At 63.9% G+C, this 55,332-nt stretch carries 55 protein-coding genes, 1 pseudogene and 1 riboswitch (2 of these 57 only partly in view); of the genes and pseudogenes, 18 read left to right on the forward strand and 38 right to left on the reverse strand.

Features of this window, described 5'->3' with window-relative positions; all coding sequences use genetic code 11:
- Positions 1–1,754, forward strand: partial view of a TonB-dependent receptor plug domain-containing protein gene (locus V3330_RS05285; RefSeq protein WP_354694348.1) — the 3' portion only. 127 nt of this gene lie to the left of the window's left edge; the window shows 1,754 of its 1,881 coding nt (coding positions 128–1,881); the start codon falls outside the window, past its left edge; it ends in the stop codon at positions 1,752–1,754.
- A 130-nt stretch (positions 1,755–1,884) separates the two neighbouring features.
- Here V3330_RS05285 and V3330_RS05290 read toward each other — a convergent pair whose 3' ends face one another.
- Complete coding sequence (locus V3330_RS05290) at positions 1,885–2,784, reverse strand: hypothetical protein (protein ID WP_354694349.1); 900 nt, start codon at positions 2,782–2,784, stop codon at positions 1,885–1,887.
- Positions 2,785–2,903: 119 nt separating this feature from the next.
- Positions 2,904–3,899, reverse strand: a complete 996-nt coding sequence (locus V3330_RS05295; RefSeq protein WP_354694350.1) for a metallophosphoesterase family protein — start codon at positions 3,897–3,899, stop codon at positions 2,904–2,906.
- A gap of 218 nt (positions 3,900–4,117) precedes the next feature.
- Here V3330_RS05295 and V3330_RS05300 point away from each other — a divergent pair.
- Positions 4,118–4,234 (forward strand): annotated as a pseudogene (locus V3330_RS05300) (hypothetical protein); the annotation flags it as partial.
- Between the two features lie 108 nt (positions 4,235–4,342).
- Positions 4,343–5,011, forward strand: coding sequence for an ATP--guanido phosphotransferase (locus V3330_RS05305; protein WP_354694627.1), 669 nt, complete (start codon positions 4,343–4,345; stop codon positions 5,009–5,011).
- Between the two features lie 23 nt (positions 5,012–5,034).
- Here V3330_RS05305 and V3330_RS05310 read toward each other — a convergent pair whose 3' ends face one another.
- From V3330_RS05310 to V3330_RS05345, 8 genes are all read right to left on the reverse strand, one after another.
- The gene (locus V3330_RS05310; RefSeq protein ID WP_354694351.1) at positions 5,035–6,198 is read right to left on the reverse strand and encodes an acyl-CoA dehydrogenase family protein; all 1,164 of its coding nucleotides are present in this window, start codon (positions 6,196–6,198) and stop codon (positions 5,035–5,037) included.
- A 22-nt stretch (positions 6,199–6,220) separates the two neighbouring features.
- Entirely contained in the window at positions 6,221–8,392 is a 2,172-nt protein-coding gene (locus V3330_RS05315) for a 3-hydroxyacyl-CoA dehydrogenase NAD-binding domain-containing protein (protein ID WP_354694352.1), read from the reverse strand.
- Positions 8,393–8,423: 31 nt separating this feature from the next.
- Positions 8,424–9,632 carry an acetyl-CoA C-acetyltransferase gene (locus V3330_RS05320; protein WP_354694353.1) on the reverse strand — a complete coding sequence of 403 codons (1,209 nt, stop codon included), beginning with the start codon at positions 9,630–9,632 and terminating at the stop codon, positions 8,424–8,426.
- Between the two features lie 43 nt (positions 9,633–9,675).
- A complete protein-coding gene (locus V3330_RS05325) occupies positions 9,676–10,314 on the reverse strand; it encodes a TetR/AcrR family transcriptional regulator (RefSeq protein ID WP_354694354.1) in 639 nt (212 codons plus the stop codon).
- 173 nt (positions 10,315–10,487) lie between these two features.
- Entirely contained in the window at positions 10,488–11,075 is a 588-nt protein-coding gene (locus V3330_RS05330; RefSeq protein WP_354694355.1) for a DUF3501 family protein, read from the reverse strand.
- A gap of 36 nt (positions 11,076–11,111) precedes the next feature.
- The gene (locus V3330_RS05335; protein WP_354694356.1) at positions 11,112–12,440 is read right to left on the reverse strand and encodes a heterodisulfide reductase-related iron-sulfur binding cluster; all 1,329 of its coding nucleotides are present in this window, start codon (positions 12,438–12,440) and stop codon (positions 11,112–11,114) included.
- A 147-nt stretch (positions 12,441–12,587) separates the two neighbouring features.
- Positions 12,588–13,004, reverse strand: a complete 417-nt coding sequence (locus tag V3330_RS05340) for a rubrerythrin family protein (RefSeq protein ID WP_354694357.1) — start codon at positions 13,002–13,004, stop codon at positions 12,588–12,590.
- Positions 13,005–13,056: 52 nt separating this feature from the next.
- The gene (locus V3330_RS05345; protein ID WP_354694358.1) at positions 13,057–13,272 is read right to left on the reverse strand and encodes a hypothetical protein; all 216 of its coding nucleotides are present in this window, start codon (positions 13,270–13,272) and stop codon (positions 13,057–13,059) included.
- Between the two features lie 6 nt (positions 13,273–13,278).
- Between V3330_RS05345 and V3330_RS05350 the strand changes: the two genes are divergently transcribed.
- The 3 genes from V3330_RS05350 to V3330_RS05360 all read left to right on the forward strand — a co-directional run bounded on the left by V3330_RS05350 (position 13,279) and on the right by V3330_RS05360 (position 15,842).
- Positions 13,279–13,935, forward strand: a complete 657-nt coding sequence (locus tag V3330_RS05350; protein ID WP_354694359.1) for an HAD hydrolase-like protein — start codon at positions 13,279–13,281, stop codon at positions 13,933–13,935.
- Complete coding sequence (locus V3330_RS05355) at positions 13,932–15,224, forward strand: aminotransferase class III-fold pyridoxal phosphate-dependent enzyme (RefSeq protein WP_354694360.1); 1,293 nt, start codon at positions 13,932–13,934, stop codon at positions 15,222–15,224. The genes V3330_RS05350 and V3330_RS05355 overlap by 4 nt, the downstream gene beginning before the upstream one ends.
- Before the next feature lie 129 nt (positions 15,225–15,353).
- Positions 15,354–15,842 (forward strand): TspO/MBR family protein, encoded by a 489-nt coding sequence (locus V3330_RS05360; protein WP_354694361.1) that lies wholly within the window; start codon positions 15,354–15,356, stop codon positions 15,840–15,842.
- A gap of 85 nt (positions 15,843–15,927) precedes the next feature.
- On the opposite strand, the gene V3330_RS05365 is transcribed toward V3330_RS05360, so the two are convergent.
- The 10 genes from V3330_RS05365 to V3330_RS05410 form a co-directional block, all read right to left on the reverse strand.
- On the reverse strand, positions 15,928–16,314 hold the full coding sequence (locus tag V3330_RS05365; RefSeq protein WP_354694362.1) for a VOC family protein: 387 nt from the start codon (positions 16,312–16,314) through the stop codon (positions 15,928–15,930).
- A 78-nt stretch (positions 16,315–16,392) separates the two neighbouring features.
- On the reverse strand, positions 16,393–16,965 hold the full coding sequence (locus V3330_RS05370) for an NnrU family protein (RefSeq protein WP_354694363.1): 573 nt from the start codon (positions 16,963–16,965) through the stop codon (positions 16,393–16,395).
- A 62-nt stretch (positions 16,966–17,027) separates the two neighbouring features.
- On the reverse strand, positions 17,028–18,311 hold the full coding sequence (locus V3330_RS05375; RefSeq protein WP_354694364.1) for a metal-dependent hydrolase family protein: 1,284 nt from the start codon (positions 18,309–18,311) through the stop codon (positions 17,028–17,030).
- 59 nt (positions 18,312–18,370) lie between these two features.
- Positions 18,371–19,345, reverse strand: a complete 975-nt coding sequence (locus V3330_RS05380) for an ion transporter (RefSeq protein WP_354694365.1) — start codon at positions 19,343–19,345, stop codon at positions 18,371–18,373.
- An 8-nt stretch (positions 19,346–19,353) separates the two neighbouring features.
- Positions 19,354–20,574, reverse strand: coding sequence for a DUF819 family protein (locus tag V3330_RS05385; protein ID WP_354694366.1), 1,221 nt, complete (start codon positions 20,572–20,574; stop codon positions 19,354–19,356).
- A 44-nt stretch (positions 20,575–20,618) separates the two neighbouring features.
- Positions 20,619–21,533: a cobalamin-binding protein gene (locus V3330_RS05390; protein WP_354694367.1), complete on the reverse strand. Its 915-nt coding sequence runs from the start codon at positions 21,531–21,533 to the stop codon at positions 20,619–20,621.
- An 8-nt stretch (positions 21,534–21,541) separates the two neighbouring features.
- Positions 21,542–22,423: a cobalamin biosynthesis protein gene (locus V3330_RS05395; protein WP_354694368.1), complete on the reverse strand. Its 882-nt coding sequence runs from the start codon at positions 22,421–22,423 to the stop codon at positions 21,542–21,544.
- Positions 22,424–22,498: 75 nt separating this feature from the next.
- On the reverse strand, positions 22,499–23,488 hold the full coding sequence (gene nudC, locus V3330_RS05400; protein ID WP_354694369.1) for an NAD(+) diphosphatase: 990 nt from the start codon (positions 23,486–23,488) through the stop codon (positions 22,499–22,501).
- Positions 23,489–23,497: 9 nt separating this feature from the next.
- Positions 23,498–23,827 (reverse strand): iron-sulfur cluster insertion protein ErpA, encoded by a 330-nt coding sequence (erpA, locus tag V3330_RS05405; RefSeq protein ID WP_435791520.1) that lies wholly within the window; start codon positions 23,825–23,827, stop codon positions 23,498–23,500.
- Positions 23,828–23,939: 112 nt separating this feature from the next.
- Positions 23,940–24,704, reverse strand: a complete 765-nt coding sequence (locus V3330_RS05410; protein ID WP_354694371.1) for a DUF6776 family protein — start codon at positions 24,702–24,704, stop codon at positions 23,940–23,942.
- 226 nt (positions 24,705–24,930) lie between these two features.
- Between V3330_RS05410 and V3330_RS05415 the strand changes: the two genes are divergently transcribed.
- Positions 24,931–25,347, forward strand: coding sequence for a CopD family protein (locus V3330_RS05415; protein ID WP_354694372.1), 417 nt, complete (start codon positions 24,931–24,933; stop codon positions 25,345–25,347).
- Between the two features lie 70 nt (positions 25,348–25,417).
- On the opposite strand, the gene cysQ is transcribed toward V3330_RS05415, so the two are convergent.
- Genes cysQ through gspN form a run of 4 tightly spaced genes read right to left on the reverse strand, consistent with a single transcriptional unit; the run spans position 25,418 to position 28,342 of the window.
- The gene (gene cysQ / locus V3330_RS05420) at positions 25,418–26,236 is read right to left on the reverse strand and encodes a 3'(2'),5'-bisphosphate nucleotidase CysQ (protein WP_354694373.1); all 819 of its coding nucleotides are present in this window, start codon (positions 26,234–26,236) and stop codon (positions 25,418–25,420) included.
- Positions 26,233–26,802: an ADP compounds hydrolase NudE gene (gene nudE, locus V3330_RS05425; RefSeq protein ID WP_354694374.1), complete on the reverse strand. Its 570-nt coding sequence runs from the start codon at positions 26,800–26,802 to the stop codon at positions 26,233–26,235. Before nudE ends, cysQ begins: the two co-directional genes overlap by 4 nt.
- A complete protein-coding gene (locus V3330_RS05430; RefSeq protein ID WP_354694375.1) occupies positions 26,799–27,572 on the reverse strand; it encodes an inositol monophosphatase family protein in 774 nt (257 codons plus the stop codon). Before V3330_RS05430 ends, nudE begins: the two co-directional genes overlap by 4 nt.
- Positions 27,569–28,342: a type II secretion system protein N gene (gene gspN, locus V3330_RS05435; RefSeq protein ID WP_354694376.1), complete on the reverse strand. Its 774-nt coding sequence runs from the start codon at positions 28,340–28,342 to the stop codon at positions 27,569–27,571. Before gspN ends, V3330_RS05430 begins: the two co-directional genes overlap by 4 nt.
- 129 nt (positions 28,343–28,471) lie before the next feature.
- Between gspN and V3330_RS05440 the strand changes: the two genes are divergently transcribed.
- Positions 28,472–29,260 carry a 16S rRNA (uracil(1498)-N(3))-methyltransferase gene (locus tag V3330_RS05440; RefSeq protein WP_354694377.1) on the forward strand — a complete coding sequence of 263 codons (789 nt, stop codon included), beginning with the start codon at positions 28,472–28,474 and terminating at the stop codon, positions 29,258–29,260.
- Between the two features lie 15 nt (positions 29,261–29,275).
- Here V3330_RS05440 and V3330_RS05445 read toward each other — a convergent pair whose 3' ends face one another.
- The 5 genes from V3330_RS05445 to V3330_RS05465 form a co-directional block, all read right to left on the reverse strand.
- On the reverse strand, positions 29,276–29,974 hold the full coding sequence (locus tag V3330_RS05445) for a chemotaxis protein CheW (RefSeq protein WP_354694378.1): 699 nt from the start codon (positions 29,972–29,974) through the stop codon (positions 29,276–29,278).
- A 3-nt stretch (positions 29,975–29,977) separates the two neighbouring features.
- Positions 29,978–35,533: an Hpt domain-containing protein gene (locus tag V3330_RS05450; protein WP_354694379.1), complete on the reverse strand. Its 5,556-nt coding sequence runs from the start codon at positions 35,531–35,533 to the stop codon at positions 29,978–29,980.
- A gap of 21 nt (positions 35,534–35,554) precedes the next feature.
- Complete coding sequence (locus tag V3330_RS05455) at positions 35,555–37,693, reverse strand: methyl-accepting chemotaxis protein (protein ID WP_354694380.1); 2,139 nt, start codon at positions 37,691–37,693, stop codon at positions 35,555–35,557.
- Positions 37,677–38,225 (reverse strand): chemotaxis protein CheW, encoded by a 549-nt coding sequence (locus V3330_RS05460; RefSeq protein WP_354694381.1) that lies wholly within the window; start codon positions 38,223–38,225, stop codon positions 37,677–37,679. The genes V3330_RS05455 and V3330_RS05460 overlap by 17 nt, the downstream gene beginning before the upstream one ends.
- A gap of 72 nt (positions 38,226–38,297) precedes the next feature.
- Positions 38,298–38,756: a response regulator gene (locus V3330_RS05465; RefSeq protein WP_354694382.1), complete on the reverse strand. Its 459-nt coding sequence runs from the start codon at positions 38,754–38,756 to the stop codon at positions 38,298–38,300.
- A 259-nt stretch (positions 38,757–39,015) separates the two neighbouring features.
- Here V3330_RS05465 and gshB point away from each other — a divergent pair, with 259 nt between their 5' ends.
- Positions 39,016–39,993: a glutathione synthase gene (gshB, locus tag V3330_RS05470; protein ID WP_354694383.1), complete on the forward strand. Its 978-nt coding sequence runs from the start codon at positions 39,016–39,018 to the stop codon at positions 39,991–39,993.
- Positions 39,990–40,874 (forward strand): energy transducer TonB, encoded by an 885-nt coding sequence (locus tag V3330_RS05475; protein WP_354694384.1) that lies wholly within the window; start codon positions 39,990–39,992, stop codon positions 40,872–40,874. Before gshB ends, V3330_RS05475 begins: the two co-directional genes overlap by 4 nt.
- Before the next feature lie 16 nt (positions 40,875–40,890).
- Here V3330_RS05475 and V3330_RS05480 read toward each other — a convergent pair whose 3' ends face one another.
- From V3330_RS05480 to V3330_RS05500, 5 genes are read right to left on the reverse strand one after another with little or no spacing between them, the layout of a single operon-like run.
- Entirely contained in the window at positions 40,891–41,472 is a 582-nt protein-coding gene (locus V3330_RS05480; protein ID WP_354694385.1) for an LOG family protein, read from the reverse strand.
- A 16-nt stretch (positions 41,473–41,488) separates the two neighbouring features.
- Positions 41,489–41,959, reverse strand: a complete 471-nt coding sequence (locus V3330_RS05485) for a DNA-deoxyinosine glycosylase (protein ID WP_354694386.1) — start codon at positions 41,957–41,959, stop codon at positions 41,489–41,491.
- A 43-nt stretch (positions 41,960–42,002) separates the two neighbouring features.
- Positions 42,003–42,965 carry an aspartate carbamoyltransferase catalytic subunit gene (locus V3330_RS05490; RefSeq protein WP_354694387.1) on the reverse strand — a complete coding sequence of 321 codons (963 nt, stop codon included), beginning with the start codon at positions 42,963–42,965 and terminating at the stop codon, positions 42,003–42,005.
- Positions 42,966–42,989: 24 nt separating this feature from the next.
- The gene (gene ruvX, locus V3330_RS05495) at positions 42,990–43,463 is read right to left on the reverse strand and encodes a Holliday junction resolvase RuvX (protein WP_354694388.1); all 474 of its coding nucleotides are present in this window, start codon (positions 43,461–43,463) and stop codon (positions 42,990–42,992) included.
- Complete coding sequence (locus tag V3330_RS05500) at positions 43,456–44,037, reverse strand: YqgE/AlgH family protein (protein ID WP_354694389.1); 582 nt, start codon at positions 44,035–44,037, stop codon at positions 43,456–43,458. The genes ruvX and V3330_RS05500 overlap by 8 nt, the downstream gene beginning before the upstream one ends.
- A 167-nt stretch (positions 44,038–44,204) precedes the next feature.
- Between V3330_RS05500 and trmB the strand changes: the two genes are divergently transcribed.
- Positions 44,205–44,909, forward strand: coding sequence for a tRNA (guanosine(46)-N7)-methyltransferase TrmB (gene trmB / locus V3330_RS05505; protein WP_354694390.1), 705 nt, complete (start codon positions 44,205–44,207; stop codon positions 44,907–44,909).
- Positions 44,910–45,038: 129 nt separating this feature from the next.
- Positions 45,039–46,880, forward strand: a complete 1,842-nt coding sequence (locus V3330_RS05510; protein ID WP_354694391.1) for an SLC13 family permease — start codon at positions 45,039–45,041, stop codon at positions 46,878–46,880.
- A 1-nt stretch (position 46,881) separates the two neighbouring features.
- Here the strand turns inward: V3330_RS05510 and V3330_RS05515 are convergent, their stop codons facing one another.
- On the reverse strand, positions 46,882–47,238 hold the full coding sequence (locus tag V3330_RS05515; protein ID WP_354694392.1) for a Rieske (2Fe-2S) protein: 357 nt from the start codon (positions 47,236–47,238) through the stop codon (positions 46,882–46,884).
- 52 nt (positions 47,239–47,290) lie between these two features.
- On the opposite strand from V3330_RS05515, the gene V3330_RS05520 reads away from it, so the two are divergent.
- Positions 47,291–47,566, forward strand: a complete 276-nt coding sequence (locus V3330_RS05520; protein ID WP_354694393.1) for a hypothetical protein — start codon at positions 47,291–47,293, stop codon at positions 47,564–47,566.
- Positions 47,567–47,638: 72 nt separating this feature from the next.
- Positions 47,639–48,073, forward strand: a complete 435-nt coding sequence (locus V3330_RS05525; protein ID WP_354694394.1) for a CBS domain-containing protein — start codon at positions 47,639–47,641, stop codon at positions 48,071–48,073.
- On the opposite strand, the gene V3330_RS05530 is transcribed toward V3330_RS05525, so the two are convergent.
- Positions 48,067–48,522: a hypothetical protein gene (locus V3330_RS05530; protein WP_354694395.1), complete on the reverse strand. Its 456-nt coding sequence runs from the start codon at positions 48,520–48,522 to the stop codon at positions 48,067–48,069. The two genes, V3330_RS05525 and V3330_RS05530, sit on opposite strands and share 7 nt — an antisense overlap.
- A gap of 105 nt (positions 48,523–48,627) precedes the next feature.
- Here V3330_RS05530 and V3330_RS05535 point away from each other — a divergent pair, with 105 nt between their 5' ends.
- Positions 48,628–48,903, forward strand: coding sequence for a hypothetical protein (locus tag V3330_RS05535; protein ID WP_354694396.1), 276 nt, complete (start codon positions 48,628–48,630; stop codon positions 48,901–48,903).
- Between the two features lie 40 nt (positions 48,904–48,943).
- Here V3330_RS05535 and nhaB (V3330_RS05540) read toward each other — a convergent pair whose 3' ends face one another.
- Together nhaB (V3330_RS05540) and nhaB (V3330_RS05545) are read right to left on the reverse strand one after the other, a co-directional pair.
- Positions 48,944–50,452, reverse strand: a complete 1,509-nt coding sequence (gene nhaB, locus V3330_RS05540) for a sodium/proton antiporter NhaB (RefSeq protein WP_354694397.1) — start codon at positions 50,450–50,452, stop codon at positions 48,944–48,946.
- A gap of 18 nt (positions 50,453–50,470) precedes the next feature.
- Complete coding sequence (nhaB, locus tag V3330_RS05545) at positions 50,471–51,973, reverse strand: sodium/proton antiporter NhaB (RefSeq protein ID WP_354694398.1); 1,503 nt, start codon at positions 51,971–51,973, stop codon at positions 50,471–50,473.
- A gap of 168 nt (positions 51,974–52,141) precedes the next feature.
- Here nhaB (V3330_RS05545) and metK point away from each other — a divergent pair, with 168 nt between their 5' ends.
- The 3 genes from metK to metF all read left to right on the forward strand — a co-directional run.
- The gene (gene metK, locus V3330_RS05550) at positions 52,142–53,305 is read left to right on the forward strand and encodes a methionine adenosyltransferase (protein ID WP_354694399.1); all 1,164 of its coding nucleotides are present in this window, start codon (positions 52,142–52,144) and stop codon (positions 53,303–53,305) included.
- A 22-nt stretch (positions 53,306–53,327) separates the two neighbouring features.
- A riboswitch (S-adenosyl-L-homocysteine riboswitch) is annotated at positions 53,328–53,409 on the forward strand.
- A gap of 18 nt (positions 53,410–53,427) precedes the next feature.
- Positions 53,428–54,858: an adenosylhomocysteinase gene (gene ahcY / locus V3330_RS05555; protein WP_354694400.1), complete on the forward strand. Its 1,431-nt coding sequence runs from the start codon at positions 53,428–53,430 to the stop codon at positions 54,856–54,858.
- A 35-nt stretch (positions 54,859–54,893) separates the two neighbouring features.
- Positions 54,894–55,332: the 5' portion of a methylenetetrahydrofolate reductase [NAD(P)H] gene (gene metF, locus V3330_RS05560; protein WP_354694401.1), read on the forward strand. The gene runs 425 nt beyond the window's last position; only the first 439 of its 864 coding nucleotides appear in the window; it begins with the start codon at positions 54,894–54,896; the stop codon falls past the right edge of the window.

Here is a 55,332-nt window from a genome sequence, read left to right on the forward strand (position 1 = left end):
CCGACGCGGAAACGCGGATCTCGTTGGATCGTGACGAACTCGAAGCCATCATGCCGTCCGAACCGGAACAGTTGCTGCAGCGGCTGCCCGGGGTGTCGGTCTTCCGGCCCGGCGGTGCCGGTGGGGTTTCGGAGATTTTCCTGCGCGGTGCGGAATCGAATTTCACGGCCGTCTACGTCGATGGCATGCGCCTGAACGACTCGGCCAATACCCGCGGCGGTTCCTTCGATTTCTCCACCCTGGCGGCCAATGACATCGGCCGGGTCGACATTGGCATGGGCGCGATGTCGGCCATTTACGGATCCGATGCCATGGCCGGTGTGATTCGGATCGACACGGCCTATCCCGAAGCAGGCTCGGGTACGGTTTACGCGGAGGCCGGCACTGAGGATGATTGGCGTGCCGGCGCGGCGGGCTCGCTGGCGCTGGGTGACCGCGCCGCCCTGGGCCTGCGCATCTCGGAAGTCGATGGCGGTGACGCGGTCGACGGCTCTTCGCTGGACCTCACCAGCATTTCGGCGCGTCTGTCGGGCCGCCGTCCGGGCGGGGACGCGTGGCGCATCGATGTGCGCCACACCGATCGCAGCCGGACCAGTTATCCGGAAATCAGCGGCGGACCGGAGTTGGCCCTGCTGCCGGATCTCGAGACTGCCGAGGGCACGCAAACCGGAGTTTCCGCGCAAAGCGACTGGACCGTGTCGGACAACTGGCAAATGGAATTCCTCGGCAACTGGGTGGATATCGAAAATCACGGCAGCACGCCGGCCGTGCCGCCCGGCCTGCTCGACGGCCAGCCCGCCTTCACGTCCGACAGCGAGTACCGCCGCGGCCAGTTGCTGTGGATCAACCGCGTGCGGTTGGGTACGCGCGCCCGGCTGGCATTCGGGCTGGACCTGATCGAAGAACGGGGCCGTGACGACGGCATGGTGGACTTCGGGTTCGCCCTGCTGCCGAACGGCTTCAGTCTCGATCGCACCACGGCAACCGGTTTTGTTGAATTGGCCAACGAGTGGGCTGCGGGCCTGGAATCGACCATCGCGGTGCGCATCGATCACACCGATGTCGATACCCGTTTGTCCGGCAAGCTGGGGCTCGCGAAGGCCATCGGCGCCAACGGCGGCCGGCTGTGGGCACGCGCCGCCAACGGGTTCAAGCTGCCCAGCTTTTTCGCGTTGGGCAATCCGCTGTTTGGTAACCCCGACCTGAAGCCCGAGGAAGTCACCAGCTTCGAGTTGGGTTACGACCTGCCTCTCGGGGACCGCGCCATGGCGGGGATTTCGCTATTCACCAGCGAGTACCGGGATCTGGTGGACTTCGACTTCGAGACCTTCACCAACGTCAACCGTGGCGTCATCGATATCGACGGCGTGCACCTGTACGGCCGCGTTCAGGTGTCGGATGCGGTGTGGTTGCGTGCGGATGCCACCCTGACGGACATCTCCAGCGCCGCTGGTGAGCTGCGCCGCCGACCGGAAACCACCGGCGGCCTGCACTTGACCTGGGAGCCGTTACCCGCATGGTCCGTCGACGCCGCGGCACGCTACATCGGCGAGCGCCTGATCACGTCGATTCCAACCGGCGATATCCGCGACGATGCCTACCTGATGGCCAATGTCACCGTGCGCTACCGGGCGACACCGTTCCTGGCCCTGTGGCTGGCCGTCGACAACCTGTTCGACAGCAATTACCAGGATGCCCCCGGCTTTCCCGCGCCGGGCAGCCGAGCCCGGCTGGGCGCCGAGCTGCGCTTCTAGCGAACCGGGCCGGTTCGCCGCGGTGGTTTTCGCAAAGCCCGAACATCGGGCCGCATGACTTTCAGGTAGGAACACCCAACCCGTGCCGATTTGGGCGCCCCGCCGTGGCGAGGCTCCCGCTTTCCGCCCGTTACCGCGGACAGGGCTGGTTGGCCAGCACCCGGGCCAGCGCGTGGGGCTTGAGATGACCGGCCTTGTTTTCCGCCCGGCGGGTGAACGCAACGATGGCGGCGCGGATTTCTTCCAGCGCCGCGTGGCTGCCGGCGGGAATGCGGCCGAGGTAGTCTTCGCCACCGGGGTTGGCGCCCCAGTCATTGAAGGGGAAGGCGGCCCCGCCCGTGAACAGGCCCGGCACGTTGTTCACCACCGGCGTGTACTCGACGCCGAACTGGTCGGCGGCCTCCACGTAGCCGTCGATGAACTGCTGGTCGGGAACGAAAGACTGCAGGGTCAGGTAGGCGCCGGCGAACTGGGTGTAGCCGCTGCTGTCCGAGCTGAACAATTCGTCGTCAATCGTGCCCACGAGTTCGAACAATGCCGCGGATTCCTCCAGCGACGGCACCCGGCCGAATTCGAGTACCGCGTAATTGGCCGGAAAGTCGAAGCTGGCCGGATCATCCGCGTCGAGCAGAAACGCACTGCCTTGCGAGAACACGAAGCCGAGGGCGTTGGTGAACACCTCGATGTCGTCCATGGTCGCCGCATTGGGGCCGCTGTCGATCACGGTGTAGGCATAGGCGGGATTGGTCGAGCCCGCAAATCCGCCCGCGACCACGGAGAAACTGGTGTTCAGGGCATTGACCGTATTGATGCCGCCGGTTTCCTCGAGCGCTTCCAGCACGTCGTCTACCGCGCCGCAACTGAACAGACGTTGCGCGAAAGCCTCGCGAATCTCAAGAGACTGGGAACGAAGGTCGGTGGTGTCGACAACCGACGGATTGGCCATGGGCTCAACCGAGCCGTAGGTGTTGGCGCTTGTTTCGACGGACCAGGCCGTGAGCAGTGCGAGTACGAATAGCAGTCGATACATGGGGGGTTGCCTCCGGTATCTCTTTTCGGGGTTCGAATGATCAGACGCGATTGCGCGGCGGATGATTGCAAGTATAGGCAAATTCCGGAGCTGCTGAGGATCGGTGCGGGCGCGCGTACTCAATCAGATTCGCAACGGGCGCTCTCGAAACAGACGTCGTCGCCGTTGAGCGGGATGTGGCCGGTTTTGTCCAGGATGCCGGAGAGCAGCAGGTTGGCGATGTCCACGCCGTTGTCGCTGACGGTGACCAGGGTGATGTGATCCATGGAGCGGCCCTTGGCCGGCAACTGCACGCCGCCGGTGGTGGCGAGGCGGATGTAGTCGCGGCCGCGGCGCTGCTGGTGGCGGTAGGCGTGCTCATGGCCGTGGAATACGGTGTAAGGCCGGTCGGCGAGGGCGTCTTCGATGTCTGAAAACGGGGTGCCGCCGTGCCGTTCCCAGGCCGCCTTGTGCAGAAACAGGAAGGTCCAGCGCACATCGGGGTTGGCGGCGATGACCTCGCGGAAATACGTCGCCTGGCCGGCGCTGATGTTCCCGGCGGAGTACTCCGGCGCTCGGCCGTAGTCGGAATCGCGCAGTGCGCCCCAGCCTTCCTCTGGCACCCGGGCCAGCGCCTCGGTGCGCATGCGTTCGAGTTCCCGGGTGCGCTCCGGCGTGTGGTCTTCGGTGTCCAGCACCAGGAACAGCACCTTGCGATGAATGAAGTGGTAATAACGCGGTCCGTTGCGTTCGTCCCATACGGCCTGCATGACTTCGCCGGCCAGATCGTGGTTGCCGCCGACGTAGTAGACCGGCGCCCGGGCGTGTGCCGCGCGCTGGTCGAAGTCGTCCCACTGGCGGTTGAGCTCGTCGCGGTCATCGGTTTCGCCCTCGACGAGATCGCCCACATTCAGAATCAGCTCGGGTCGCAGCAGGTTGAGCTGGGCGATTGCGATTTCAAACACACGGGGGCGTTCGCCGCCGGTCAGGTCGGAAAAGACCGCGAAACGAAACGGTGTGTCTTCCTCAACATCGGTCTCGGCCGGTGACGATTCAGTCAGAGACGGGCCGGGCGGCAGTGCCGCGGTACCGAGGTTCAGCAGGGCGCCGAGAAGGATGGGGGCGACAGCGTACATGCGATGCATTGTACCGCCGCGAGGCCCGCTGCGAGTCATGAATCAGCCGGGCCCGGGTCGGGAAAAGGGGATTCGCCGGTCCGGATACGATTGCCTGGTGGGCCGGTTTCGGTTTAGATGGTTGGAGTTTTCGGAATACGACGGGGTCTCGGGAATTGTCGGTCCGCACATTCATTTCCGGTCGGCGCACATTGACCGAAGGGTCCACCCGCACTGCCGTGGGCAGCCGCGTCAGCTGGGACTGGATCAGCAAATCGGGTAGGGAGCATGCGGACAGCCGAATTGGCCTTTATGCCGGCGAGCCGGAATCGTACGAACGGTTCGAGGCACGGTTCCGGCCCGTTATCCTGCGTTGTCATGGCTTGACCGGGTTGCCGCTGGAGGCGCATTCCGGGGGGCGTTTCCTGGCGGCACCAAAACGGCCCCGGGCGGATCCGCCGGCCGTGTCCAGCCGCATTCGCCTCGCGCGCAACATCGAGGGATTCCACTTTCCGAGCGCCATGGAACGGACGGAGCGGTGCGAAGTTCTGCGGGTGGTTGCCGATGTCCTGCGCGACGTACCGGGGCGGCTCTACCCCCTCAACCGACTCGCGCCGGAACATGAACGTGCCCTGCGGCGCACGAAAATGCTGTTCGACAATCGCGATCGGTTCATGGCCAGTGCCGGTATCCTGGATGACTGGCCGGAGGGGCGCGCGGTATTCGTGGCGGCCGATGGCCGGGCCGGTGTGTGGATCAACGAAGAAGATCATCTGCGCGTTTTCGCGATCACGTGCGGCTACGACATGGCCTCTGCGGCGGATGCGGTCAGCGGGCTGCTCGAGGTGATCGAGCAGCGCCTGACTTTCGCTTTTTCCAGGCGTCTGGGCTTCCTGACGAGTTGCCCCGGAAATCTGGGTACCGGTATGCGCGCGAGCGTGCTGGTGCCGTGTAGTCCGGTGCAGGTGCGTCGGCTGCGCCAGTGGAATCTGGAGCTGCGTGGCGCCCGGGGCGAAGGCAGCCAGGTTGTCGACGGGATCCATGCCGTGGCGAACCGGCGGTGTCTCGGCCTCAGTGAAGCGGATATTCTGGAACGCCTGGACGCGGCCATCGCTCACGCGTTTGCCGCTTGAAAATCAGGGTGTGAACGTGCCGGTTACCGTTTCAACAACTCGCGCTCGTCCAGCCCCATGCCGCGGGCGATGATTTCCTTCATGATTTCCGAGCTGCCGGCGTAAATGCGAGAGATGCGGGCGTCGGTGAACATGTGCGAGATGCGGTACTCGCTCATGTAGCCGGCGCCGCCGTGCAGCTGCACGCAGTCGTCCATCACGCGAGACTCGGTTTCGGTGGCCTGCAGCTTGGCTTCGGCCGCCAGTTCGGCGGAGAGTGCTCCTGCGTTATGCAGCAGCACCAACTGGTCGACGAAGGTCTGGGTGATGTCCAGCTGGGTACGCATCTCCGCCATCTTGAAACGGCTGTTCTGGAACGCCGCGATGGGCCGGCCGAAGGCCTTGCGCTCGAGGATGTACGCTTTGGTCAGGTCGAAGGCGGTCTGGGCGTGGGCGATGCCCTGGACGGCGTTGATCAGCCGTTCTTCGGCCAGGAAGTGCATCAGGTTGTAAAAGCCGCGGGTGGGGTCGCCGAGCACGTTCTCGGCGGGTACCCGGACGTCCTCGAAAAACAGTTCGGCGGTGTCCTGGGCCTTGAGGCCCATCTTGTCGAGGTTGCGTCCACGCTTGAAGCCCTCCATGTCGGCTTCCACCACGAACAGGCCCAGACCGTGGGGCTTGTCGGGCACGGTGCGGGCGGCGACGACGAAGTGGGTGCCGTTGATGCCGTTGGAAATGTAGGTCTTCGAGCCGTTGATGATCCAGTCGTCACCATCCTGGATCGCTCGCGTCTTGATGCCGGCAACGTCGCTGCCGGCACCCGGTTCGGTCATGGCGACGCCGAGGATGGCCTCGCCCGAAATGCACTGCGGGATCAGGCGTTGTTTCAGCGCCTCGCTGCCGAGTTCGCCGATGTAAGGGCCGACCAGCCGGCTGTGCAGGGTCAGGAACAGGCTGATATCGCCGTGCCGGATGCCTTCTTCGGTGACAATCTGCTCGAAGCGGAAGTCCTTCAGGCCCAGCCCGCCGTACTGCTCGTCAGCCCACATGAACAGGTAGCCCTGCTCACCGGCCTTGCGGAAGGCGTCCTTGTCGCAGATGCCGGCTTCGCGCCAGGCCTCCACGTTCGGTTCGATCTCCTCTTGCATGAAGCGACGGACCTGATCACGGAACAGGTCGTGCTCTTCGTCGAATATCAGGCGATTCATCGGCGTACTCCTGCCAGGCCGCTCAGGCGGCCCGGGGGACGGGGTGGAAGGGCTGCTTTTCCGCGGCCCTGGCGCGCAGCGCGTCGGAAACCCTGAAGCGTTCACCATAGGCCTCGGCCAGGCGGTCGCATTCGGCCACGAAGTGGTCGATACCCACGGTGTCGATAAAGGACAGCGCACCTCCGGTCCAGGGCGGGAAGCCGATGCCGAAAATCGAACCGATGTCGCCGTCGGCGGGATCGGTCAGTACGCTTTCTTCCAGGCAGCGGGCGCTCTCCAGCGCTTGCCGATAGAGCAGGCGGGTCTTGACCTCGTCCACACCGGGTTGTTCATCGGCCACCGGGAAGTGTTCGGCCAGGCCGGGCCACAGACGCTTTTTCGCGCCTTCCGGGTAGTCGTAGAAGCCCTTGCCGTTCTTCTTGCCCAGGCGGCCGAGTTCATCGCCCAGCTTGACCAGTGCGGCATCGGCGGCATCGCGCGGGAAGTCTTCGCCTGTGGCCTTGGCGGTTTCCCGGGCCACGTGCAGGCCCAGTTCGATGGAAACCTCGTCCGATACGGCCAGCGGGCCCACCGGCATGCCGGCCATTTTCGCGGCGTTTTCGATCAGTGCCGGATTGATGCCTTCGGCCAGCATCAGCACGCCCTCGGTGGTGAAAGTGCCGAATACCCGGCTGGTGAAGAATCCGCGGCTGTCGTTGACGACGATCGGTGTTTTGCGAATCTGCTGTATGAAATCGAGGCTGCGTGCGATGGCCTCATCGGACGTCTTCTCGCCGACGATCACTTCGACCAGCGGCATTTTGTCCACCGGCGAGAAGAAGTGAATGCCGATGAAGGAGGCCGGACGGCTGGAGGCCTGTGCCAGCCCGGTAATGGGCAGGGTCGAGGTGTTGCTGGCGAAAATGGCGGTTTCCGGGATCACCGCTTCGGCTTTGGCGGTCACGTCGGCCTTGATCTCCGGGTTTTCGAACACGGCCTCGATTACCAGATCGCAGCCGGCCAGATCGGCGTAGTCGGTCGTCGGGCGGATGCGATCGAGCACGGCGGCTTTCTTGTCTTCGGTGGACTTGCCCCGGGCAATTGCCTTGTCCAGCAGTCCGGTCGAATAGGCCTTGCCTTTTTCGGCCCGGCTCATGTCGGTGTCCAGCAGCACGACGTCGATACCGGCTTTGGCCGAAACATAGGCGATGCCGGCGCCCATCATGCCGGCGCCGAGGATGCCCAGTTTGCCGACCTGGCTCTTCTCGATGCCTTCGGGGCGCCGCGCCAGTTTATCGGCCTTGCCCTTGTTCACGAACAGGGTGCGCATCATGTTGCGTGCCACCGGTCCGGCGAGCAGCTTGCCAAAATACTGCGATTCGATTTCGAGGCCGGTGTCGATGGGCACCACGCTGCCTTCGTAGATCGCCGACAGCGCCGAAATCGGAGCCGGGTAATTATGTTGCGTGTTGCCGGCGACCAGCGAGGTGCCGACCATGAAATTCTGCGCCAGCTTGGGGTTGGTCGCACCGGCTCCGCCCGGAATGCGGAACCCCTTCTTGTCCCACGGCTGTTCCGGATCGCCGGTCTCCAGGACCCACTGGCGGGCCCGTTCGACGACTTCGTCGACCGGGGCGAGTTCGTGCACCAGCCCCAGTTTCAGCGCGTCGGCCGGTGATTGGTTGCGGCATTGCAGAATCATCGGCAGCGTGGCTTCGATGCCGATCAGGCGTGGCGTGCGCTGGGTGCCGCCGGCGCCGGGCAGCAGCCCGATGTTGACTTCGGGGAAGCCCAGCACGGCTTTTGGGCTGTCGGCCAGTACCCGGTAGTGGCAGGCCAGGCAGACTTCGAGCCCGCCGCCCAGCGCCAGACCGTTGATGGCGACGGCGAATGGTTTGCCGCAGGTTTCCAACTTGCGCAAACGCCGGTTGAGACCGGCGCTGAACTCGGCCGCCTCACTGGCGGTGACGCCGCGATCGTAAGCGGTCACCATGTCCTTGATGTCGGCGCCGGCGATAAAGGCCTTCTTGCCGGAAGTCAGTACCGCGCCCTTGACCGCGTCATCCGCGGCGACCCGGTCGACCACGGTTTCCAGGTCGGCCATCAGTTCAGGGGTGAGCACATTCATCGACGTGCCGGGCAGGTCGATGGTCAGCAGCGCGACGCCGTCATCGTCGACGCGGTAGTGGATGGTTTGGGTGTTCGAGTCGGTCATGTCGTTTTCTCTCGGAAATTCGGTGGGGCGCTCAGACGCGCTCGATGATGGTGGCCGTGCCCATGCCGGCACCGACGCACAAGGTGACGAGGGCGGTGCCCTGTCCGCGGCGTTCCAGTTCGTCGAGCACCGTGCCCAGGATCATGGCGCCGGTTGAGCCCAGCGGGTGGCCCATGGCAATGGCGCCGCCGTTGACGTTGATTTTCGAGTGATCGATATCGAGTTGCTGCATGTAGCGCAGCACCACGGCCGCGAAGGCCTCGTTGAGTTCGAACAGGTCGATGTCGGCGGTGGTCATGCCGGCACGGGCCAGGACTTTCTCCGTGGCCGGCGCCGGGCCGGTCAGCATGATGGTGGGCTCGGAGCCGATGGATGCGAAGGCCCGAATACGGGCTCGCGGTTTCAGGCCCATCCGCTCGCCGGCGGCCTCGTTGCCGATCAGCACGGCGGCCGAGCCGTCGACGATGCCGCTGGAATTCGCCGCGGTGTGACGGTGATCGATGAATTCGACATCCGGGTAGCGCTGCAGCGCGACGGCGTCGAAGCCGCCCTGCTCACCGGGGATGGTGAACGCGGGTTTCAGGCTGCCCAGGGTTTCCATGGTCGATTCGGGGCGCATGTGTTCGTCGTGATCCAGGGCCACGTCGCCCAGGTGGTCCCGGATGGGCACCACCGAGTTCGCGAAGTAACCGTTTTCCCAGGAATGGGCGGCCCGCTTCTGGCTTTCCAGCGCGTAGGTGTCCAGGTCTTCGCGCGAAAAGCCGTACTTGGTGGCGATCAGGTCGGCGCTGATGCCCTGAGGTACGAAATAGAGTTCATAGGCCGTCTGTGGATCGGTGGCCATGGCGCCGCCGTCCGAGCCCATGGGGACGCGCGACATGCATTCCACGCCGCCGGCCACGGTCACGTCCGACTGCCCGGACATGATCTGCGCGGCGCCGGTGTTGATGGCCTCCAGTCCCGAGGCGCAGAAGCGATTGATCTGCTTGCCCGGAACGCTTTGCGCGTAGCCCGCCTTGAGCGCTGCGATACGGGCGATGTCAGCCCCCTGTTCGCCAATCGGGGTCACGCAGCCGAAGATCACGTCATCAATGATCGATGTGTCGATCTGGTTGCGATCGCGCAGGTGGCCGAGCACCTGGCTGGACAGGTCCGCGGGGGTGGTGCCGTGCAGCGAGCCGTTGGGGCGTCCCCGCCCGCGCGGAGAGCGGACGTGGTCGTAAATGTATGCGTCGGTCATGTTCTACCTCGTGATGCCCTGTGGGGCAGTTCGTTGTGGGAATTCAGGTCTGTCCGAGCAGACAGCGCATGTCGGTGCGCATGTCGGCATAGGCCTCGCTCAGGTTCAGGCTGGCGTCGATCAGCCACTGCAGATTGACGCCGACCAGGTTGCCGTAGATCTGCCGAGCCATGCGATTGGCATCGACGTGGTCCGGAATCTCGCCCGTGGCCTGGCCACCGCGAATCCAATCGGCCATGGTTTCACGCTGGCGAGCCATGAAACGGGCGACATTCGGTTTGAAGTCCGAACCCGGATCCAGCGCGCCGAACCACAGGATGTACATGGCACGCAGCCGGTCCCGATGACGCTGCACGAAATCACGGTGCGCCTCGTTGGCGGCTTCCAGTGCTTCGAGGCCTGTGCGCTCGCCAACACGCGAATGAAGATCCTCGAGGAACGCGGCGTGGACCTCGCGCAGCAGGCTGCGAAACAGGCCGGCTTTGCCGCCGAAATGATGCGTGGCCAGGCCCCGGCTGTAGCCGGCTTCCTCGCCGATGGCCTTGAGTGTGGCGCCGCTCACACCGACCGTGTTCAACAGGTCGATGGCCGCACCGATCATGCGCGATTCGGCCAGCGCCGTGCGTTCCGCCTGGGTGCGGCGGGAATCGGGGACGGTGGTCTGGGATGAGCGATCGGTCATACGAATAAACTTGTTAGCGACAAGCAAGTTTATCGTGTTGGTCGGAACTGTCAAGTGAGCGAGTCCCTCGCGGATCGCTCGTTCGCGGACCTGTGTGGTGGTGTTTCCGGCGATTGACCGTCGTGTTTACCCGGGTTCGAATGGATGATCGCCGGCCGTGCTCAAGTGCTCCGTTACCCGCCTGACAGGTCGTTTACGAGCGCTTTTCGGGTGGCTTCGTCGAGGACGGTTTCGTGTGGATAGAGATCGGATCGCACGCCTGCCTTCAGTCCGGCGCCGTTCTGCAGCGCGGCGACCGCGTCCGGCGTGAATTCGAAGCGCATGAAGTGCACGGCGGAGGTTTTCTCGTCGGTGGAACGGTCGAGGTCTTCGTTGGCGATTGCATAGACGGTGTCGAAGCCATCGACCTGCATCCAGACCTGGTTTTCCACTCCGGTCAGTTCGGCCAGTCGGCGGCGGCGCTCCTCGACCTCCGGGAATTCGAACATGGCGGTGCACTTCAGGTTGCTGCCGTCGGGGATCAGCGGGTTGTAGGCGGCCAGTTCTTCCTCGATGCCGGCGGCCTCGAAGATGCGCTCGATGCGCAGCATTTCCTGCACCTGGTACTGAATGGTCAGGCGGTCTTCGAAATACAGCGTGAAGTTCGGTCCGATCGCGACGCGGCGGTGCTTTTTGTGTTGCATCACACGGGCGCGGAAGTCATCGCGCTGTTCGGCGTATTGCTCCAGGGAGAGGAGGTCCTCGCGGGTCAGTGGATTCATCGATGGTGCTCCAGAAGGGGCGTTGCAGCCTGCTGCTCAGTCCAGACCGTAGGCTTTGCGCAACAGGCTGATCGGGTTGGTTTCGCCGTGCCTGAGTTCGAGTCCCTCGGCGATCTGGCTGGCGGCCATGGGGCAGTCGGAGACCAGGTATTCGGCGGCGGTTTTCTGTACCCGGCTGCGAACCGGCCGGGCGATTTTCTGCGAACGCTCCCAGGTGCCGGCCCGCACTCCGTAGGTACCGTCGTGGCCCGAGCAGCGCTCGATCATGGTGATTTCGGTGTCGGGCACCAGCGCCAGGATATCCCGTGTCTTGGGGCCGATGTTCTGTACCCGCTGATGGCACGGCACGTGCCAGGCGACTTTGCCGAGGCCGTGTTTGAACTCCGTGTTCAGCAAACCTTCCTTGTGTCGGTGGGCAAGGTATTCGAACGGATCGTAGATGTTGGCTTTGACCTTTTGCACGTCCGGGTCGTCCGGATACATCAGCGGCAGTTCCTGCTTGAACATCAGCACGCAGGACGGTATGGCCGCGACGATGTCCCAGCCTTCGTCGATCAGGCGGATCAGTTCGGGAATATTGGTTCGACGGTACTTGTCCACCGTCTTCAGGTCGCCCTGTTCAAGCTTGGGCATCCCGCAGCATTCTTCTTTCGAGGTCAGCCGCACCGGAATGCCGTTGTGCTCGAAAATCCGGATCAGATCCTGGCCGATGTCCGGCGTGTTCACGTTGCAATAGCAGGTGGTGAACAGCGCCACACGGCCACTGGTGGAGCCGGCTTCCCGCGCCGGTAGATCAGCCGGCCGGCGGTTGCGGTCCCGTTTGCGCAGTGTCTTGGAGTGAAATTCCGGCAAGGTCGCACGCACGTCCACGTCCAGGGTTTTTTCCATCAGCTTGCGCAGGCCCTTGTTGCGGCCGGCTGCGTTGATGGCCGTGGAAACCACGGGAAGACTGGCGACTTTGCCCTGGATTTTGGTATTGCTCAGCAGCCGGTGGCTGATCTTGCGTTCGCCTTTGTCGAACTGGATGGCCTTGGCCCGCAGCATCAGGTGCGGAAAATCGACATTCCATTCATGCGGCGGCACATAAGGGCACTTGGTCTGGTAACACAGGTCACACAGGTAACACTGATCGACGACTTTCCAGTAATCATCCCTGGCGACACCGTCGACCTCGAAGGTTTCGGACTCGTCGACGAGGTCAAACAGGGTCGGGAAGGCATCGCACAGCGAAACGCAACGGCGGCAGCCGTGGCAGATGTCGTAGACGCGTTCGAGTTCGTCGAACAGGCCTTTCTCGTCGTAAAACGCCGGGTCTTCCCACCCCAGGGCATGGCGGGTCGGTGCTTCGAGGCTGCCTTCGCGCATGGGGCACACTCCTTCCAGGTGTAAATCGTCAATACCGGGATCGGGGCCGCAGATGGCCTCCGGTTTCCGGGGTCGAGGGAAAGAAACCGGAGCCGACGGCCGGCCCCGGCTCCGTTGATCGTCGCGCCGTTGGCGCGACGGCCGGGGTCAGCCCAGTTCGTCCAGGGCCTTCTGGAAGCGGTTGGCGTGCGAGCGCTCCGCTTTGCCCAGGGTTTCGAACCAGTCGGCGATTTCGTCGAAACCTTCGTCACGCGCCGTGCGCGCCATGCCCGGATACATGTCGGTGTATTCGTGCGTTTCACCAGCGATGGCGGCTTTCAGGTTGTCGGCTGTTCCGCCGATCGGCAAGCCCGTGGCGGGATCACCGGATTCTTCGAGGTATTCGAGGTGACCGTGCGCGTGCCCGGTTTCGCCTTCGGCGGTCGAGCGGAATACGGCCGATACGTCGTTGTAGCCCTCGACGTCCGCGCGCTGCGCGAAGTACAGGTAGCGGCGGTTGGCCTGGGACTCGCCGGCGAAGGCGTCTTTCAGGTTCTGTTCGGTTTTGCTGCCTTTCAATGACATTGGATTTAAAACCTCCATAGCTAGGGAACGGATTGATGCCCGTACTGCAAGCTTAGCGATCCCTGGGCGATAGGTGAAATTGAATTTCATGATCGGACGGATAGAGACCGGCGATGATGAACTCCCATTTCACCCAGCATTCGATCGTGGCATGGATGACGATCGAGGAGGGGGTTCCGGCGGCCGGCCCGGGCAGCCCCTTCGGACTCCGGTTGATCGCTTGCAGGGCGTGTGCTGCAATGCGGTTTCCCCACGGCCGGGTGTTCAAGCGCACATGATCCGGAACCTGTTGTTCGATCTCGACGGCACCCTGGTGGACAGCAGCGGCACCATATCGGCCGCGCTGATCCACGCGCTCGAGCGGGCCGGTTCGGAACCGCCGGATGCCGGCGCGGTGCGGGCCTTCATCGGTCGTCCGCTGCTGGAGATATTCAGTGAGGACTTCGGCATGGACGAGCACTCGGCCCGGCGGGCGATCGACGATTATCGCGCGCAATATGCGCGGCTGGGCCGTGAAGGATCCCGGGTGTACGCGCACGTCGAGGAAGGTCTGGCCGCGCTCGCCGACGCCGGATTCCGGTTGTACGTCGCCACCGTCAAGCCGGAGAACATCGCGGACCGGGTTCTGCGTGATTTCGGGCTGCGATCCCGTTTCAGCGGCATTGCCGGCAGTTCACTCGACAGCCAACGGCGGCACAAGGCCGATATCATCGCACACGCGCTGGAGGTCAACGCCCTGGCGCCGCACCGCAGCCTGATGATCGGCGACCGGGCCGAAGACGTGAATGGCGCCCGTCAGCACGGTATCGACGCGATCGGCGTGGCTTACGGTTTCGGGGGACGGGCGGAACTGGATGCGGCTGGCGCCCGGCAGGTGGTCGATGGTTTCGACGAGGTCACGGCCCTGGCGCTTTCGGAGTGCTCGCGATGAGTGAGGCCGAATACGCGGACCTGCTGCGCCGCAGGGAACAGGCGCTGGGTCCCGCCTACCGGCTGTTCTACGACGACCCGGTTCACCTGGTGCGCGGTGAAGGGGTCTGGTTGTTCGATGCCGAGGGGCGCCGCTACCTCGACTGCTACAACAATGTCGCGTCGGTGGGCCACTGTCATCCGTATGTCGTCGAGGCGCTGGCCCGGCAGGCCGCGACCCTCAATACCCACACACGTTACCTGCACGAAAATGTAGTCGCGTACGCGGAGCGGTTGCAGGCCACGATGCCGGATGAACTCGACACCTGCATGTTCGTCTGCACGGGCACCGAGGCCAATGACCTGGCTTTTCGCATCGCGCGCATGGTCACCGGGCAGCAGGGCGCGATCGTCGCCGAGGATGCCTATCACGGAAATTCCATGGTGGTGACGACGCTGTCGACGGCCGAGTACCCGGCGGCCGACCGTCCCGCCTGGCTGGCCACGGTCGAGCCGCCGAATCCCTACCGGGGGACGTTTCGGTATGGAGAGGAGGGTCTTGGTCCGAAGTACGCCGGTCGGGCCGGCGAAGCCATTACGCAACTGGCCCGGGCCGGTCACCGGCCGGCGATGTTCATGAGTTGCGGTATTTTCGATTCCAACGGCGCACTGGTCCCGCCCGAAGGCTACTACCGGGAAGTGTTCGCGCAGGTCCGGGCGGCCGGCGGGCTGTGCGTCGCGGACGAAGTGCAGTCCGGCCTGTGCCGGCTCGGCGACCATGTCTGGGGGTACCAGGACTCCGGCGTGGTGCCCGACATCGTCACCCTGGGCAAGCCGATCGGCGACGGTCATCCCCTGGCCGCGGTGGTCACCACCCGCGACATCGCGGCGGCATTCGCGCGCAAGTTCAGTTACTTCAATACCTTCGGTGGTAACCCGGTGTCTGCGGCCGTGGGCCTGGCGGTGCTCGATGTAATCGAGCGGGAGAACGTGTTGCATCGGGTGCACGACATGGGCCGGCTGTTGCAACCGCGGCTGCGTGGCCTGATGGAGCGTCACGAGCGGGTCGGCGACGTGCGCGGCAAGGGGCTGTTCTGGGGGATCGAACTGGTCACCGACCGGGCCACCCGGGAGCCGGACCGGGCAGCGGCCGGGCAGGTGCGTGACCGGCTGCGCCAGCAGGGCGTGCTGGTGGGTACCACCGGTCCGTACGGCAATGTCGTCAAGATACGGCCGCCGCTGGTGTTCGCGCCGGAACACGCCGAGTTACTGCTCGACCCGCTGGATGCGATTCTGGCCTCACTGGGCTGAGGATCTGCCCGGCCCGCGCAACCGGTGGTCTTGCTCCGGGCCGCGATGCACCCGTACCATGGGACCGAGTCGATGCCCGGCGCCAGTGCCCGGGCGCCGGCCTCTCCCTGATTCGCCTGGAGCCCAGACATGACCTCGCGCTACCTTCCACTGGCCCTGTTCCTGGTACTTGTCGTGATGGCCGCGGCATTCGGTGCCAGTTTTCCGGCGGGAGACTGGTACGTCGAATTGCGCAAGCCGTACTGGACGCCACCGGCCTGGGTTTTCGGCCCGGCCTGGTCGGTGCTTTATGTGCTGATGGCGCTGGCCATGTGGCGCGTCTGGATAACCGGTCACTACGTGCGTGTCGGCGCACTGATCTGGTGGTTGATCCAGCTCGGCCTGAACGCGGCCTGGTCCTGGCTGTTTTTCGGTCTCAACCGGATTGGCTGGGCAATGGCCGAAATGGCGCTGCTTGTCGTGTTCGTCATACTGTGCATCAAGGCGTTCTCATCCATTTCACGTCTGGCGACGTGGATGATGGTGCCCTATTTGCTGTGGTTGCTGTTCGCGTTCGCGCTCAACGTCACGATCTGGGACATGAACGGCGGCGGCGCCGGGCTGTTCTACTTCGATTGAGAGCTTGACTCATGGTCCGACCCGGAAGAGGGCTGTGGCCAGCCCCTTCCGGTCCCGGGATTGTGTTTGCGGCCCGCTGGCCCGTTCAACTGTTGCCGGGCTGGGTTATGCAAAATACATTCAGCTTGTTGCCGTCGAGGTCACGGAAGTAGCCGGCATAAAAACCCTCCTCTCCACGCGGTCCGGGCGCGCCTTCATCGGCGCCGCCCAATGACAATGCCCTGGCGTGTACCTGCTGAACCTGCTCCGGGGTCTGCGCGGCCAGCGCGACCATGGTGCCGTTGCCCACCGTGGCCGGCTTGCCGTCGTGCGGCTTCGAGGCGGCGATACCGGGTTGTTCCATCGAGGTTCCCCAGGCGATGAACTGGTCCTCTTCCATGATGCGCCGGGCGCCGAGTTCACCGAGCAGGGCGTCGTAGAATGCCGCGGCGCGCGGCAGATCGTTGGTTCCGAGGGTGACGTATCCAATCATGGTTGTATCTCCGTTTAAAGGGTCGCACAGGGTCGGTGCGATTTCCGGCAGACCGGGTTCCTCCGATCAGCGGGTTGTTCAGGCTGCGGCCGGGAACGGCGGGACGCCGAACAACCAGGCATGCAGGAACAGCAAGGCCAGGTAAGCGACGGTGCCCACGGCGAGCAGTTTCAGGTCCGCATCGCGGCCGACCGGCGCGGGCGGCGGGCGGGGCCCGTCACGATGGTTGAGCGCGAGGCGCTCCAGCACGGCCCAGGCGGCGAAGCCGCCAAACAGCAGCACCGAGCGCGATTCTCCGTTCGCCAGCAGGTGGCCCAGACCCCACAGCGTCACTCCGGTCAGTTGCGGGTGGCGTACCAGGCGCTGGACGTTGCTCTTCAGGTAGGGTGCCGGAAACAGTACGAAGCCGGCCCAGACCAGCAGCAGGGCGACGTATCGCCCCCACTGCGGCGGCGAATACAGGGGTTCGGCCGATGCGCTGCGCCAACCGGTGATGATCAGGAACAGTGCGGCGAGCGATATCAGACTGAAGACGGCCTTGTAGGGATTCTCGCCGATGCCCCGAATCAGCGAGCCGCGCACGCGGGCAGCGACCGCCGGTATGAGATGCACCAGTGAAAACAGCGCGATTCCGATTCCTAGACGGTTCATGCGTCAGGTTCCGTGATTTCACCTCTACTTCAGCGTAGACGAAATTTCAATCGGCGTACCGTTCACCGGCCGCGGTGGACCCGGCCGTCCTTCATCACGAACCGGACATCGCTGAGCAGGGAAACATCGTCCAGCGGATCGCCATTGACGGCGATGATGTCGGCCAGTTTGCCCGGCGCGATGCTGCCGAGTTCATCTTCCACCCGCAGCAATTGCGCCGCCGTCACGGTGGCGGACCGGATCGCTTCCAGGGGCGGCATGCCGCCTTCGACCATGTATTCGAATTCACGTGCGTTCTCGCCGTGTGGGCCCACGCCCATGTCGGTGCCGAAGGCGATGGTCACTCCGGCCTTGTAGGCGCGGCTGAAAGTCTCCTGGATCTGCGGGCCGACCGCGGCGGCCTTGGGGCGAACCACTTCCGGCAGATAACCTTCCTCACGGGACTTCTCGGCGACGAACTTGCCGGCCGAAATGGTCGGTACGTAATAGGTTCCGCGGTCCTTCATCAGGTCCATGATCTCTTCGGTCATGTAGGTGCCGTGTTCGATCGAGCGCACGCCGGCGAGAACGGCGCGTTTCATGCCCTCGGCGCCGTGTGCATGAGCGGCGACGTCGAGACCGTAATCGGTCGCGGTCGCGATCAGCGCGTCGAGTTCGGCCATGCGGAATTGCGGATTCTGGCCGTTCTTCGCCAGCGACATGACGCCGCCGGTAGCGGTGATCTTGATCCAGTCCGCGCCATCCTTGTAGCGCTGGCGCACCGCTTTGCTGGCGTCCTCGGGACTGTTGACGACGCCTTGCGCGGGGCCGGGATCACCCATCAGGTCGTCACGGTATCCGTTGGTCGGGTCGCCGTGGCCGCCGGTGGTTGCGATGGTCTTTGCAGCGGTGAAGATTCGCGGGCCGGTGGCGATGCCGTTGTTGATGGCGTTGCGCAGAGCGACGGTCACGTTGGCGGCATCTCCCAGGTTGCGCACCGTGGTGAAGCCGGCATCCAGCGTGATCGCGGCGTAGTGGGCGCCGGTCAGCGCCCAGTCCGCCGCATTGTTCTGGAAGCGCTTGATGTAGGCGTTGCGCGAGGACTGGCTGTTGAGATGCACGTGCATGTCCATCAGGCCCGGAAGACAGGTGTCGAGTGAGATTCTCTCGGCGTCCGCGGGCGCCTCGACCTCAGATGCGACCGCTTCGATGCGATTGCCTTTGATCCAGATCTGGCGTGCCTCGAGCATGCGGCCCCGCTCCACGTCGAGCAGGTGTTGGCAGTCAAGCACGGTGTCTGCGCCGGCGCCGGGGGCGGTCGACAGCAGGGCGCAGGCGAGCAGGGATGTTTTGAAACGAGAGATCATGAAGGGTTCCTTGTCATGGGTCATGTTTTCGGGTTGCCGCAGTGAGTACGCGTCCGGGGTCATTCGGGCGGGGCATCGATCAGTGCGTTACCGCAATGCGGACACTTGAGTTGCCTGATCCATTCGCGATTGGCGTCCATGAGCAGACCATGCGCCTCTTCTTCGCTGAGGTTGAGTTTCTCGCGCAGCCGCTCGAGTTCCCGGGCTTCGTCAGGGGTCAGGCTGCCGTCTGACAGCATGCGGCCGAGAGCACGGCTATAGGCTTGCTCGCGACGGCGCATTTCACTGGCGAAACCCGAGGCGAGTATACCGGCGGGCAGCGCGGCCATGCCAATGCCGATGAGCGCGATGAGACCTGCGAATGCCCTTCCGAAGCCGGTGACCGGCACCACGTCGCCGTAACCCACCGTGGTCAACGACACCACGGCCCACCACATGGCCCGCGGTATGCTGCCAAACGCCTCAGGTTGCACATCGCGTTCGAGTAGATAGATGCCCCATGAGGCGAACACCAGGATGACAAGCAGCAGAAACGCGACCAGGATCAGGGTACGTGCCTCCTGGATCAGCACTGAGCGCAGCACATTCAGTGCCGGCGAGTAACGGGTCAGTTTGAAAATCCGCAGCAGCCGCAGTCCGCGGAAAATACGCAGCAAGAGCGTGGAGTGTGTGCTTATGGGCAGAAACAGGAACACGTAGAACGGCGCAATGGCCAGCAGGTCGATCAGCCCCAGTGGCGAAAACATCCACCGTATCCGCGCCCGCAGCGCGCTCATGCCCTGGTAGTGTGACACGTCGATGCAGGTCCATAGGCGGGCCAGGTACTCCACCGTGAAAATCGCGACACTGAACAGCTCCAGTCTCCACAGTCGCGCATTCCACGGTTCCGGCAGGTCGGGCACGGTGGCCAGCATGACGGCTGCGACGTTGACCACGATCAGGATAACGAGACCGATGTCGACGACCAGGCTCCATCCGTCATCGTCCCTGCCGGCTTCCAGCAATTCCGCGATCCGATGGCGAATCCGGTTCACGTTCATCCTCAGCTTGCGATCAGTTGGCCGATGCGGCCAGTGAGAATAGCCAGATAGTTGCCGGCAGCGTAGCCGATCATGGCCATGAGAATGGAGGCCGGCACCAGCGAGGGCCGGTGGTGCGCGGCGACAACGGGGGCTGAGGCGGCGCCGCCGATGTTGGCGGCAGAAGCGATGGCCAGGGTATGGACATCGACCCGAAACAGCCATGCACCGAACAGTACGAAGGCGCCGTGAATGAATATCCAGACGTAAGCCAGCAGTACGAAGGCGCCGATGGTTTCCAGGCTGGCCTCGCTGAGGTCCATGGTGGCGCCGATTCGCGCCACGTAGACGTAGATGATGGCGATGGCGATGGGTTGTGCCGCCGGCAGTCGCCGCGCCGGTGTCGCCGATGCGATCAGCGACAGGGTGGTCACCAGCAGAATCAGCCAGGTGCCGGCGCTGATGACCGTGGCTCCCCCCAATACAACGGGTGGCAGTACCTCGGCCAGGCCGCGCGAAATCCATGTAGTGCCGACGGCGAGCAGGGCCAGGGCCAGGAGTTGGGTCATCGACGGCGGTCTTTCGTCGGTATCCATTGCGGCCGCCGCTCTGTCCATGGCCGTGATCCGGTCCGCCGGAACCTTCATCCAGCGGTTGAAACGGTCGGCGAAGGCCTTGGATCCGAGGAGGATGGGCAGCCAGATCAGGTAGACCATCTGGTCGGCGGCGGCCGCCAGGGTCATGTGACCTGCGTCGGCGTCGAGCGCGGCATGCGCCGCCGTCATGTTGCCGGTGCCGCCGATCCAGCTTCCACTCAAAGTGCCGAATGCCTTCCAACTGTCTTCGGGCAGCGGGAAATGCAGCGGAAATCCCGCCGGTGTGGCCAGGATCTGCCCCAGTGTGTAGGCGACGATGCCACCGATGACGACGCCGACGCTGCCGAGCAGCATCACGAAAACGCCCTTGCCCATGATGCGAACCGCGCCGACGACATCGACCTTGATCAGCATCAGTACGATGAACATCGGTAAACCGTAGGTGTACAGGAAGTCGTATGCGGTGCTCTTGAAGGGAATGATGCCGGTGTTCGACAGCAGTACCGGTGTGGCGTAAATGAAGATCAGCGGGGGCAGGTAGTTGAACAGCCTCCAGCCACTCACCCGTTCCAGCCAGAACCAGAAGCTGACGACCGCAATCAGCACCGTCATCACGCCCACGGGAGAAGAGATCAGCGTTTCATTCATGCAGGGCCTCGGTTCCGGTTGGTCGGCTGAACAGGTTCACCTCGTCATTGATGCATCAGCCTACAGGCTGAAGCCGTGGCGTCCAACAGCCGGGGCGTCGCCTGGCTGATCGGGTCGGCCGGTAACACATGCAGCCGGCGGTTACGCACGGCGCTCAGGGTCGGCCAGTCCCGCCATTGCTGCAAGGGGTCCTGCCCGGGTGCGGCGGCCGGCGCAAACATGATTTCGGGATCGGCCGCGATGACCGATTCGTGAGAAATCTGGGGTGCCAGCGATTCGGCTTCAGCGAACACGTTGCGGCCACCGCACAGTGCCAGGCTGCGGGCAATCAGGTGCGCGCCGTTGATGGTGAACAGCGGCCGGGAGTCGACCTGGTAGAAATACCGGACCGGCGGGCGGTTGGCGAACTCCGTTTTGAGCCGTGCGAGTTTGCGATTGACTTCCAGCGCGGCCGCGTCCGCTGATTGCCGCATGCCGGTTGCCCGTCCAATGTGCTTCAGGATGCTTGCGATTTCCTCCGGACTGCGAATCTCGATCGACCAGGTGGTGATGCCGAGGTCCCGCAACCGGGCGACGGCGGCGCGCGGGTTGCCGCTGTCCCAGGCCAGTACCAGATCGGGCCGCAGTGCCAGAACCTGTTCGAGGTCGATCCGGAAGGCGTCTCCGATGCGGGGCAATTGCGCCGCTGCGGGCGGGTATTCGCTGTAGGCGACCGTGGCGCGAATGCGATCGCCGGCGCCGGCGGCGTAGACCAGTTCGGTCAGATTGGGTGACAGGGTGACGAGAGTTTCGGCGGCTCGGGGCAACTCCAGGGTTCCGCCATCGGCCTGCGGCAGCCGGATGGGATCGGCGAAAGATTCGCCCTGAATGATCAGGCAGACGCAGAGCGCTGACAGCAGGGCCGCTCGCCGGTGATGGCGAAGGAAGAATCCGAGCCACCGCCCGGGTCTGCTGCGCATCGGCTTGTTCAGGTGACCACGTCGATCAGCAACAGCAGGGCCAGTACCGTCATCCAGACACCCAGAATCCGCCAGACCAGGTCCATCGACTGCTTGAGGCAGGACAGCGGGCCGTCCAGCTGGTCGGCGTAGCCATCCTGGGCGGCGTGGCCGGTGAGGACAATTTGCCGCGCGCTGGCGAGCAGAAACCCGTTGTCGCCTTCGAACAGGCCGTGGCCCTGCTCATCGTGATAGGTCTTCCAGGCGGCGAAGACCGAGTCGAAATCGGTCGCGATGGCCAATGACAGGGTCATGAGCTGTGCCGCCGGCCAGTCGAGAATCTGGCGGGTGCGCAGAAACAGGTGCTTTTGCCCGTCGCTGAGGTGGGTGCGCTCGCAGGCCAGCCAGTCCACGACGCGGTACAGGAACGCGCCGACGACGCCGAGGACGGCGAACCAGAATATGATGCCGAACCAACGATGCAGGGCTTCGCTGAACACCGCGCCCACCGTCGCCCCGCGGCTGGCTTCCTGGTCGTCGGGCACTTCGCCGCGGAGCAGAGCCGCGTGCGCACGCTCGCGTTCCGGGCCTTCGGGTGCCGCGATCAGGTCCGCCACCTGGGTGTCCAGGTCGCGCGGTCCGAACGTATAGACCAGAACCGCGATGGCCAGCAGGAACACACCCAGGGTGCCGAAGGCGGTGAGCACGAGCTGATTGAGCAGTCCGAGCAGCAGAACGGGGATGAACAGGATGATCAGATAGCCGGTCAGATCCTGCCACGACGGCAGCTTCGAGAAGGCGTTGTCGGCAATGCCGATCCATTTGTGCAGCCACTGGTGGTTGCGTACCTGGCCCAGTTCGCGAATGAAATGGCAAAGCGCGAAGGCGAGCAGTATGGCAATGATGGTCATCCGTCGAGTCCGTCCGCAGCGCGTTTTAGCTGACCTTGCGCCGATTCTAGCAAAGGCGTGAACCGGCGGTACGAATCAAACCTTGCCGCGGACCCGGCGTGTGACGGCCTCGAGGTCGGCGCCGGCCTGCTGCAGGTACCAGTCGGCGATCAGCCGGAAGGCGATCGAGACCGGCGGCGACAGCAGCAGGCTGCCGTCCTCAACCGCCGCTGTCAGTTCGTCGGTCGTAAACCAGCGCAATTCCTCCATTTCCTCCGAGGGTGCGCAGTCGCGGCTTTCCGCTTCGGCATAGAAACCACACATGGACGAGGCCGGAAACGGCCAGGGCTGGGATGACACATAGCGGATGTCGGTGAGCCGCACACGAGCCTCTTCGAAGACTTCGCGTACCACCGCGTCTTCCAGGCTCTCGCCGGGTTCGACGAAGCCGGCCAGGGTGGAGAATCGCTTCGGTGGCCAATTGGCATTGCGTCCGAGCAGACAGGCGTTGCCATGGGTTACCAGCACGATGATGGCGGGATCGATGCGGGGGAAGGACTGGCGGGCGCACTCCTCGTTGCTGCAAACCAGTTTGTGCCCGGCTGAACTGAGGTGGTTGGGATTGCCGCACACGCCGCAGAAACCGTGCCGATATTGCCAGTAATGCAGCGCCTTGGCGTAGGCCAGCACCCCGGCGTGCTTGGCATCCATGTCCACCGAGGCGCGGCGTAAATCGACAAAGCGGGCTTCCGGGTGCCGGCTCAGTACGGCCTCGCGCTGCTGGTCGTTGATCGACACGGCGAAGAAATAGCGCTTGCCGTCCGTGCCCAGCAGGGTGGGGGGCTGGATGCTGTCGAGGTGGTCGAGTTCGCCGTTGCGGAGATAAACGGCCAGTTGGCCCGCGTCGGTCGAGGCGATCAGGCTGCGGCTGCGCCACAATGGCACGAAGCGGGCCGTGTCGGATGCCAGGGCGCGCTGCACCCATTCCTCGTCGTCGCGGTGCTCGACCAGGCGGTCGAGGCGAACGGATGTGAAACGGTTTTGATGAGACCGTGAAACCCGGTCAATACTGACGCTGAGGTCCACCCTGGGCGCTCAGACCGAAAATGATGAACCGCAGCCGCAGGTCGTTGAAGCATTGGGGTTGCGGATGACGAACTGGGCTCCCTGCAGATTTTCGGTGTAGTCCACTTCGGCGCCCATCAGGTACTGAAAGCTGAGCGGATCGACCAGAAGCCGGACACCGTCGTTTTCGACCGCGATGTCGTCTTCGGACTGTTCCTCGTCGAAGGTGAAGCCATACTGGAAACCCGAGCACCCGCCGCCACTGATGTAGACGCGCAACATCAGTTCCGGATTGCGTTCCTCCAGAATCAGTTCCTGAACCTTGCGGGCCGCGGCGTCGGTGAACACGATGCCGTGCATCGCCGCGTCGGGCGCCGGGGCCTGGGGTGAATTCGACTGTGTTGTACTGTCCATGATGGCAGGTTAATCGCTCGATCGGTGCTTCACAAGATGGTGGCGCGCTTCGGCGATATCAATGTCGGCCGCCACTCCACGCGGGTGTGTCGGCCACCGGATCCGGTGGGCCGGATTCGGTGAGACGCGCCCAGTCGAACCCGCGGGTCACGGGCTTCTTCTGCCCCTTGGCCTGCAGGCTGACGGTAAGCCGCATCGGGGTGAAGCCTTCCGGCAGGGTCAAAAAGCCATCGAGCTGCTCAAAATATTTGAACCGGAACGTGGGGGTGGGCATTTCGTCTCCGGCGATGCGGTTCCAGGGCAGGGTGACCGGGCGATCGTCCAGGGTTCCTTCCAGCGTGATTTCCACGGTGCCGGTCGTGATTGCCGATCGGCGCAGGTTCTGGGTCAGCGTCAGGACGAAGCGGTACACCCGCGGGGATGCAGACGGGGTCAGTTCCAATTGATAGACCGCCAGGCCGGTCTGGGTGCCGCTGGTCCCGGCCAGCCGCCGAAAAAAGTCCAGCTCACCCTGCAGCCGCTGCAGTTCCGCCTGACGGGCGCTTTCCTCCTCGCGCAGCAGCCGGTTGGCCTGCCGGGTCACCCGGGATTCCTCCTCGGCTTTCGCCAGCCGCGTGCGTGTGCTGTCCAGGCGTTGCGACAGGGTTTCGATCTCGGATTCGAGCAGGGCCAGACGGTCCCGGGCCGCGACCAGTTCGGGAGCGGACCAGCGCAAGGTCGCGAAATGGGTGAGAATCATCGCGCCTGTCAGTACGCTCAGAACAAGCAGGCCGAGCCCGGTTCGCGATCGTTTCGGGCGGGACTGGGGCATCGGGTCGTTCATGGTGATCACTGTGCGCGATATCGCGCCGGGGGTCCAATCAGGCGGTTTGCGGCGCCGCATGACAAAAAAGCGGCCGAAGCCGCTTATTCCCTGCACTTTTTTTGATTTACTTGTGGTTTGTTGTTGTAATTCTGGGCAAGACCCCCGGAACTGGTTGCATCTTATACAGCGTTGCTTCCAGGCCGTCAAGGGACTGTGACATTCCCGCTTCGAGGATTAATCGCGCATGCTGTGGCTCAAGGCGTTTCACATCGTTTTCGTCGTCACGTGGTTCGCCGGTCTGTTCTACCTGCCACGTTTGTTCGTCTATCACGCCATGGCCGACGAAGACCCGGTACGTGAAACGCTGTGCGTGATGGAGCGTCGCCTGCTGGTCATGATGCACATCGGCGGCACCCTGTCGTGGTTGTTCGGCCTCGGCGTGCTGGCGACGGTGCCTGCCTGGCTGGGGGAGCCGTGGATGCAGGTCAAACTGGGACTCGTGGTGATCCTGACCGCTTACCACGTGTTGTGCGCCCGCATCGTCAAAGAACTGGCGGCCGGCACGGTACGTCATGAACATACCTGGTATCGCTGGTTCAACGAGGTTCCCACGCTGATCCTGATAGCGGTGGTGTTGCTGGTGGAGCTGAAACCCTTCTGAACCGGTTCGCCGGGTCGTGTCGCTGCTTCGTATTGCCGGGCCGGTCCATCGGCCGGTGACGGCTGGCTGGTCAGTCGTCGCCGTAGCCCGCAAACAGGGCCGGATAATCCTTCGCCGTGTCGGCAATGACCAGGAACTCGGGATTGAGCAGCGAATCCTCCAGGTTGTAGCGCAGCGGTTCTCCGTTCAGGGTGACCACCGCGCCGCCGGCGCCGGTAACCACCGCATGGGCGGCCGCGGTGTCCCATTCCGAGGTCGGGCCCAGGCGCGGGTAGAAGTCTGCTTCGCCTTCGGCCACACGGCAGAATTTGAGTGAACTGCCCATGCTCACCAGTTCGTGACCCCCCAGGCCGGACAGGTGTTTCTCCAGCAGCGGGTTGGCATGTGAACGGCTGCCGACCACCACGGCCGGCGACGGGCACGGCTGCCGCACCGCGATGCCTTGCGGTGATTCGCCTTCGGCGTAACGCCAGGCGCCACGCCCGGGTTCGCCGATGTAGGTCACGCCGGTAACCGGAACGAAGACCACGCCCAGCACGGGCTCGTGCCGCCGGATCAGCGCGATATTGACGGTGAACTCGCCGTTGCGATTGACGAATTCCTTGGTGCCGTCCAGTGGGTCGACCAGCCAGTACTCGTTCCAGGCCGAGCGCGTCTCGAAGTCGATTTCGGCGGATTCTTCCGAAAGCAGCGGAATATCGGGGGTGAGGGCAGCCAACTCGTCGCGGATCAGCCGGTGGCTGGCGAGATCCGCTTCGGTCAGCGGTGAGGTGTCTTCCTTGTGGGTCACCTCGAAATCCCGATGGTAGACCTCGAGAATGGCGGCGCCGGCGCGTTGTGCGATCGCGGCAATGTCAAGAGCCTGTTGTCCGGGTCCGGCGGCCGTCATCGGGCTTTCTCCGCGGCCAGATAGTCGCGCGCGATGTACATCGCCGCGATGGTGCGGCCCTCGGTGCAGTCGTCGCGGCCGGTGATGGTCAAGAGTTCGTCGATGGGCCAGGGGACCACTTCGAGTTCCTCGGGTTCGTCTCCGGGCAGTTTCTCGGGGTAGAGATCCCGCGCCAGGACCACCCGGGTCACGTGGGTCATGTAGCCGGGCGCCAGGCTGAGACGGGTGAGCTCCATGAGATCGCGGGCGCCGTAGCCGACTTCTTCCTTCAACTCGCGTTCCGCACCTTCGAGCACGCTCTCGCCCTTTTCCAGCCGGCCCTTGGGCAGGCCGATCTCGTACTGGTGCAGTCCGGCCGCGTATTCCCGTACCAGAAGAACCGTGTGATCATCCAGCATCGGCACGATGATGACAGCGCCCAGGCCACGACTGCGCATGCGTTCGTAGGTGCGCCGTTCACCGTTGGAGAACTCCAGGTCGAGCTGTTCGATTTCGAACAGCTTGCTCGGGTCGCGCAGCCGGCGGTCGTGGATGACGGGCAGGCTGTATGCGGGCTTGTCGATCATGAGGAGTTCTCCGGGTTCAACCGTAACAGCAGGTCGGCATGCAGCGCGGGTGTTGCCGCCAGCACCGAACGGGTCTCCAGGGTGAGCGGTGCACCGTCGAGGTCGGTGAAGCGGCCGCCGGCCTCTTCGACGATCACGGCCAGCGCGGCAATATCGAGAATGTTGACGTCCGATTCGATGACGGCGTCGATCTGACCGGCCGCCAGGCGGTGATAGTGGTAGTAGTCGCCGTAGCCGCGGGTGCGGTTGACCGCGGCCAGGATGTCGCCCAGGCATGCCCAGCGGGCGGATGCGGCCAGGGACTGGATGTTGCCCGTGGACACCGCCGCATCACCGATCGACTCGCAGCGGCGCATGCGAATCGGTTCGCCGTTGAGGAAAGCGCCTTCGCCCATCGCCGCCCATGCCATTTCATCGTGCGCCGGCGCCGAGGAGACTCCGGCGATCAGGCGGCCCCGGTGCATCAAGGCGATCTGGGTGGAAAACATGCCGTAGCCGGCAACGAAGCTCTTGGTGCCATCGATGGGGTCGACCAGCCAGAGGTAATCGGCATCCGCGGCGCTGCGGCCGGTTTCCTCGCCGTAGAATCCGTGTTCCGGGAACGCCGACAGCAGACACTCACGGATGACGCGCTCGGACTCGCGGTCGGCGACGGTGACGGGTGAGTCGTCCGATTTGATTTCCACTTCGAATTCGCCGCGGTAATAGCGGCGGATGACTTCTGCGGCCGCGGTGGCTGCTTCGAGGGCGGTTTCGACGAATGCGTTCATCGCTGCGCGGCTCCGCCGTGGCCGGCGAACCGGAAAGCCAGGCTGCCACCGGGCTGGCGGGTGCCGTAGGGTTCGAGCCGATTCAGCAACGTGTGTCCGCGGCCGGTGGCCCGTGCGAGGATTTCCAGTTGCCAGGCGCCCGCTTCAATCGAGCCGGAACCGTTGAGCGTGATGTCCGCGGGTGTTCGGGTCGTGATATTCATGATCGTGGTCTGTTCATCCTCGCTGTGTAATTCCATAACTACGGTTCCCAGTTCCGCTGCGGGGATGTTCGCCTGCAGCATGGAGCCTGAAACGCGGGCTCCGGTCCAGTGCATCCTGCCGGCGGCGGTGGTCACGCTCTGGCGATCAAGGCGCACGCGCTCCAGGTCCGGTTCGATGAGGCCTTCGATCCGCAGCGCCAGCGCGGCGCCGGCCGGCGCAAACCACGCCGCGGGTATGGCGCCGCGTACATCGCGCATCTCATCCAGCCGGCCACCCCGTGTGGCCAATGCGCCGTCGAGCCGGTAATCCGGTCCGCGGCCGCTGATCGCCCACTGCAGCCGGAGGCGCGGGTCGATCCCGATTCCCCGCAGGCGCCAGCGGACCGTGCCCAGGCGCAGTTCTCCCCAGCGGGTTCCGCGGGCCGTGCCGTTCCACCAGGGGCCGGAGACATCATCGACCGCCAGGGCGGGTGCGTCGCGGGCTGCCAGGGTGATCAGCCAGGTGGCCGGAAAGAACACGGCCGTAACGATCACCAGCACGCACAGTGCGATCAGGAAAGCTCTCATGAATCAGGCGCGCCGCCGCAGCCGTGCATTATGGACAAGACCTTCCCTAGAATACGTCGGATACGGACACGCGCGCGCATGGAACACCGGTAAAGGTCGCCATGATACCAAACCCGGCTTCGCGCCCGCATGACCAAAGACAGCCGGTACGGGCCCGATCGCGGGCGTATCGAACAACGGGAGATCAGTTTGCGGATACCACGTGTGCATGTCGATTGCGGTATCGAACCCGGCCACACCTTGGCGCTGCCGCGGGCGCAGGCCCATTACGTGGGCCGCGTGCTGCGGCTGGGCACCGGAAGCCCGCTGGTTCTGTTCAACGGTGATGGTTGTGACTATGCCGCGGAGCTGGTTCACGTCAGCAAGAGCGGCGCCGAGGCGCGGATCGAAGCACGGCTGCCCGGGATTCCGCCATCACCGTTGTCCATCACCCTGGTGCAGGCCCTGAGCCGTGGCGAGCGCATGGATCAGGCCCTGCAGAAAGCCACGGAACTGGGAGCGGCGGCGTTTCAGCCGGTCATCACCGCACGTTGCGGCGTTCGGCTCGATGACCGGCGCTTGGACAAGCGCATGGCGCACTGGCGCGGCGTGATCATCTCGGCATGCGAGCAATGCGGCCGGTCCGAGTTGCCCGAACTGCGCGCGCCGATGTCGTTGGTGGACTGGGCGGCCTCATCCTGCCAGGGGTCGCCAATCGCACTCGACCCGGCTTCCCGGCATTCGTTCAGAAACCTGGAGGCATCCGGTTCGATGCAGGTCCTCATCGGGCCGGAGGGCGGGTTCGATGACAGGGAACGGTCCGTGCTGGAAGGGGCCGGGGTCGAGTCGGTCCGGTTCGGAACGCGTATCCTGCGGACCGAGACGGCCGGCCCGGCCGTGATCGCCGCGCTTCAAGCGGCCGCTGGTGACCTCAACTGAATCGGGTCGTTCCCGTCAGCCAGGAGCGCGGGTGAGAGGCAGAGCGCCGTAGGCCGCGTGCGTGACGAGGTGGGTCAGCCGATCCAGGTCGGGAATGACGGCCGGTTCTTCATTGAACTTCACGTGACAGTACACGCCCATGGACTTGCGATCGTCGCCGGTGTGCTCCAGGTCGGAAATCTGGACGCTGAGCAGTTTCGGAATGTCCAGGGTCACCACGCCAAGGTAGGGGACCCGGGTTGAGTCCGACAGTGACTTGAGGACGACGATTCGTGCGTGCGGACCGGGCTCGTCCGATGCTTCACCACTGATCAGCGCGGCATAGCTGAATACCGGTACCTGCCGGTCGTCCCACTCCACCTGGCCCAAAAACCAGTCCGGTGTGTCCTGCATCGGTGCGGGCTGGACATACTCGATGACTTCGGCCACCACGTTGGTCGGCAGCAGGAGGTTGACGCCTCCGGTCGATGCCAGGGCGCAATGCACTTCCGGGGCTGGTGCCGTGGTGCCGTTGAGCGCGCGTGCTTCGGCCCGGGCCTCGCGGCGGGTCGGCTTACGGCCCCGGGCGGCGCTTTTCCTGCGCGCGGAAACGCCGCGGCGGGTGGACTTTTTCCGGACCGCCTTTTTCGCGCCAGTCTTCTTCGCAACAGTCTTCTTCGCGGTAGATTTCTTCGCGGCGGTCTTTTTCCTGGTGGTGGTTTTCTTGGTCGACATGAGTCAGTCCGTTCGCTGCTCGTTCAGGTCGAGTTTGAGCATCTCACCCACCTTGGCCACGAGATCGGCTTCCTGGTAGGGCTTGGTCATGTACTCGTTGGCTCCGGCCTGGCGCGCGCGCCGCCGGTGCTTCTGGCCCGCGCGCGAGGTGATCATCACGATGGGCACATGGCGCAGGCGCGGGTCGGAACGTACGTGTTCGGCCAGTTCATAGCCGTCCATGCGTGGCATTTCGATATCCAGCAGCATCAGGTCGGGAATCCGCTCGTGCAGGTTCTCGATGGCGTCCAGACCGTCCTGGGCGGTCATCACGTCCAGGGCGTGGTTCTCGAGTACCCGGGAGGTGACCTTGCGCATGGTGATCGAATCGTCGACGACCATGACCAGCGGTTTGCGCAATTTCTCCTTTTTCGGCGGCTCCACCGGCTTTTCGGAGTTGGCGGCCAGGGCCAGTCCGCGGCGAATCACCGGGCCCATGTCAAGGATGATGACCACCTGGCCATCGGCGCTGATCGTGGCGCCCAGGATGCCCGGAATGCTGCTGATCTGCGGGCCGACCGGTTTCATCACCACTTCCTGGTGGCTTTGCAGTTCGGTGACGCGGAAGGCGGCCTTGTGCTCGCCGGCACGGATCATCAGCAAAGAGACATTGCCCGACGTCTTGCCCGGTGCTTCTTCACCCAACAGCGGTTCGAGTTCCAGCACCGGATATTTTTCGCCGGCGAATTCGTACTCCGGATTGCCGTCGGCGCAGAGTGCCGCGTAGTCGGCGGGCACCATGCGGGCGACCCCGCCCACGCTGTTCAGTGGCACCAGGTACGGACGCTCGCCGACGGTGACTCCGATGGCCTGCATCACGGCCAGGCTGAATGGGATGCGAATCGTGAAACGCGTGCCCTTGCCGGCTTCGCTGTCGATGTCCATGGAGCCGCCGATCTGGCGAATCTCGCTGTTGACCACGTCCATGCCCACGCCGCGGCCGGCGAGTCCGGTGACGGTTTCGGCAGTGGAAAATCCACTTTCCAGGATGAAGGACGTCAGTCGTGCCGCGCTGACATCATCGGCCTTGCCGAGCAGGCCGCGCTCGATGGCGCGCTTGCGCACGGCATCCAGGTTCACGCCGTTGCCGTCGTCCTCGACCCGGACGATGAACTCGGTGGCCTCAGCTTCCACCGTGACGACAATCTCGCCTTCTTCCGGCTTGTCCTTCTGGCGGCGAACTTTGGGTGCTTCGATGCCGTGCACGACGGCGTTGCGCAGCATGTGTTCGAGTGGCGCGGTGATGCGCTCGAGCACGTTGCGGTCGAGCTGATCACTGGAGCCGGCCATGCGCAGTTGCAGGCGCGCCCGCTTGCCGGTTTCGGCGGCGGCGGCGCGGACCACCCGGCGCAGGCGCGGGGCCGCGCTGCCAAACGGGGTCATCCGCGTTTGCATCAAACCTTCCTGCAGGTCGCTGCTGACCCGGGACTGCTGGACCAGCAGGGTCTCGGCCTGCCGCACGGACTCGCCCATCATTTCCTGCAGATTGAGCAGGTCGCTGACCGACTCGGTCAGGGCCCGGGACAGTTGTTGCATGTTGGAGAAACGATCGAGTTCCAGCGGATCGAAATCCGAAGAGCTCTGGGACGAGGCGTGCTGGTACCGCGACAGCATCTGGGCTTCCGCCTCCATGTCCATCTTGCGTAACTGGTCTTTCAGGCGCCCGACGGTCTGGTCCATCTCCTTGAGGTTGAAACGCACTGAACCGAGCTGTTGCTCCAGGCGTGCGCGGTAAATGCTGATCTCACCGGCGTGGTTGACCAGCGAATCCATCAGTTCGGCGGCGACCCGGATATGTTGCTGGCTGGCGGCATCGTCCGCGGCTTCGACGGCGGGGCGGTCCGGAATGTCGCGGAATTCGCGTTTGGGTGGCTCGGCGGCCGGCGCCGGTGGAGCCTGCGCGGGTTCCCGCGGCGCCGCCTCGCGCGGCCCGGTGTCGTCGCCGGCTTTCCGGTCCGGAGCGTCCGCCGCGGCCGGAGTGACGCTGGTTTGTTCTTCGGTGCGTGTTTCGGCGGCGGCCGGTTGATCGGCCTCGGTCTCTTCGCCTGGTACGGAAGCAGCGGTGGTTTCGTCGCCGGAGTCCGCTGCGGTTGCGGCGGCGGCCCGGGCTGCGGTGTCGCCGTCGTCCCCGGCCTCCGGTGCGGTGGATTCCCTGGCCGTCTCGTCGGCGCCGACCGTATCGGGGGCCGGCTCCGCGGTCTGCCCGGTCGTATCGGCCTCGGGAACCTCGGCTTCGGCCGGTGCGGCAACGGGAGCGGCGGTCTCGATTTCCGTTGCGGCCGCTTCCGAACCCGGCAGTTCCAGTGCGGCCGTGCGTTGCTCGAACCGGGCCAGCGCGTTTCCGGCTGCCGGCATTTGCCCGGTCAGCAGTTGCTCGACCCAGACATTCAGCCGGTCGCAGCCTTCCTCCAGCGCCTGGACCGCGGCCACGGTGGCCTGCAATCGATTGGCCGCGATCCGCTCCATCAGGGTTTCCATGGCGTGCGCCAGGTCACCCAGCGGATCCAGGCCGGCCATGCGCGCGCCGCCCTTGAAGGTGTGAATCTCGCGTTGCAGATTCTGCACCAGCTTGCGGTCGGACAGCTTGTCGCGCCAGGTATTGAGCAGCGTGTCGCAGCGCTCCAGGACTTCGACGGCTTCCTCCAGGAAGATCGCGATGATGCCGCTTTCGTCGTTGAGCACCGATGACGGGTCCGGGCTGTCGCTGGTGGCAGCGTCCGCTTGCGCTTCGCCGGCGGCCACATCCCCGGCTTCTTCCACCGGTTCGGCGGTCGCCGCGGCGGGTTCCTGCGCGGCCGTGGCCTGCTGGGCCGTCTCGGTTTCGGCGGTCAGCGAAGCCAGCAGCACGGCATCCTCCAGCGGATACGTGGTGGCATTGCCGTTTTCGAGAATGTAGAGCCGTTGACGGAAGCGGTGCAGACAATGCTGCACAACTGTCAGAGCATCCCGGGATGCGGTGAGGTCCTTCCGACCCAGCGCAATGAGATAGTGTTCGATCGCCCGCGCCAGCTCGGACTCCTGTCCCAGCGGGGCGAGGGCCAGGGTGCTTGCCAGGGTATGGGCCGCGCGGATCAGTTCTTCGGAGACCTCGCCCGCCGCTTGATCGTCCGTTCCGTTGGCGAATCCGTCGAGATCGCCGATGTACTGGCGGATTTCGCCGATCATCAGTTGTGCCAGCTCCGGATCCACTCCGTCCGCTGCGCCGGTCTCCGGCTGGCTGGCGGCTTCGCCCGTGCCGGTGGTGCCGGACTCGGCGGTGGTGCGGGCAGTCCCGGCGGGCTCGGCGCCAGCCACCAGGGCTGCGGGCAGCATGTCGCGCAGTACGCCCGCCTCGATCGCTTCGCCGGCGGCGGCGCGCCGGTAGAAATCACTCACTGCAGCGATCGTGCCGGCATCGAGGGCGCTGGGTTCCTGCAACAATCGGGCCTTCAGTTCGGGCAGGCAGCTCACCGCGAGCTGAACTGCGTCTGCCATGTCCGGGCCGGCTGTGGTTTTGCCCTCCAGAATGTGATTGAGCAGATCTTCCACCCGCCAGGCGAAGTCACCGACCTCCACGGCGCCGACCATGCGGCCACTGCCCTTGAGCGTATGGAAACCACGCCGAACATCGTTCAGTGCATCCCGGTCTGCGAGGTCACCCATCCAGACCGGCATACGCTCGGCCAGCTGGGCCAGTACGCCGTCAAATTCTTCCATGAACACCGCTTGCAGGTCGGGGTCCAGTACTGGCTGCGCGCCATCCGCGTCCGCCGCGACTGGCTGGGGCTCGGGCGCGGCGGCGGCGCGCTCGGGAAGTTCGATTTTCGTGTGACCGGCATCGGCACCATCGGTGTCGGCTTCCGGCAGGCCGTCCAGCCTTTCGTGCATGATTTCCAGGAACCGCAGGCTGTTGGCCTGCTCGTCGCGGCAGCCGGAAAGGTAAAGATCGAGTGCGGCCACGGCGTCGGTCAGCGGAATCAGCCGGGCTTCCTCGTCCGACGCGCCTTCGGCTTTGGCGTGGAGGCCGGCGTTGAGTGTCCGGCCGAGCTTCTCGGTGAGCATCCCGACTTCACGCTGCCCCGCCATTTTGAGAGCGCCCGCAACGGCCTCCAGCGGTGCTCCGAAGTCCGCTTCCGCGTCACCGGCGAGGCGTTTGTGCACCGCGTCCTGGGCGTCGTGCAGGCTGCTGACGCACTGGTCGAGCATCTGCCCCAGAATTTCCCGGTATTCGCGCGCCGGCAGTTCGATGTAGTCCGACCCCTGTTCTTCGTCAACGGGCTCGCCCAGCAGGCGGATGTGGGTGTCGAGAAGGGATTCGACCTCGATCAGCTTGCGCGCCAGGCGCAGCAATGGCGAGTCCAGTTCGGTGTTGTCGGCGCCATCCATTTCTTCCAGGGACGGCAGCAGGTCCTCGACGGCGCGTGCCGGCACCGGCAAATTGAGCATGTTGAGCGTATCGGCCAGTTGCCGCAGCGAAGCCAGGCTGGATTCCCGCTGTTCGGTTTCCACGCGCCCGGTGCGCAGTTCCATGTCCAGGGTGTCTTTGACCGCCGCCATTTCCTCGCGCACGGCGTCGCCGATGGAACGAAACAGTTCGGCGTCGCGGCCGGTGACCGCGCCCCGTGCCCGCATCAGCGCGTCGCGATCGGGAATCAGTTCCTCGAGTTGAAACCGCTGGCGCAAAAGGTCGGTTGACTTGCTCCCGGGCCGGGCCTGGGCGGCATGAAACAGCAGTGCCCGCGACAGGGCGACGAGTGCGTCATCGGGCGGACCGTCCTCGCCGATTTCGGCCAGGGACTTGAGATTCAGGTCGAGGCGGGCGAACAGCCGGCGCAACGGCAGGTCGTTGTCGATGGCGTGATCGCGGAAGCCCGCGATGGTCATCTCGGCGATCCACCACATGCGCCGCAGGGGCAGACGGCCGAGCCGGCGGTGCAGGGTGCGGCAGACTTCCTGCAGCGGGTCGAGCAGTTCGCTCTTCGACTGCTCCTTGAGCCACCCCAGCAGGGCGGCCTGGTACTGGTTGCGAACGCGCCGGGCAAAGGCGCTGAATTCGCGGTCTCCGATCGCGTCGGCCTCGTTGCCGTTGAGTTCCGGGATCATCACGTCCAGCACCGGAGCGAACAGGGTGCCTTCCGACAGCAGTTTTTCGTCGTAGGTCGCCCGCAGTTCGTTCAGGGTCGGAAGAAGAAGAATCGGCAGATCGTCGTGACCGGCCTGCAGCCGATCCAGATAGGACGGCAACACCACGACGGCATCGGTCAGTGCGGCCAGGGATTCCTGGCGGTTGCCGCCGTCGTGCAGCAAATGGCCGCCCACCGCGATCATTTCGTCGGTGAGTATGCTGGCTCCTTTCTGCTCCATGGTCAGAAAGGTCAGGTTGAGCTGCTCCAGCCGCTCCTGAACCTCCCGGAGCGCCGAACGATCCGTTTCATCCTCGGCATAGGATTCCAGGTTGTCCCGGATGGACTGCATGGCCTCGTCCAGGTCCTGGCGGACCCAGCGAATGGCTGAACTGGCGTTGGTGCCTTCTAGCATCATGACAGTCTCCGTGCCGGCCGCTCAGGCCTCTTCCTTGTTGGCGGCGGGCAGCTTGAAGTCGGCGACCGACTCCCGCAGTTGCCGGACGAGATTGGCCAGGGTGCCCATCGAGCGTGCCGTCTGGTTCGTGCCCTCCGAGGTCTGGATGGAAATATCGCGGATTTCCTGCATTTCCTCGGCAACCTGGGTGGCGATGCGCGATTGTTCCTGGGCCTCCTGGGAATTTTCCGTGATCAGCCGTGACAGGTCGTTCGATACCGACTCGATCCGCTCCAGAGCCTCGCCGGCGTCTTCGGCTTTTTTCGCGCCGCGGACCACTTCGGAGGTCGTGGACTCCATGGAAACGACGGCCTCGGCCGTGTCGGTCTGAATGTTCTTGACCAGCATTTCAATGCGGCGTGTGGCGTTGGAGGCGCGCTCGGCCAGGCGCTGCACTTCATCGGCGACGACGGCGAACCCACGGCCCGCGCCACCGGCCGAAGCCGACTGGATGGCGGCGTTCAGCGCCAGGATGTTGGTTTGCTCGGCGATTCCGTTGATCAGTTCAACGATGTCGCCGATTTCCTGTGAGGACTCGCCCAGGCGTTTGATGCGTTTCGATGTTTTCTGAATCTGGTCCCGGATGGTGTCCATGCCGGTAATGGTCTGCTGCACCATTTGCGCGCCGTTGTTGGCGATGTCCACGGAACGTTCGGCGACTTCGCTGGATTCGCTCGACCGCTCGGCCATGACATCGAGTTTGCCGGCCATCTCGTTGATGGTGTCGGTCACGGCCCGAACATGCTCGGCCTGGCGTCCGGAAGCTTCGGCCAGCTTGCTGGTCGTGCTCATGGTTTCCTGCGCGGACTCGGCGACCGTCTGGGCGGTGATGTTGATACCGTTGACCAACTCGCGGAGTTGCTCCACGGCGAAATTGACGGAGTCCGCGATGGCGCCGGTCATGTCCTCGGTCACGGTGGCGTGGACCGTGAGGTCACCGTCCGCGAGCGATTCCATTTCGTCCAGCAGCCGCATGATGGCCTGCTGGTTGCGCTGGTTCTGCCGGCCGGCTTCGAGCGCCCGCTCGCGTTCGGCCCGCAGGAAGGAACGCATCAGCCAGGCAACGATGAGCAGCATCACGATCAGCGCGACGGATCCCGACCAGAGCGACGGCCAGATGCGTGACACGGTTCGTTGCTGGATTGCTTCCGATACGTTGCGTGCCTGGTCGAACATGTCCTTGCTGTCGAGGATGATTCCGTCCGCGGCGCTGCGGACTTCCAGCAGATCAGCCGAGGAGGCGAGAATGAATTCGATCTGCGGCTGAGCCTCGTTGAACAGGTCGCGCACTTCGCCCAGCGATCTCAGTACCTGGGTGTTTCTGACCGCGGAGACGCCCAGGGACCTGCTGCCTTTGAGCAAGGCCGTCAGCAGTTGCCCGAAATATTCCACTTCCTGTTCGAAACTGTCCGCCGACTCGGCGATTCCGCTGCCGCCGCGCAGCATTTCCCGGAGGTGGCGGAGCATGCGGTCGGCCAGCACGAGTTGGCGGCTGGCGGCGAATATCTGGTCGCTGGGTGCGTCGCTCTGGGTCAGGCTGCGCACGGCCTCGTCCGTGAGTTGCTGGATGCGCGGCAGCACCTCGATGAAGCTGGAACTGGCCTTGCTCAGGTCCATGATCAAGGCTTCGCGCTCGATGATGGTCTGGGCGTTGCGATCCATTTTCTGCCAGGTGTCGTTCAGTTCGTTCAGTGGCCCACTGACCGCACCGGGCAATTTAGGCAGAGAGGTAGCCGCGTCGCCTTCCCGCAGACTCATCATCGCGTGGGTGACTTCGGTGCGCGCATCGCCCAGTTCGTAGAACGCGATGGTCCGGCCTTCGCCGGCCTCGGTGGCCGATTTGGCCATCTGCTGCGAGAGCACCTGGACCTGGGTTGAGTGCCCGATCCAGGCCTGCTGGTTACGGCTATCGCGGGTAATCAGGTAAAACGTAATGGCGACGAAGGCCAGCAGTACCACCAGCAGTCCGACGAGCAGGTAGAGCTGCTTGGGTCGCGTGCGGCGGTTCTCGCTCTCGTCTTCGCCGGCGGAGCTTCCACCGCGGTCGAATTTCAGAAAGTAACCTTTCTGGTTCGACTTGCCCTTGTTGCCCCAGGATTTCTGTTTATCCGGCCGCGCCATTGGTGAACTCCGGGGAACGGAACAGCCGGTCGAGGTCGAGCTCGTGCCAGATTTCCGTTCCCAGTTGATGTTTGTGACGGACGATATCGCGCAGCGGAGAGTCATCCGGCAAGTCGGGATTGTCTGCGTCCGAAGTCAGGAAATGCCGTTGGCCGAATACTTCGTCGATCAACAGCCCCAGCGGGGCTTTCTGCAATGTGGTGGCCAGCACCCGGGTACTGGACGTGACCTGGGTCCGCCGGCCGGTCAGGAACCAGGGCAGATCGACCACGGTCATCAGGGCGCCGCGCACGTTGGCCAGGCCGAGGATCCAGGGTTTGGCGCCGGGCACGGTCGTCGCGGCCGGCGGCGGCAGGATTTCGTGGACGAGGTTGATGTTGCAGGCCACGCGGGTGTCGGCCAGCCGAAACGTCACGCCGCTCCACTCGTCGGATTGATGCGCGCCGGTCCCGGCGCCGGGTTGGAAGACTTCGCCGCGGCGCGAGTAATCGAGCAACTTGGCGAATGCCTTTCTCGTGCTCTTGTCAGTCATGTGTCCCTTCACTATCCCTGTTCACGGACCCCGGCTGTCGGCGGCCCCCCCAGGCCGCGTACTTCTAGCCGGTCATGTGGCCGCGTGTTGCGCGACCGCGCCCAGTAGTTCTTCCTTGGTGAACGGCTTGGTCAGGTACAGATCCGACCCGACGACGCGACCGCGCGCCTGGTCGAACAGACCGTCCTTGCTCGTAAGCATCACCACGGGAGTTGCCCGGTATTGGGCGTTGTTCTTGATGATGGCGCAGGTCTGGTAACCGTCCAGCCGCGGCATCATGATGTCGACGAAAATCAGATCGGGGTTGTGGCGCGCCACCTTGGACAGCGCATCGAAACCGTTTTCGGCGGTGACGACCTCATGGCCTTCGCCGGCCAGCATCGACTCGGCGGACCGCCGAATCGTGGCGCTGTCGTCGACGATGAGTATCCTGAGTCCCGAAGCCGCTCCTGCTGCTGCCGCGCCATTGGCGGCGCCTTGATCGCGTCCGGTGCCCTGGTTGGCTTGGCCGTTGGCCTGTGACTGCGTCATAGTTCCATCCTTGGTTGTGTCTGCGGCCTTCCCGGGCCCCTCTTTAACGCGCGATTTCCTCCACCCGAATTACGGGGAGAATTCCTATACTACCACTTTTGTGAACAGAATCCAGTAGTAACAACAGCTTAGAAAAAACAGGTGATAAATCAATTCGCAAAAAGTCCCCATCGGTCCGCGGTCTCACCGATGGGTGGATCGAAAGCCGGTTCGATCCGATAATGGGTTGCGGCGAGTGGACCGCGAACAGGAATACCCAATGGACAGCCAGGACAGGTCAGCGGCCGGCAATCGCGCAACGGGGGTCATCATGGACCCGATCGCCGGGATTAAAACCTACAAGGATTCGACTTTCGCCATGTTGCTCGAAGCACAGCGGCGAGGTCATGCACTGTGGTACATGGAACTGCCCGACCTGATGGTCGCGGACGGCCGCGCGTTCGCTCGCATGAGGCCGCTGACGGTGCGGGACGACGCTGACGACTGGTTCAGTCTCGGTGAGGCGCAGAGCCGCGGCCTGGATGAACTGGATGTGCTGCTGATGCGCAAGGACCCGCCGTTCGACATGGCCTATGTCTACGCCACCTACATCCTCGATCTGGCCGAGCAGGCAGGCACCCGGGTGGTGAACCGGCCTCAGGCGCTGCGCGACGCCAACGAGAAGTGTTTCATCACCCGCTTTCCGCAGTGCTGCGTGCCCACCACGATTACCTCGCGCAGCCGTGACATCGAAGCCTTCATGGCGACGCATGGTCTGTCGGTGGTCAAGCCCCTGGGTGGCATGGGCGGCGATTCGATTTTCCAGGCCCGCCCGGACGACCCCAACCTGAAAGTGATTCTCGAGACCATTACCCGCAGTGACAGCGAACTGGTGATGGTGCAGCGTTACATCCCCGAGATCACGGCGGGCGACAAGCGCATTCTGCTGGTCAACGGCGAACCCCAGCCTTACGCACTGGCGCGCATTCCGGGGGCAGGTGATTTTCGCGGCAACCTCGCCAAGGGCGGCACCGGCAAGGGCGTGCCGCTGAGCGACCGTGATCGCTGGATCTGCGGTCAGGTCGGCCCGGAACTCAAGCGTCGTGGTATCGTGTTCGCCGGCCTCGACGTGATCGGCGACTACCTGACTGAAATCAACGTGACCAGCCCGACTTGCATCCGCGAACTGGACGCCGAATTCGGCCTCAACATCGCGGGTGACCTGTTTGACGCATTGGAGCAACTGGAACCGGCGTGAGCGGCGCTTCCACCCTTCGCACATCACCCGCGCGGCGTCCGTGGCACCAGGATCGTTTCATGGTGTGCCTGGTGCTGGCTTTCGGATTGCATGCGGTGGTGCTGCTTGGCGTGCGGTTCGGCTTCTCTCTCGATCCGGCACCGCGTATCGCCGACACCCTGGACGTGGTGCTGGTCAAATGGCGCAGCGAACAGGATCCCGACGAGGCGGATTTCCTGGCCCAGGCGAGTCAGCGGGGCGGCGGGGAAACTACTGAACGTCAGCGCCCGTCGCGCCCGGTGAGTGGTGAGCTTCCGGTGCCGGAGAAAGGACTCGATCCGGCGCAGAGCGTCGAGTCGATGCCGACGCCGCAGACAATGCAGCGGGAAGTCGTGGCGACCGAAGTGGCGGACGAGACTCCGCTTGAAACCACCGCGGTCGAACAGCCGGATCTGCCGCAGCCCAGCGCGGCGCGGCTGATGCGGCAGAGCATGGACATGGCCAGCCTGCAACCGGAAGTCAGCCGTCACCGGCAGTGGCAGTCGAAACTGCCGCGACGCAAGGTCATTTCGGCCAACACCAAGGAATACGAGTTCGCCAGCTACATGAGTGCCTGGGTGGCCAAGGTGGAGCGGGTCGGCAATCTGAATTACCCGCTGGAATTGCGCGAGCGCAATCTGCATGGTGATCTGGTGTTGTCCGTCGGCATCCAGGCCGACGGCTCGATCGAGAGCATCAAGGTGATGCGCAGTTCCGGTTTGCCGGAGATCGATCGGGCGGCGGAAAACATCGTTCTGCTCGCCGCGCCCTACGCACCCTTGCCGGACAACATCACCGACCAGGTGGACATCCTGCACATCACCCGTACCTGGCGCTTCGAATCCCGGTTCGGCGCCGACTGAGGCGCGGGTCGTCCGGTCAGGTTTCCCCGGGCCCGATCCACTTGTGGACACGCGGCGCGCGGTAAGTCGCGAAGCGGTTCAGCAGGGTTGCAGGCTCGTCTTCCATCATCATCATCGGTCGGTAGTCGGTCCGCACGAACTGCTCGGCCATGGTGTGTTCCAGAAAAGCTTCCAGGTGATTGAAGTAACCGCTTATGTTCAACAGCCCGCAGGGTTTGTGATGCAGTCCCAGTTGTGACCAGGTAAGTGCTTCGAACAACTCCTCCAGGGTTCCCCAGCCACCGGGGAGGGCGATGAAGCCGTCTGACAGTTCCGCCATGCGCGCCTTGCGCTGGTGCATGGAATCGACGACGTCGAGTTGGGTCAGGCCGGTGTGCGCCACTTCCCGGGCCGCGAGGGCGTGTGGAATGATACCGATGACTTCCCCGCCGCCCTCCAGAACGGCGTCGGCGACCGCGCCCATGACCCCGATGCTGGCGCCGCCGTAGACCAGGCCGATGCCCCGCCGCACCAGTTCCTCACCGAGTGAGCGCGCGGCCGCGCGGTAGTCCGGCCGTCTGCCGGGATTGGAGCCGCAATACACGCAGATTCGTTTCATCCGGCCCAAGGTGCCGTCAACGGCCATCGAATGCAAGCCCGCCCGCCGGGACGATCGCGCTCCAGGCGGCCAATTTCTCCTCCAGGGTCAGCGCAGCGTGCGCCGGGCTGGTCGATGGCAGCCGGTGCATGCCGCAGGAGGGACTGCCGGCGGGGAGCATCGGCAGAGCATGCCGCCGGAACAGGCGTTCCGCGGTGGTGCCGTTGAAGAAGATGCGGTCGATACCCGGGTAGCGGCCGAGGAAACGGTCGAAACGGTTGACCACGACACTGCCGGGTTCTATGGCGGCGTCCAGGCTACCGGGGCGGTGGCAGGACTGCAGTACGTCCCAGATGGCGAACCCGCGGCCGGCCACGGCCCGGGTCAGGCTGGCGTAATCGGGGTATTCAGCGCACGGCAATGCCAGAATTTCTCGCATGATCGGCCAGAATGCGTTACGCGGATGGCCGTAATACTGGTGCTCGGCCAGAGACTTCACGCTGGGCATACTGCCGAGGATCAGCGTGTGTGCGGCAGGCCCCGCAATCGGATCAAACCCCCGGATACGCTCCATGTCCATCCAGTTCGAGCAGTAAGGCCATGCGCGTGTGCAGGCCGTTACGTACCTGTCTGCGAATCAGCGAGCGCGGACCGTCGGCAACCGAGTCGGCGATTTCCACGCCGCGGTTGATGGGGCCGGGATGCAGCACGCGGCAGCCCGGCGCGGCCCGTTCGAGCCGGGATTCCGTCAGGCCCCAGGCGGCGTGATAGTCGGCATCGGATGGAATGCTCAAACCGGAGATTCGTTCCTTCTGTATGCGCAGCATGATGATGGCGTCGGCATCGTCGATGGCTTCGTCCAGCGTCCGGCAGATTCGTACGCCGTCGCGTTCCGCGTCTGTCGGCAGAAAATCTGCGGGGCCGGCGAGGCGAATGTCGGCAACCCCCAGGCGCGGAAAGAGCGCCAGGCTGGAGCGCGCGACCCGGGAGTGGCGAATATCGCCCGCCATCGCGATCTTGAGCGGCCGCAGATCGCCGAACGCCTGTTGCAGGGTGACGGCGTCGAGCAGGGCCTGGGTGGGGTGGGCACGTGTTCCGTCTCCGGCATTGATGACGTGCAGGCCGGGTTCGGCGCGTTCCGCCAGAGCTTCGGCGACCCCCTCGTCGCGGTGGCGCACCACGATGAAATCGGGCTGCATGGCCTGCAGCGTGTCGAACGTGTCAAACAGGGATTCACCTTTTTCCACCGAACTGCCCGTCGCCGAAATGTTCACGACGTGCATGCCCAGACGCTTGGCCGCGGTCTCGAAGCTGATTCGTGTGCGCGTGCTGGGCTCGTAGAACAGGTTGATCAGAAGCCGGCCGCTGAGCGCATTGGCGAATGCCTGGGCATTGCCTGCGACCTGCAGGGCGCGGTTGACCAGTTCGTGCAGTTGGTCGTCGGTGCAGGGGTCGGTGTGGGTGAAATGCTCCAGCGGCTTGGCCATCTCGGATTCCTGAGGGTTTTCACGCACGTCGCATGTCCGGCAACGGGCCGGTCACGCGTCGGCCGCGGTGGCCGGCGGTGCGCCGTCGGGAGCCGATTGTAACCAGTTTTCGAGGATGATTTGCGCCGCCATGGCATCCAGCCGCTGCGCGTGCTTGCGCCGCGCACTGCCCCGGGCCCGCATTTCGGCGAATTGCGCTTCAGCGGCTTTCGATGTCAGCCGCTCGTCGGCGAACCGGCACGGCAGACCGTAGCGCTTCGCCAGTGCGCCGCCGAAGCGCCGGGCCGCGCGCGACAGATCCGTTTCTTCACCCTTGTCGTTCAGGGGAAGGCCCACCACCAGGGCATTGGGGCGCCATTCGCGTATCAACCGGTCGAGCGCGTCCCAGTCCGGGGCGTCACGATGCGCGACGGTCTGCAGCGGGCTGGCGGTGCGGGTGGCGAACTGCCCCACGGCCACGCCGATGCGCCGCATACCATAGTCAAAGCCGAGTAGGGTTCCGCGGAATTCCGCGGGTTCAGGCATGCCCGCCTTCGTGGTGCAGGCGATCGACGTGAATGCCCAGGCGCCCCAGCGCGCCTTCGAAACGGCTGGGCAGTGGCATGTCGAAAATCAATTCACTGTCGGCCTCGACCGACAGCCAGGCATTCTCGCGCAGCTCGCCTTCGAGCTGTCCGCCGCCCCAGCCGGCATAACCGAGCGCGACGACAAATTTGCCCGGCCCATCGCCGCTGGCGATGGCCGCCAGAACGTCCCGCGAGGTGGTAACCATGATGTCGGAGCTGACCTGCATGCTGGACTCGAACCCTTCCTGCGGCGTGTGCAGCACGAAACCGCGATCGGGCGCCACGGGGCCGCCCTCGAGCACCGGCAGATTGCGGATGTCATCGTCGTCACACTCGATGTGCAACTGCGCCAGGATCTCGCCCAGCGAGAAGTCCGACAGCCGATTGATGGTGATGCCGATGGCGCCTTCCTCGTTGTGCTGGCACAACAGGGTCACGCTGCCGGCGAAGTTGCCGTCCACCAGGCCGGGCATCGCGATGAGCATCTGGCGGTCGAGGTAGCCGCTGCGTACGGTTTCGGTGTCGTCTGCCATGATTCGCAGATTGGGCCGGCGGGACCGGAATTTCAAGTCCGGGGGCGTGTTTTGCGACGAACGCCACTGCCGGGCCGCCGGCCGGCCGCTCCCGGCCTGTTCCGTTCGGGAGACGGGTTGCATTCACGCTAGAATGGGCTGGTAAAGCATGGCGACGAGTACGGTACATGACGGACGAGCAATACAGCCCGGAAGACCACCATCGGCCGGTGCGCAGTTACGTGCTGCGCGGCGGCCGCCTGACCGTGGCGCAACAGCGCGCGCTGGACGAGCTGTGGCCACGCCATGGCGTGGCCGGTGATTCCGGCGTACTCGATTTCGGCCAGGTATTCGGCAACGACCGGCCGGTCATACTGGAGATCGGCTTTGGCAACGGCGACGCGACCTGGCAGATGGCTGCCGCGAATCCGGAGCAGAATTTCCTCGGCGTGGAAGTCCATCGTCCCGGGGTGGGCCACCTGCTGCTCAAGCTGGAGGAAAATGGGCTGGAAAATGTTCGCGTGGCGTGCGAGGACGCGGTGGAATTGCTGGAGCACCGCATCCCGCCGGCCTCGCTGCACGGCGTTCGGATCTATTTTCCCGATCCGTGGCCCAAGAAACGCCATCACAAGCGCCGCATCGTCCAGCCGCCGTTCATCGACCTGCTGGCGCGGCGGATGCGCGCCGGTGGTTTGCTGCACCTGGCAACCGACTGGGTGCCGTACGCCGAGCACATGATGGAGATCATCGGTGCCGACGAGCGCTTCGAAAACGTGGCCGGGCCCGGCGAGTATGCCGAGCGTCCGGAGTGGCGCCCCCGGACCCGCTTTGAATCGCGCGGGCGGCGTCTCGGTCACGAAGTGCGCGATTTGCTGTTCCGGCGCGCCGACTGATGGAGTCGCGCCGGACGTCGGGTTAGGATAGAACCAGGGTGCTTGCCGGACATCCCGCCCCGTCCGGCCCGCGAATCGAAGGGGAAGGAAACCGTATGCGAGGTCAGGCTTGAAGGTGGAGCGCAGGAATTGGATGCCGGCCTGACACTGTCGGGCGACATGATTCTCGTGCTGATGGTCCTGAGTGCGACCATTGGCCTGTTCGTTTCCGAGTTGGTCCGGGTCGACGTGGCGGCCATCATGGTCATGGTGACCATCGGCCTGCTGGGGCTGGTGCCGCCTACCGACCTGTTCGACGGTTTCGCCTCCAACGCGGTACTGTCCATCATCGCGGTCATGGTACTCGGCGCCGGTCTGGACCGTACCGGTGTGATGACGGTTGTGGCCGCCTGGATTCTGAAAGCCGGGGGCAAGAAGACCAACCGCATCACGTCCCTGGTTTCCGGCGCGGTGGGCGTGATTTCCGGCATGATGCAGAACGTGGGCGCCACCGCGCTGTTCATGCCGGTGGTATCGCGTATATCCGGCCGCACGAAGGTGCCGCTTTCCGAGCTGCTGATGCCGATGGGTTTCTGTGCCATTCTCGGCGGAACCCTGACGATGGTCGGGTCGTCGCCGCTGATTCTGCTGAACGATCTGATCGCCAACGCCAACCGCTCCCTGCCACCGGGCGTGGAAACCCTGGAACCGTTCCACCTGTTTGACGTTACGCCCGTGGGGCTGGCGCTGCTGGTCAGTGGAATCATTTATTTTCTGGTGGGCGGGCGCATGCTGCTCCCCAGGACCAAGGAAAAATCCGTCGGGGCACCAGCGCGTACCAAGTCGTATTTCGCCGATGTTTACGGCATCAAGGGCGACATTTTCGAGTTGCTGGTCACCGTGGACAGCCCGCTGGTCGGCATGAAAATCAGCGATGCCGAAAAACTGAGTGGCGCGCCGATCATGCTGGCCATCCGCAATACCGAGGAGCCGAGGCTGGCGCCGCCCTCGGACGAAATGATCTGGGTGGGTACGATTCTCGGGGTGATGGGAACCCGTGACGTGGTGGGTCGATTCGCTCTGGCGAACCAGTGCCGCGTGCAGCCGCGGCTGCGCACCTTCGGTGGCCTTTTCAACGCCAGCCGGGCCGGAATTTCCGAGGTGGTGATTCCTCCCGGTTCCCGCCTGATCGGCCAGACCATCAACGAAGCACGGTTGCGCAAGCGCTACGGCATCAGCGTTCTGGCCGTGAATCGGCGCGGCGAAATCCTGGTCGAGGACATGCGCGACCTGGAGCTGGAGCCCGGCGACTGCCTGGTGTCGCACAGCACCTGGCAGGATTTGTCGGCCGTCGGCAAGGAGCGGGATTTTATCGTCGCCACCGAAATTCCCAAGGAAGAGCAACGGCCGAACAAGGTGGCGCACGCACTGGTGTTCTTCGCGATTTCGATTTTTCTGATTCTGTTCACCGACTACCGGCTGTCCATCTCCCTGCTGGTCGGGGCCATGGGTATGGTTCTGACCGGGGTGCTGAGCATGGACGAGGCCTATGGTGCGGTGAGTTGGAAGTCGGTGTTTCTGCTGGCCAGCCTGATCCCGCTGGGCCAGGCGATGGAGCGTACCGGCACCGCGGCCTGGATCGCGCAGGAAATCATGGTGTTGCTCGGTGATGTGCCCGATGTGGTGATGCAGATTTCGCTGGCGGCGCTCGCGACGCTGTTCACCCTGGTCATGTCCAACGTAGGCGCCACCACCATTCTGGTGCCGATTTCCGTGAGCATCGCTTTCACCACAGGGGCCAATCCGTTGATGTACGCACTCATCGTCGCCCTGTCGGCCTCCAACGCCTTCATCCTGCCGACTCACCAGGTGAATGCGCTGATCATGGGTCCGGGCGGTTACCGGGTGGCGGACTTCATCCGTGTGGGCAGTATCATGAGTGTCATTTTCATCGCCGTGATGCTGACGATGGTGAATCTGATTTTCGGCTGATTCATTCGGAACCGCCGGCGGCGGTGTCCGGATCGGTCAGCCACACTTCCTGGCCACGCACTTCCACGGTGGCCGGTTTGAGTGCCGCGCCGCGGCAAGGCCCCGACACGCAGCTCCCGGTTTCCAGGTCGAAACTGGCGCCATGGTGTGCGCACATCAGCCAGCCGTCACGCGTAAAGTGAAAGCGGCCGGGTGCGAGATTGAGTCCGAGTCCGTGGTGGGGGCAGACATTGTCGTAGGCGACCACGCGGCCGTCCCGGCGGAACAGCATCAGGTAGCGTGTTCCTTCCGCATGCGGCAGCGCCAGATCCTTGCCGAATTCGCCGATTTCCTCGATCCTGCACAATCGCTGTGCCATTGATACCCTCTGCGCGCGCCCCAAGTTTGCAATTCAAAGGATGAATGATCGTATGCGATACCGGATCAACCCGCCACCTGTCAGCCCCGCGGCACGAGTTCTGGCCACCCTGGTCGGTCTGCTGGTGCTGGCGGCCGCGCTGTTTTTCGGCGTGATCGTATTGCTGATCGCATTGGGAGCCATGGCCGGATTCGGTGTATACACCTGGGTGCGTTCCCGCTGGCCCGGCCGCTCTTCCGGTCGTCCGCAACAAAGCCCGGAACGGCAGCCAGGGACCGGCGGCGACATCGAAGGGGAGTACACGGTCGTCTCCAGGCGGCGCGAATAAGCTTACGAGTGGCGTTGTATTTCTCCTTTCAGGGTATACACTGGTGGGGCAAACTCAGTCAGGTGACGCTCTATGTCGATGATCCGGGAAATCCTGGACCGCAAAGGGGGAACGGTCCTGACACTCAACAGCGACGCTTCGGTGCTCGAGGCGATCGGCATCATGTCGCAGGCGAACGTCGGTGCCCTGGTCATTCAGGACGGCGAGCAGCCCTGCGGTATCTTCACTGAACGGGACTATCTGCGAAAAATCGCACTGAAAGGCCGTTCATCTTCCAGCACGCCATTGCGCGATGTCATGTCCGCTCCATTGATCACCGTGGCGACAACGGATACTCCGGAAGCCGCGATGGAAATCATGACCACCTGCCGCTGCCGGCACCTGATCATCACCGAGTCGGAACAGATGGTGGGAATCGTGTCGCTGGGGGATCTGGTGAAACACATGCTGCAGGAGAAGGAAGCCGAGGTTGAACAACTGGCGCACTATATCGCCGGTTCTTACTGACCTCGTTGTTGCGGACCGCTTTCCGTCTCCCCGTTGCCGGAACATCCGGTGGCGGGTTCCCCGCTATTGACCGGTTCATCGCGCGCCAACGCCGCGCGGATTGCGGCACGCGCTTCGTCGGCATCACGTCCCTTGCGGTACTGTTCCGTGACCACGTCTTCAACCCGGTCCAGCAGTGTATCCAGTGAACCGCCCGGATGGGAACGGTGTGACGGGGGCTGGTGCCCGAACAGGTTGATCCAGCGATCGCTGCGCCGCCCCAGTTTCAGCACGCGCTGATATTCGCGGTCCGCATTCGGTCCGCCCCGGATCAGACCGATCAGTGCCGCGCCGAGTGACAACGGGATCAGCAGCGCGTCGCGAAATCCGTCAATCAGCAGTTTGAGCTGCAGGATGGTCGCATCGCGGGCTAGCTGGCGACGGCCGGACGGCGGCGTGGATTCCTTCATCTGCATACTCCGTACAGGCCAACTGTCGACTACACTAGCAGGCATTGGAACAGAACTCAGTGTGCCGGGATTTGCCACGGCCAGACGCTATCAGGGAAACGTCCGATGGAACCAGCCAGCGAAGTCACCGAAATTCTGCGCCGTATCGAAGCCAACCAGCGTGAACAGCTGGCTCAGCAGAAACACGCGCTGGATATCCAGCAGCAACAGTTCGACATGGCCCGCCGCCAGTTCGAGCGCGCCGAAAAATTGCAGGACCGCGCGGAGCGCCTGCAGGAAAGCGGTGCCGCGATGATGGGCCTGGCACGCAAATCCCTGGTGATTGTCCTGCCGGTGGTGATCGTTCTGATCATTTATCTGACGTGGCTCATTTTCCGCTGACGACGCGGGTCAGCCGCGCTCAGGTCGCCCTCACGGGTTTCTACAACAGGAAAATGGTCGCCAACAGGCCCGCGATGGTCATCGTCACCGTGTACGGCAGGGCCAGCATCACCATGCGTCCGTAGCTCAGCCGAATCAGTGGTGCGACGGTTGAGGTCAGCAGGAACAGGAAGGCGGCTTGACCGTTCGGCGTGGCCACGGACGGAATGTTGGTCCCGGCGTTGATTGCGATGGTCAGCAGTTCGAATTGCGACCGGGAGAGGTCACCCGCCTGCAATGCCGCCGTGATTTCGTTCATGTACACCGTTGCAACGAAAACGTTGTCCGTGATGGCCGACAGCAGGCCATTGGCCAGGTAGAACACGGGCACCTGGATGGTCGCGTCGAGTTGGAAAACGTATTCGATCACCGGCTGTATCAGGTGCTGTTCATGGATGACGGCCACGATGGCGAAGAAAACCACCAGCAGGGCTGTGAAGGGGAGGGCTTCCTCGAAGGCATGGCCAAGCTTGTGTTCATCGATAACGCCGGTCAGGGCCGTGGCCAGCACGATCACGGTCAGGCCGATCAGGCCCACCGCGGCCCAGTGGAAGGCCAGTGCGACAACCAGGAACAGGGCCACGGCCGCCTGGGTGCCGATCGCGGCCCGCTGCTGCGGGGTGCGGCGCTCCGACTCGATCCGGTTGAACTCGACGAGAATGCGCCGAGCCGCCTCGGGCATTTCCGTACCGTAGCCGAACAGCCGCAGCCGCTCGACGCTGAAACAGGTCAGCAGACCCACCGCGAAAACCGGCAGACTGACCGGTGCCAGGCGGAGGAAGAATTCGCCAAATTCCCAGCCTGCCAGGTGACCGATCAGCAGGTTCTGGGGTTCGCCCACCAGGGTGGTGACGCCGCCCAGTGCGGTACCCACCGCGCCGTGCATCAACAGGTTACGCAGGAAGTCCCGGAATTGATCGAGGTCCGCCCGGGTCTCGGTGCCGATTCCACTGTCGTCGGCGTGCTCATGTTCATCGTCGAAACCCTTGCCGGAACTGACCTTGTGGTACACCGCGTAAAAGCCGGCGGCGACCGTGATGATCACCGCGGTGACGGTCAGCGCGTCCAGGAACGCGGACAGCACCGCGGCTGCGAAGCAGAACACCAGCGACAATAGGCGCTTGGAACGGATGCCGACAAGAATGCGGGCGAAAACGAACAAAAGCATGTCTTTCAGAAAATAGATGCCCGCCACCATGAAAACCAGCAGCAGTATGACCTCGATATTCGCCGCGGTTTCGTGGTAGATGGCCTCGGGGCCTACCAGGCTCATCAGCACGGCCTCGATGGCCAGCAGACCGGCGGGTTGCAGCGGATAGCATTTCAGCGCCATGGCCAGGCAGAAAATGAATTGCGCCACCATCAGCCAACCGGTGAAAAACGGACCCATCGACAGCAAAACGAAGGGATTGATCGCCAGGAATAAAACGATGGCCCGCTTGAACCAGCCGGGCGAATTTCCGAGAAAATTCGCCCACACTCCGGTGGCCACACCGATACGTTCAGTCATTCTGAAAGGAGCTCCGGGCTAGAGGATGAAAACTGTCGCAAGCAGTCCCGAGATGGACATCGTGATCGTGTAGGGCAGGGCGAGGATCACCATGCGTCCATAGCCGAGCCGGATCAGGGGTGCGACGGCCGAAGTCAGCAGGAACAGGAAAGCCGCCTGGCCGTTCGGGGTCGCGACCGACGGGATGTTGGTGCCCGTATTGATCGCGACGGTGAGCAGGTCGAAATGCTCCCGCGTGATTTCGCCTGCGGACAGCGCGGCATTGATCTCATTGATGTAGACGGTGGCGACGAAGACATTGTCCGAAATCGCCGACAGCAGCCCATTGGCCAGGAAGAACACCGGTACCTGCATGTGCTGATCCAGCGAGAACACGTACTCGATCACCGGCAGGAACAGGTGCTGCTCGTGGATCACGCCGACGATGGCGAAAAATACGACCAGCAGAGCCGTGAAGGGCAGGGCTTCGGAGAACGCGTGGCCGAGCTGATGCTCCTCGATGATGCCGGTGAAGGCCGTGGCCAGAACGATGACGGCCAAACCGATCAAGCCGACTTCGGCCAAGTGGAAGGCGAGGGCGACGACCAGGAACAGTGCCACCAGAACCTGCGCCACGATGGCCGCTTTCTGCTTGGGTGTGCGCCGTTCATCCTCGATGCGGTCGAATTCCTCCAGAATACGCCGTGCCGCGTCGGGCATCTCCGCGCCGTAGCCGAGAATTTTCATGCGCTCGACCGCCACGCAGGTGAGCATGCCCACCACGAATACCGGCAGGCTGACGGGCGCCATGCGCAGGAAAAATTCGATGAATTCCCAACCGGCGACCTGGCCGATCAGAAGGTTCTGCGGTTCGCCGACCAGGGTGGTCACTCCGCCGAGCGCGGTGCCGACCGCGCCGTGCATCAGCAGGTTGCGCAGAAAGGCCCGAAAGCCTTCCAGGTCCTCCCGGGTCTCGTGCCCGATGCCGGTGTCGTCGGCGTGATCGTGGTCGTCGTCGAAGCCTTTGCCCGACGTCACTTTATGGTAGACGCCGTAGAATCCTGCGGCGACCGTGATGATCACCGCGGTCACCGTCAGCGCATCCAGGAAGGCGGACAGCACCGCGGAGACGAAACAGAACATCAGCGACAACAGGGTCTTGGAACGGATGCGTATCAGGATCTTGGTGAAGATGTAGAGCAGCATGTCCTTGAGGAAGAAGATGCCGGCCACCATGAAGATCAACAGCAGGATGACCTCGAAATTGGCTTCGGCCTCGTGGAATACGGTCTCGGGCGACGCCATGCCCAGGATCACCGCTTCCAGAGCCAGCAGGCCGCCCGGCTGCAGCGGATAGCATTTCAAGGCCATCGCCAGGCAGAAGATGAACTCCGCGACCAGCACCCAGCCCGTCACGAATGGTCCTGTCGCGATCAGCAGAAAAGGATTCGCGACCAGGAAGAGGACGATGGTCATCTTGTACCAGTCGGCGGCGGGGCCGAGGAAATTGTCCAGCATGGAGCGGGCAAGGGTGCTTGGCATATTTTGTTCCGGCAAGGTCCAGTGGAAAAGCAGGGATTCTAGTATTTCGGTGCGTGGCGCGCCAGAAGCAGTGTGAATTCCGGTCCGGTTTTGCGTTGACCGGACGGCTCGGATAGACTATATCTCTTTATCTCGATTGAAAGATATATAATTAAAGGAACCAGGCGTATGAGCAGTTACCTCTTCACGTCGGAGTCGGTCTCCGAGGGCCATCCCGACAAGGTGGCGGACCAGATTTCGGACGCCATCCTGGATGCCATCCTCGATCAGGATCGCTCCGCCCGGGTGGCCTGTGAGACATTCGTCAAGACCGGCGTGGCCATTGTTGGCGGTGAAATCACCACCTCCGCCTGGGTCGATCTCGAAGATCTGATCCGGAATGTCATCGTGGACATCGGCTACGACTCGTCGGAGGTGGGCTTCGATGGCCGGACCTGCGGCGTGGTCAATATCATCGGCAAGCAGTCGCCGGACATCAACCAGGGTGTGGACCGGGAGCGTCCGGAAGACCAGGGCGCGGGCGACCAGGGCCTGATGTTCGGATATGCCACGAACGAAACCAAGGTGTTGATGCCGGCACCGATCCATTATGCGCATGAACTGGTGAAACGCCAGGCCGTGGTGCGCCGCACCAGCGATGCTGGCCGCCAGCATTTGCGGCCGGATGCCAAGAGCCAGGTGACCTTCCGTTACGAGGACGGTCGTCCGGCCGGTATCGACGCCGTGGTGCTGTCTACGCAGCACAGCGCGGAGACCAGCCAGGAACACCTGCGTGAACTGGTGATGGAGGAAATCATCAAACCGGTACTGCCCGAGGCCTGGCTGGACGGCAACACCAAGTACCACATCAATCCGACCGGCCGTTTCGAGATTGGCGGGCCGGTGGGAGACGCCGGACTGACCGGCCGCAAGATCATTGTCGACACCTACGGCGGCATGGCACGGCACGGCGGTGGAGCGTTTTCGGGCAAGGACCCTTCCAAGGTCGATCGCTCGGCGGCGTACGCCGGCCGTTACGTGGCCAAGAATCTGGTGGCCGCAGGACTGGCCGACCGGGCCGAAATCCAGGTTTCCTACGCGATCGGCGTTGCGGAACCCACCTCGGTCACGGTCGAGACGTTTGGCACCGAAAAGATTCCGGTACACAAGATCGAGCAGATCGTGCGTCAGGAATTCGACCTGCGGCCGTACAGCATCATCCGGATGCTGGACCTGATCCAGCCCATGTACCGACCGCTTGCGGCTTACGGTCACATGGGACGTGAAGACCTCGATGTGAGCTGGGAGCGGACCGATCGCGCTGACCAGTTGCGTGAGGTGGCGGGGCTGTAAAACCCCGATGAATGAAGTGCCGCGTGCCGAGGGGCGCTGCGACCGGACTGCGAGTCCGGCCAGGCTCGGCGGGGGGCCATGAATTGGAACTGCGCTCGAACAGAACGCACGGGAGAACAGCAGTGAATGCCGTAATTGAACAGATTGAACAGAATGATTACTACGTCGCCGATCTTTCGCAGGCCGAATACGGCCGCAAGGAAATCGCGATCGCCGAAACCGAAATGCCGGGCCTGATGGCGCTGCGCGAAGAGTATGGTGCCGAGCAACCGCTCAAGGGGGCTCGTATCGCCGGCAGTCTGCACATGACCATCCAGACGGCCATGCTCATCGAGACGCTCGAGGCGCTGGGCGCCGACGTGCGCTGGGCGTCGTGCAACATTTACTCCACCCAGGATCATGCCGCGGCCGCCATTGCCGATGGCGGCACCCCCGTTTTCGCCTACAAGGGTGAATCCCTGGACGAATACTGGGAATTCACTCATCGCATTTTCGATTGGGGCGATGACGAGGGCGAACCGCGGTTCGCCAACATGATCCTGGACGACGGTGGTGACGCCACCCTGCTGCTGTATCTCGGCAGCAAGGCCGAGCAGGATGCCAGCGTACTGGATAATCCCGGCAGCGAGGAAGAAGAGGCGCTGTTCGCGGCGATCCGCCAGCGGCTGAAAACCGCCCCGGGCTGGTATTCGAAGGCCCTGGCCAGCATCCAGGGCGTGACCGAGGAAACCACCACCGGCGTCAAGCGGCTCTACCGCATGGCGAAGGACGGTGAATTGACCTTCCCGGCCATCAACGTGAACGATTCAGTCACCAAGTCGAAGTTCGACAACCTGTACGGCTGCCGTGAGTCGCTGGTCGACGGGATCAAGCGCGCCACCGATGTGATGGTGGCCGGCAAAATCGCCCTGGTGGCGGGTTATGGCGACGTGGGCAAGGGCTGTGCGCAGTCGCTGAAGGGCCTGGGCGCGACGGTCTGGGTCACCGAGATCGATCCGATCTGTGCCTTGCAGGCGGCGATGGAGGGCTTCCGTGTGGTCACGCTGGACGAGGCGGCCCCGCTGGCCGATATCTTCGTCACCGCGACCGGCAACTACCACGTCATCACCCACGAGCACATGGCGCAGATGAAGCACCAGGCCATCGTGTGCAACATCGGGCATTTCGACAACGAGATCGATGTGGCCAGTCTGAAGCAGTACCGCTGGGAGAATATCAAGCCACAGGTCGATCACGTGATCTTCCCGGACGGCCGCCGCATCATCCTGCTGGCCGAGGGCCGGCTGGTCAATCTCGGTTGCGCCACTGGCCATCCGAGCTTCGTGATGTCCAACTCCTTCACCAACCAGGTGCTGGCGCAGATGGAACTGTGGAACCATGGCGATCGCTATGAAAACCAGGTGTATGTGCTGCCCAAGCACCTCGATGAGAAGGTGGCCCGGCTGCACCTGGAGCGCATCGGCGCGAAATTGACCGATCTGACGGACGAGCAGGCCAGCTACATTGGCGTTGAGACCGAGGGGCCGTTCAAACCGGACCACTACCGCTATTGATCACGCGTATCGACGCCATAAATTGAGACAGGGTCGTGTCCGCTCCGCCAGTCAGTTTCGAGTTTTTTCCACCGCGCAGTGCCGAGCAGAAGCTGGTCCTGGAGTCGACGTGGCAGAAATTGTCACCGTTGCGTCCCGCCTATCTGTCGGTGACCTTCGGGGCGGGCGGCTCGACCCTGGATTCGACCCGGGAGACGGTCAACGCGCTGCTCGGTGAGAGCGGCGTTCCGGTGGCGCCGCATATTTCCTGCATGGTCCGCAGTGAATCGCAGATTCGCGATTTGCTGCAGCGCTACCGTGAGGACGGGGTCGAACGGCTGGTGGTCCTGCGTGGTGACCGTCCCGAGGGCATGACCGGTCCCGGGCCGTTCCAGTACGCCAACGAACTGGTGCGCTGGATTCGCCGCGAATTCGGTGCCGCGTTTCACATCGAGGTGGCCTGTTACCCGGAATTCCACCCCGAGTCGCCCAGCC

The organism is Elongatibacter sediminis, assembly GCF_037892215.1.
Lineage (GTDB): Bacteria > Pseudomonadota > Gammaproteobacteria > Xanthomonadales > SZUA-36 > Elongatibacter > Elongatibacter sediminis.

Bases quoted from the DNA above. Each gene is read 5' to 3' on its own strand.
- V3330_RS05290 (WP_354694349.1), bottom strand. From the start codon at position 2,784: ATGTATCGACTGCTATTCGTACTCGCACTGCTCACGGCCTGGTCCGTC.
- V3330_RS05295 (WP_354694350.1), bottom strand. From the start codon at position 3,899: ATGTACGCTGTCGCCCCCATCCTTCTCGGCGCCCTGCTGAACCTCGGT.
- V3330_RS05310 (WP_354694351.1), bottom strand. From the start codon at position 6,198: ATGAATCGCCTGATATTCGACGAAGAGCACGACCTGTTCCGTGATCAG.
- V3330_RS05315 (WP_354694352.1), bottom strand. From the start codon at position 8,392: ATGACCGACTCGAACACCCAAACCATCCACTACCGCGTCGACGATGAC.
- V3330_RS05320 (WP_354694353.1), bottom strand. From the start codon at position 9,632: ATGACCGACGCATACATTTACGACCACGTCCGCTCTCCGCGCGGGCGG.
- V3330_RS05325 (WP_354694354.1), bottom strand. From the start codon at position 10,314: ATGACCGATCGCTCATCCCAGACCACCGTCCCCGATTCCCGCCGCACC.
- V3330_RS05330 (WP_354694355.1), bottom strand. From the start codon at position 11,075: ATGAATCCACTGACCCGCGAGGACCTCCTCTCCCTGGAGCAATACGCC.
- V3330_RS05335 (WP_354694356.1), bottom strand. From the start codon at position 12,440: ATGCGCGAAGGCAGCCTCGAAGCACCGACCCGCCATGCCCTGGGGTGG.
- V3330_RS05340 (WP_354694357.1), bottom strand. From the start codon at position 13,004: ATGTCATTGAAAGGCAGCAAAACCGAACAGAACCTGAAAGACGCCTTC.
- V3330_RS05350 (WP_354694359.1), top strand. From the start codon at position 13,279: ATGATCCGGAACCTGTTGTTCGATCTCGACGGCACCCTGGTGGACAGC.
- V3330_RS05355 (WP_354694360.1), top strand. From the start codon at position 13,932: ATGAGTGAGGCCGAATACGCGGACCTGCTGCGCCGCAGGGAACAGGCG.
- V3330_RS05360 (WP_354694361.1), top strand. From the start codon at position 15,354: ATGACCTCGCGCTACCTTCCACTGGCCCTGTTCCTGGTACTTGTCGTG.
- V3330_RS05365 (WP_354694362.1), bottom strand. From the start codon at position 16,314: ATGATTGGATACGTCACCCTCGGAACCAACGATCTGCCGCGCGCCGCG.
- V3330_RS05370 (WP_354694363.1), bottom strand. From the start codon at position 16,965: ATGAACCGTCTAGGAATCGGAATCGCGCTGTTTTCACTGGTGCATCTC.
- V3330_RS05375 (WP_354694364.1), bottom strand. From the start codon at position 18,311: ATGATCTCTCGTTTCAAAACATCCCTGCTCGCCTGCGCCCTGCTGTCG.
- V3330_RS05385 (WP_354694366.1), bottom strand. From the start codon at position 20,574: ATGAATGAAACGCTGATCTCTTCTCCCGTGGGCGTGATGACGGTGCTG.
- V3330_RS05390 (WP_354694367.1), bottom strand. From the start codon at position 21,533: ATGCGCAGCAGACCCGGGCGGTGGCTCGGATTCTTCCTTCGCCATCAC.
- V3330_RS05395 (WP_354694368.1), bottom strand. From the start codon at position 22,423: ATGACCATCATTGCCATACTGCTCGCCTTCGCGCTTTGCCATTTCATT.
- erpA (WP_435791520.1), bottom strand. From the start codon at position 23,827: ATGCACGGCATCGTGTTCACCGACGCCGCGGCCCGCAAGGTTCAGGAA.
- V3330_RS05410 (WP_354694371.1), bottom strand. From the start codon at position 24,704: ATGAACGACCCGATGCCCCAGTCCCGCCCGAAACGATCGCGAACCGGG.
- V3330_RS05415 (WP_354694372.1), top strand. From the start codon at position 24,931: ATGCTGTGGCTCAAGGCGTTTCACATCGTTTTCGTCGTCACGTGGTTC.
- cysQ (WP_354694373.1), bottom strand. From the start codon at position 26,236: ATGACGGCCGCCGGACCCGGACAACAGGCTCTTGACATTGCCGCGATC.
- nudE (WP_354694374.1), bottom strand. From the start codon at position 26,802: ATGATCGACAAGCCCGCATACAGCCTGCCCGTCATCCACGACCGCCGG.
- V3330_RS05430 (WP_354694375.1), bottom strand. From the start codon at position 27,572: ATGAACGCATTCGTCGAAACCGCCCTCGAAGCAGCCACCGCGGCCGCA.
- gspN (WP_354694376.1), bottom strand. From the start codon at position 28,342: ATGAGAGCTTTCCTGATCGCACTGTGCGTGCTGGTGATCGTTACGGCC.
- V3330_RS05440 (WP_354694377.1), top strand. From the start codon at position 28,472: ATGACCAAAGACAGCCGGTACGGGCCCGATCGCGGGCGTATCGAACAA.
- V3330_RS05445 (WP_354694378.1), bottom strand. From the start codon at position 29,974: ATGTCGACCAAGAAAACCACCACCAGGAAAAAGACCGCCGCGAAGAAA.
- V3330_RS05450 (WP_354694379.1), bottom strand. From the start codon at position 35,533: ATGATGCTAGAAGGCACCAACGCCAGTTCAGCCATTCGCTGGGTCCGC.
- V3330_RS05455 (WP_354694380.1), bottom strand. From the start codon at position 37,693: ATGGCGCGGCCGGATAAACAGAAATCCTGGGGCAACAAGGGCAAGTCG.
- V3330_RS05460 (WP_354694381.1), bottom strand. From the start codon at position 38,225: ATGACTGACAAGAGCACGAGAAAGGCATTCGCCAAGTTGCTCGATTAC.
- V3330_RS05465 (WP_354694382.1), bottom strand. From the start codon at position 38,756: ATGACGCAGTCACAGGCCAACGGCCAAGCCAACCAGGGCACCGGACGC.
- gshB (WP_354694383.1), top strand. From the start codon at position 39,016: ATGGACAGCCAGGACAGGTCAGCGGCCGGCAATCGCGCAACGGGGGTC.
- V3330_RS05480 (WP_354694385.1), bottom strand. From the start codon at position 41,472: ATGAAACGAATCTGCGTGTATTGCGGCTCCAATCCCGGCAGACGGCCG.
- V3330_RS05485 (WP_354694386.1), bottom strand. From the start codon at position 41,959: ATGCCCAGCGTGAAGTCTCTGGCCGAGCACCAGTATTACGGCCATCCG.
- ruvX (WP_354694388.1), bottom strand. From the start codon at position 43,463: ATGCCTGAACCCGCGGAATTCCGCGGAACCCTACTCGGCTTTGACTAT.
- V3330_RS05500 (WP_354694389.1), bottom strand. From the start codon at position 44,037: ATGGCAGACGACACCGAAACCGTACGCAGCGGCTACCTCGACCGCCAG.
- trmB (WP_354694390.1), top strand. From the start codon at position 44,205: ATGACGGACGAGCAATACAGCCCGGAAGACCACCATCGGCCGGTGCGC.
- V3330_RS05515 (WP_354694392.1), bottom strand. From the start codon at position 47,238: ATGGCACAGCGATTGTGCAGGATCGAGGAAATCGGCGAATTCGGCAAG.
- V3330_RS05520 (WP_354694393.1), top strand. From the start codon at position 47,291: ATGCGATACCGGATCAACCCGCCACCTGTCAGCCCCGCGGCACGAGTT.
- V3330_RS05525 (WP_354694394.1), top strand. From the start codon at position 47,639: ATGTCGATGATCCGGGAAATCCTGGACCGCAAAGGGGGAACGGTCCTG.
- V3330_RS05530 (WP_354694395.1), bottom strand. From the start codon at position 48,522: ATGAAGGAATCCACGCCGCCGTCCGGCCGTCGCCAGCTAGCCCGCGAT.
- V3330_RS05535 (WP_354694396.1), top strand. From the start codon at position 48,628: ATGGAACCAGCCAGCGAAGTCACCGAAATTCTGCGCCGTATCGAAGCC.
- nhaB (WP_354694397.1), bottom strand. From the start codon at position 50,452: ATGACTGAACGTATCGGTGTGGCCACCGGAGTGTGGGCGAATTTTCTC.
- nhaB (WP_354694398.1), bottom strand. From the start codon at position 51,973: ATGCCAAGCACCCTTGCCCGCTCCATGCTGGACAATTTCCTCGGCCCC.
- metK (WP_354694399.1), top strand. From the start codon at position 52,142: ATGAGCAGTTACCTCTTCACGTCGGAGTCGGTCTCCGAGGGCCATCCC.